Origin of the sequence: Cellvibrio sp. QJXJ (assembly GCF_024452345.1) — a bacterium.
In the GTDB taxonomy this organism is placed as follows: domain Bacteria; phylum Pseudomonadota; class Gammaproteobacteria; order Pseudomonadales; family Cellvibrionaceae; genus Cellvibrio.
In genome coordinates this window covers 4,034,694-4,092,364 of the sequence record NZ_CP101662.1, presented here as the reverse complement: position 1 = coordinate 4,092,364, position 57,671 = coordinate 4,034,694, and the positions used below count along the sequence as shown (strand labels likewise).

54 protein-coding genes (2 of these 54 cut by a window edge) are annotated in these 57,671 nt (G+C 50.8%); 32 read left to right on the top strand and 22 right to left on the bottom strand.

The features are described from left to right. The 3 genes in view from NNX04_RS17720 to NNX04_RS17710 are tightly spaced (at most 35 nt apart) and all read left to right on the top strand, a layout consistent with a single transcriptional unit that may run on beyond the window. Positions 1-564, top strand: partial view of an alpha/beta fold hydrolase gene (locus NNX04_RS17720; RefSeq protein ID WP_261946655.1) — the 3' portion only. 369 nt of this gene lie to the left of the window's left edge; the window shows 564 of its 933 coding nt (coding positions 370-933); the start codon falls outside the window, past its left edge; its stop codon occupies positions 562-564. Continuing rightward, positions 561-1,619, top strand: a complete 1,059-nt coding sequence (locus NNX04_RS17715) for a sensor histidine kinase (RefSeq protein ID WP_007645054.1) — start codon at positions 561-563, stop codon at positions 1,617-1,619. Before NNX04_RS17720 ends, NNX04_RS17715 begins: the two co-directional genes overlap by 4 nt. Before the next feature lie 35 nt (positions 1,620-1,654). Then, positions 1,655-2,368: a LytR/AlgR family response regulator transcription factor gene (locus NNX04_RS17710; protein WP_007645056.1), complete on the top strand. Its 714-nt coding sequence runs from the start codon at positions 1,655-1,657 to the stop codon at positions 2,366-2,368. A 29-nt stretch (positions 2,369-2,397) separates the two neighbouring features. Here NNX04_RS17710 and NNX04_RS17705 read toward each other — a convergent pair whose 3' ends face one another. Beyond that, on the bottom strand, positions 2,398-3,288 hold the full coding sequence (locus tag NNX04_RS17705) for a substrate-binding periplasmic protein (protein WP_261946654.1): 891 nt from the start codon (positions 3,286-3,288) through the stop codon (positions 2,398-2,400). 204 nt (positions 3,289-3,492) lie between these two features. Next, complete coding sequence (locus tag NNX04_RS17700) at positions 3,493-4,233, bottom strand: SIMPL domain-containing protein (protein WP_007645060.1); 741 nt, start codon at positions 4,231-4,233, stop codon at positions 3,493-3,495. 160 nt (positions 4,234-4,393) lie between these two features. On the opposite strand from NNX04_RS17700, the gene queG reads away from it, so the two are divergent. Beyond that, the gene (gene queG, locus NNX04_RS17695; RefSeq protein WP_261946653.1) at positions 4,394-5,524 is read left to right on the top strand and encodes a tRNA epoxyqueuosine(34) reductase QueG; all 1,131 of its coding nucleotides are present in this window, start codon (positions 4,394-4,396) and stop codon (positions 5,522-5,524) included. Here the strand turns inward: queG and NNX04_RS17690 are convergent. Together NNX04_RS17690 and NNX04_RS17685 are read right to left on the bottom strand one after the other, a co-directional pair. After that, complete coding sequence (locus NNX04_RS17690; protein ID WP_261946652.1) at positions 5,521-5,817, bottom strand: type II toxin-antitoxin system RelE/ParE family toxin; 297 nt, start codon at positions 5,815-5,817, stop codon at positions 5,521-5,523. The two genes, queG and NNX04_RS17690, sit on opposite strands and share 4 nt — an antisense overlap. Then, positions 5,807-6,046, bottom strand: coding sequence for a CopG family ribbon-helix-helix protein (locus tag NNX04_RS17685; RefSeq protein ID WP_007645066.1), 240 nt, complete (start codon positions 6,044-6,046; stop codon positions 5,807-5,809). The genes NNX04_RS17690 and NNX04_RS17685 overlap by 11 nt, the downstream gene beginning before the upstream one ends. A 361-nt stretch (positions 6,047-6,407) precedes the next feature. On the opposite strand from NNX04_RS17685, the gene gnd reads away from it, so the two are divergent. From gnd to NNX04_RS17670, 3 genes are all read left to right on the top strand, one after another. Then, positions 6,408-7,862, top strand: coding sequence for a decarboxylating NADP(+)-dependent phosphogluconate dehydrogenase (gene gnd / locus NNX04_RS17680; protein WP_007645070.1), 1,455 nt, complete (start codon positions 6,408-6,410; stop codon positions 7,860-7,862). A gap of 93 nt (positions 7,863-7,955) precedes the next feature. Beyond that, positions 7,956-8,354, top strand: coding sequence for a fosfomycin resistance glutathione transferase (gene fos, locus NNX04_RS17675; protein ID WP_261946651.1), 399 nt, complete (start codon positions 7,956-7,958; stop codon positions 8,352-8,354). Positions 8,355-8,433: 79 nt separating this feature from the next. After that, positions 8,434-9,033 (top strand): GNAT family N-acetyltransferase, encoded by a 600-nt coding sequence (locus NNX04_RS17670; protein ID WP_261946650.1) that lies wholly within the window; start codon positions 8,434-8,436, stop codon positions 9,031-9,033. 81 nt (positions 9,034-9,114) lie between these two features. Here the strand turns inward: NNX04_RS17670 and NNX04_RS17665 are convergent, their stop codons facing one another. Continuing rightward, positions 9,115-9,939, bottom strand: a complete 825-nt coding sequence (locus tag NNX04_RS17665) for a hypothetical protein (protein ID WP_040393321.1) — start codon at positions 9,937-9,939, stop codon at positions 9,115-9,117. A 437-nt stretch (positions 9,940-10,376) separates the two neighbouring features. Between NNX04_RS17665 and NNX04_RS17660 the strand changes: the two genes are divergently transcribed. The 11 genes from NNX04_RS17660 to NNX04_RS17610 all read left to right on the top strand — a co-directional run bounded on the left by NNX04_RS17660 (position 10,377) and on the right by NNX04_RS17610 (position 19,335). Further along, positions 10,377-10,634, top strand: a complete 258-nt coding sequence (locus tag NNX04_RS17660; protein WP_007645078.1) for a type II toxin-antitoxin system Phd/YefM family antitoxin — start codon at positions 10,377-10,379, stop codon at positions 10,632-10,634. Next, complete coding sequence (locus NNX04_RS17655; RefSeq protein ID WP_261946649.1) at positions 10,622-10,930, top strand: type II toxin-antitoxin system RelE/ParE family toxin; 309 nt, start codon at positions 10,622-10,624, stop codon at positions 10,928-10,930. Before NNX04_RS17660 ends, NNX04_RS17655 begins: the two co-directional genes overlap by 13 nt. 183 nt (positions 10,931-11,113) lie before the next feature. Further along, positions 11,114-12,352, top strand: coding sequence for an RNA polymerase sigma factor (locus NNX04_RS17650; protein ID WP_261946648.1), 1,239 nt, complete (start codon positions 11,114-11,116; stop codon positions 12,350-12,352). Between the two features lie 91 nt (positions 12,353-12,443). Beyond that, positions 12,444-12,809, top strand: coding sequence for a DUF1428 domain-containing protein (locus NNX04_RS17645; protein ID WP_225318568.1), 366 nt, complete (start codon positions 12,444-12,446; stop codon positions 12,807-12,809). 31 nt (positions 12,810-12,840) lie between these two features. Further along, positions 12,841-13,245 (top strand): VOC family protein, encoded by a 405-nt coding sequence (locus NNX04_RS17640; RefSeq protein WP_261946647.1) that lies wholly within the window; start codon positions 12,841-12,843, stop codon positions 13,243-13,245. Between the two features lie 47 nt (positions 13,246-13,292). Next, a complete protein-coding gene (locus tag NNX04_RS17635; protein ID WP_007645088.1) occupies positions 13,293-13,679 on the top strand; it encodes a YciI family protein in 387 nt (128 codons plus the stop codon). A 121-nt stretch (positions 13,680-13,800) separates the two neighbouring features. Beyond that, positions 13,801-14,895, top strand: coding sequence for a DUF2817 domain-containing protein (locus tag NNX04_RS17630; RefSeq protein ID WP_007645090.1), 1,095 nt, complete (start codon positions 13,801-13,803; stop codon positions 14,893-14,895). Positions 14,896-14,906: 11 nt separating this feature from the next. Then, positions 14,907-15,683: an alpha/beta fold hydrolase gene (locus NNX04_RS17625; RefSeq protein WP_261946646.1), complete on the top strand. Its 777-nt coding sequence runs from the start codon at positions 14,907-14,909 to the stop codon at positions 15,681-15,683. Positions 15,684-16,013: 330 nt separating this feature from the next. Continuing rightward, positions 16,014-16,622: a gluconate 2-dehydrogenase subunit 3 family protein gene (locus NNX04_RS17620; RefSeq protein WP_261946645.1), complete on the top strand. Its 609-nt coding sequence runs from the start codon at positions 16,014-16,016 to the stop codon at positions 16,620-16,622. Between the two features lie 94 nt (positions 16,623-16,716). After that, positions 16,717-18,450 carry a GMC oxidoreductase gene (locus NNX04_RS17615; protein WP_007645093.1) on the top strand — a complete coding sequence of 578 codons (1,734 nt, stop codon included), beginning with the start codon at positions 16,717-16,719 and terminating at the stop codon, positions 18,448-18,450. A 21-nt stretch (positions 18,451-18,471) separates the two neighbouring features. After that, a complete protein-coding gene (locus NNX04_RS17610) occupies positions 18,472-19,335 on the top strand; it encodes a sugar phosphate isomerase/epimerase family protein (RefSeq protein WP_151056082.1) in 864 nt (287 codons plus the stop codon). 89 nt (positions 19,336-19,424) lie between these two features. Here NNX04_RS17610 and NNX04_RS17605 read toward each other — a convergent pair whose 3' ends face one another. From NNX04_RS17605 to NNX04_RS17580, 6 genes are all read right to left on the bottom strand, one after another. Further along, positions 19,425-20,189 (bottom strand): TerC family protein, encoded by a 765-nt coding sequence (locus tag NNX04_RS17605; RefSeq protein WP_007645097.1) that lies wholly within the window; start codon positions 20,187-20,189, stop codon positions 19,425-19,427. Between the two features lie 164 nt (positions 20,190-20,353). Further along, entirely contained in the window at positions 20,354-21,721 is a 1,368-nt protein-coding gene (locus NNX04_RS17600) for an HD-GYP domain-containing protein (protein WP_261946644.1), read from the bottom strand. Positions 21,722-21,942: 221 nt separating this feature from the next. Then, positions 21,943-23,010 (bottom strand): uroporphyrinogen decarboxylase, encoded by a 1,068-nt coding sequence (gene hemE / locus NNX04_RS17595; protein ID WP_261946643.1) that lies wholly within the window; start codon positions 23,008-23,010, stop codon positions 21,943-21,945. A gap of 138 nt (positions 23,011-23,148) precedes the next feature. Continuing rightward, complete coding sequence (locus tag NNX04_RS17590; RefSeq protein ID WP_007645102.1) at positions 23,149-24,567, bottom strand: FAD-dependent oxidoreductase; 1,419 nt, start codon at positions 24,565-24,567, stop codon at positions 23,149-23,151. Positions 24,568-24,594: 27 nt separating this feature from the next. After that, complete coding sequence (gltB, locus tag NNX04_RS17585; protein ID WP_261946642.1) at positions 24,595-29,046, bottom strand: glutamate synthase large subunit; 4,452 nt, start codon at positions 29,044-29,046, stop codon at positions 24,595-24,597. Positions 29,047-29,289: 243 nt separating this feature from the next. Continuing rightward, entirely contained in the window at positions 29,290-29,745 is a 456-nt protein-coding gene (locus NNX04_RS17580) for a hypothetical protein (RefSeq protein ID WP_261946641.1), read from the bottom strand. A 149-nt stretch (positions 29,746-29,894) separates the two neighbouring features. On the opposite strand from NNX04_RS17580, the gene NNX04_RS17575 reads away from it, so the two are divergent. Further along, complete coding sequence (locus NNX04_RS17575) at positions 29,895-31,034, top strand: flagella assembly protein FlgT middle domain-containing protein (protein ID WP_261946640.1); 1,140 nt, start codon at positions 29,895-29,897, stop codon at positions 31,032-31,034. Here the strand turns inward: NNX04_RS17575 and NNX04_RS17570 are convergent, their stop codons facing one another. Continuing rightward, positions 31,035-32,543 carry a tryptophan halogenase family protein gene (locus NNX04_RS17570; RefSeq protein WP_261946639.1) on the bottom strand — a complete coding sequence of 503 codons (1,509 nt, stop codon included), beginning with the start codon at positions 32,541-32,543 and terminating at the stop codon, positions 31,035-31,037. Next, positions 32,543-33,469, bottom strand: a complete 927-nt coding sequence (locus tag NNX04_RS17565; RefSeq protein WP_261946638.1) for a hydrogen peroxide-inducible genes activator — start codon at positions 33,467-33,469, stop codon at positions 32,543-32,545. Before NNX04_RS17565 ends, NNX04_RS17570 begins: the two co-directional genes overlap by 1 nt. A 212-nt stretch (positions 33,470-33,681) precedes the next feature. On the opposite strand from NNX04_RS17565, the gene NNX04_RS17560 reads away from it, so the two are divergent. From NNX04_RS17560 to NNX04_RS17530, 7 genes are all read left to right on the top strand, one after another. Further along, on the top strand, positions 33,682-34,995 hold the full coding sequence (locus tag NNX04_RS17560) for a cation:proton antiporter (protein ID WP_261946637.1): 1,314 nt from the start codon (positions 33,682-33,684) through the stop codon (positions 34,993-34,995). Between the two features lie 217 nt (positions 34,996-35,212). Next, a complete protein-coding gene (gene xdp1, locus NNX04_RS17555) occupies positions 35,213-36,016 on the top strand; it encodes an exosortase-dependent surface protein XDP1 (protein WP_261946636.1) in 804 nt (267 codons plus the stop codon). A 162-nt stretch (positions 36,017-36,178) separates the two neighbouring features. After that, positions 36,179-36,952 carry a ThuA domain-containing protein gene (locus tag NNX04_RS17550; protein ID WP_261946635.1) on the top strand — a complete coding sequence of 258 codons (774 nt, stop codon included), beginning with the start codon at positions 36,179-36,181 and terminating at the stop codon, positions 36,950-36,952. A gap of 37 nt (positions 36,953-36,989) precedes the next feature. Continuing rightward, positions 36,990-38,492: a phospholipid carrier-dependent glycosyltransferase gene (locus NNX04_RS17545; RefSeq protein WP_261946634.1), complete on the top strand. Its 1,503-nt coding sequence runs from the start codon at positions 36,990-36,992 to the stop codon at positions 38,490-38,492. A 2-nt stretch (positions 38,493-38,494) separates the two neighbouring features. Further along, positions 38,495-39,076 (top strand): hypothetical protein, encoded by a 582-nt coding sequence (locus NNX04_RS17540; protein ID WP_007645126.1) that lies wholly within the window; start codon positions 38,495-38,497, stop codon positions 39,074-39,076. 360 nt (positions 39,077-39,436) lie between these two features. Beyond that, positions 39,437-40,099 carry a hypothetical protein gene (locus NNX04_RS17535; RefSeq protein ID WP_261946633.1) on the top strand — a complete coding sequence of 221 codons (663 nt, stop codon included), beginning with the start codon at positions 39,437-39,439 and terminating at the stop codon, positions 40,097-40,099. 60 nt (positions 40,100-40,159) lie between these two features. Next, positions 40,160-40,759, top strand: coding sequence for a hypothetical protein (locus tag NNX04_RS17530; RefSeq protein WP_261946632.1), 600 nt, complete (start codon positions 40,160-40,162; stop codon positions 40,757-40,759). 189 nt (positions 40,760-40,948) lie between these two features. On the opposite strand, the gene secD is transcribed toward NNX04_RS17530, so the two are convergent. Both secD and NNX04_RS17520 read right to left on the bottom strand, forming a co-directional pair. Beyond that, positions 40,949-43,249 (bottom strand): protein translocase subunit SecD, encoded by a 2,301-nt coding sequence (gene secD, locus NNX04_RS17525; RefSeq protein WP_261946631.1) that lies wholly within the window; start codon positions 43,247-43,249, stop codon positions 40,949-40,951. A 73-nt stretch (positions 43,250-43,322) separates the two neighbouring features. Next, positions 43,323-43,736 carry a hypothetical protein gene (locus tag NNX04_RS17520; protein ID WP_261946630.1) on the bottom strand — a complete coding sequence of 138 codons (414 nt, stop codon included), beginning with the start codon at positions 43,734-43,736 and terminating at the stop codon, positions 43,323-43,325. Positions 43,737-43,966: 230 nt separating this feature from the next. Here NNX04_RS17520 and bamE point away from each other — a divergent pair, with 230 nt between their 5' ends. Next, positions 43,967-44,437, top strand: coding sequence for an outer membrane protein assembly factor BamE domain-containing protein (gene bamE, locus NNX04_RS17515; protein ID WP_261946629.1), 471 nt, complete (start codon positions 43,967-43,969; stop codon positions 44,435-44,437). A 100-nt stretch (positions 44,438-44,537) separates the two neighbouring features. Here the strand turns inward: bamE and NNX04_RS17510 are convergent, their stop codons facing one another. The 3 genes from NNX04_RS17510 to NNX04_RS17500 form a co-directional block, all read right to left on the bottom strand. Then, complete coding sequence (locus NNX04_RS17510; RefSeq protein WP_261946628.1) at positions 44,538-45,851, bottom strand: glycosyltransferase; 1,314 nt, start codon at positions 45,849-45,851, stop codon at positions 44,538-44,540. A 34-nt stretch (positions 45,852-45,885) separates the two neighbouring features. After that, positions 45,886-47,160 carry a TIGR03862 family flavoprotein gene (locus NNX04_RS17505; RefSeq protein WP_261946627.1) on the bottom strand — a complete coding sequence of 425 codons (1,275 nt, stop codon included), beginning with the start codon at positions 47,158-47,160 and terminating at the stop codon, positions 45,886-45,888. A 205-nt stretch (positions 47,161-47,365) separates the two neighbouring features. Next, positions 47,366-49,327: a sialate O-acetylesterase gene (locus NNX04_RS17500; protein ID WP_261946626.1), complete on the bottom strand. Its 1,962-nt coding sequence runs from the start codon at positions 49,325-49,327 to the stop codon at positions 47,366-47,368. A gap of 164 nt (positions 49,328-49,491) precedes the next feature. On the opposite strand from NNX04_RS17500, the gene NNX04_RS17495 reads away from it, so the two are divergent. From NNX04_RS17495 to NNX04_RS17480, 4 genes are all read left to right on the top strand, one after another. Next, complete coding sequence (locus tag NNX04_RS17495) at positions 49,492-49,734, top strand: type II toxin-antitoxin system Phd/YefM family antitoxin (protein ID WP_261946625.1); 243 nt, start codon at positions 49,492-49,494, stop codon at positions 49,732-49,734. Continuing rightward, positions 49,731-49,994: a Txe/YoeB family addiction module toxin gene (locus NNX04_RS17490; RefSeq protein WP_261946624.1), complete on the top strand. Its 264-nt coding sequence runs from the start codon at positions 49,731-49,733 to the stop codon at positions 49,992-49,994. Before NNX04_RS17495 ends, NNX04_RS17490 begins: the two co-directional genes overlap by 4 nt. Before the next feature lie 83 nt (positions 49,995-50,077). Then, a complete protein-coding gene (locus NNX04_RS17485) occupies positions 50,078-50,869 on the top strand; it encodes a hypothetical protein (RefSeq protein ID WP_261946623.1) in 792 nt (263 codons plus the stop codon). Continuing rightward, a complete protein-coding gene (locus NNX04_RS17480) occupies positions 50,869-51,225 on the top strand; it encodes a hypothetical protein (RefSeq protein WP_261946622.1) in 357 nt (118 codons plus the stop codon). Before NNX04_RS17485 ends, NNX04_RS17480 begins: the two co-directional genes overlap by 1 nt. A 94-nt stretch (positions 51,226-51,319) precedes the next feature. On the opposite strand, the gene NNX04_RS17475 is transcribed toward NNX04_RS17480, so the two are convergent. From NNX04_RS17475 to NNX04_RS17465, 3 genes are all read right to left on the bottom strand, one after another. Beyond that, the gene (locus NNX04_RS17475; RefSeq protein ID WP_261946621.1) at positions 51,320-51,625 is read right to left on the bottom strand and encodes a DUF3144 domain-containing protein; all 306 of its coding nucleotides are present in this window, start codon (positions 51,623-51,625) and stop codon (positions 51,320-51,322) included. Positions 51,626-51,715: 90 nt separating this feature from the next. Next, positions 51,716-54,574: an insulinase family protein gene (locus NNX04_RS17470; RefSeq protein WP_261946620.1), complete on the bottom strand. Its 2,859-nt coding sequence runs from the start codon at positions 54,572-54,574 to the stop codon at positions 51,716-51,718. Between the two features lie 139 nt (positions 54,575-54,713). Continuing rightward, positions 54,714-55,517: a hypothetical protein gene (locus NNX04_RS17465; RefSeq protein WP_261946619.1), complete on the bottom strand. Its 804-nt coding sequence runs from the start codon at positions 55,515-55,517 to the stop codon at positions 54,714-54,716. Positions 55,518-55,754: 237 nt separating this feature from the next. On the opposite strand from NNX04_RS17465, the gene NNX04_RS17460 reads away from it, so the two are divergent. After that, positions 55,755-57,146: a sensor domain-containing protein gene (locus NNX04_RS17460; protein WP_261946618.1), complete on the top strand. Its 1,392-nt coding sequence runs from the start codon at positions 55,755-55,757 to the stop codon at positions 57,144-57,146. On the opposite strand, the gene NNX04_RS17455 is transcribed toward NNX04_RS17460, so the two are convergent. Further along, a protein-coding gene (locus NNX04_RS17455) for a DUF2807 domain-containing protein (protein WP_261946617.1) crosses the window boundary here: on the bottom strand, positions 57,143-57,671 show its 3' portion. 263 nt of this gene lie beyond the right edge of the window; only the last 529 of its 792 coding nucleotides appear in the window; its start codon lies off the right edge, out of view; its stop codon occupies positions 57,143-57,145. The two genes, NNX04_RS17460 and NNX04_RS17455, sit on opposite strands and share 4 nt — an antisense overlap.

The following is a 57,671-nucleotide window of genomic DNA, read 5'->3' as shown; positions in this document are numbered from 1 at the left end:
ACTCTAGTGGGGCATAGTTTGGCCGGCACGCTCAGTTTGATGCTCGCGCTGCAAGCGCCAGAACTGATTGATAAAATAGTGATTGTCGATGCGCTGCCATTTTACCCGGCGATTCAAAATCCCACGTTGACCGCCGAGCTGATGCGCCCACAAGCAGAGCAAATGCGCGCGATGATGAACAACCAAAGCCAAGCAGATTATGAAAAAAGTGCAGCAGCGCATATGCAAGGTATGAGTAATAATCCGGCGCATTTGCCGCTATTAATCGAGTGGAGCAAAAGTAGCGACCGCACAACCACGACACAAGCAATGGTCGCCCTCATGACCACCGATCTGCGCAACGATATTGCCGCAATCCAACAACCCACGTTGGTATTGGGTGCATGGGCAGCTTATAAAACCTACGGTGCAACCAAAGACAGTACCGCTGGCATTTATAAACAGCAGTATAAAAAACTGAAGAATGTTGATATACGCATGTCCGACACCGGCTACCACTTTCTAACCTGGGATGATGGCAACTGGGTCAACCAACAAATAAGCGAATTTTTGAGCGCAAAATGAATCAAGGCCATATCACTAATTACTCGCGCCAGTATTTACTGGCGCAATTATTTTTTTGGGGCAGCTACCTACTGATGAATATCCTATTCATCAGTGCCTGGGGTAGTGTTTCGGGGTTTGCAGTTGGGATTTTTATTGTTTTATCGCTATTGCTGGGAGGCGCAAGCCACGGCTTACGCGCGCTTTATCAGCGTTTTCAACCTACCTATTCGCTTGTAAAAATATGCCTGCATTTACTCTGGCTGTTACCGCTGGCGGCGATGGTCGTCCAGTTGGTTTTGCATGCATTTATTTATACAACACTGCAATTTATTCCCACTGCCTCCTCAGGTATTCAGCCCGTGAGCGCAGGCAGTTTTATCGGCTACAGCATTAACACCACCATTATGTTAATACTCTGGTCGGTTCTCTATTTACTGCGCAGCGAATTCAAAAAACGGCGCGAGATAGAAATTGCCCACTGGCGCGATCAGGCGAAACTGCGCGAAATTGAATTGCAGTTTTTACGCAGCCAGATTAATTCTCATTTTTTATTTAACTCACTCAATAATCTGCGCGCATTAATTTTGGAAGATCCGCACGCAGCGCGCCAAGGCTTGGCTGACCTGGCCACTTTACTGCGAGGCTTGTTACAAGCGGAGGCGCATGTCACGGTACCGCTGCGTGAAGAGCTGGATTGGGTGCGCGGTTATCTCGCACTGGAAGCCTTGCAATTTGAACAGCGTTTGCAATATGAATTGGTGATTGATGATTCGCTGTTGGATGCCAAAGTGCCGCCCCTTCTGGTACAAACACTGGTAGAAAATGCAATCAAACACGGTATTGCTGCACGTCGTTCCGGTGGTTTGGTAAGCCTGCGCGCGCAGCGGCTGAATAATAGCGAGTGGTTATTGGAAGTGGAGAATCCCGCGGCGGAATTACCGGCGCTACACCAAGGTAACGGTATTGGTCTGGCGAATGCGCGTGAACGGTTAGCGCTTGCCTTTGGCGAGAGTACAAAACTTGATTTGCAATTAGGCGAAAATATTATCGCCCGCGTGCGTTTACCGCTCTAAAAAAGTTTGCCGGTCTAAAAAATTGGAACTAGAACATGAAAGTAATTATTGTTGATGACTCGCGCTTGGCGCGCAAAGAATTGTGTGGCTTATTAGCGGAACATGCCCAGTATGTGATGGCGGGGGAAGCGGGCGATGTGCAATCTGCAATCGCACTCATCAATGAAATACAACCGGAATTATTGTTACTCGACATTAACTTGCCCGATGGCAGCGGTTTTGACCTGCTCGAACAATGCGATTACACCCCCAAGGTCATCTTCACCACGGCCTATGAACAGCACGCCCTGCGCGCCTTTGAAGTGAATGCACTGGATTATTTATTAAAGCCGGTAACGCAGGAACGGTTGACTGCCGCACTGGAAAAACTGACCCAGCAGACTCAAAACATTTCAGCGCCAACCCACACGCCCAAAACCGCCAGCGAGCATGTTTTTATCCGCGAGGGTGAACACTGCCACTTTGTTAAATTTCGCGATATCAGCCGCGTCGCAGTGGAGGGAAATTATGTGAGAGTGTTTTTCAATACGCAGAGTGCACTCTTGCCGCGCTCGCTGAATTATGTGGAAACTCGAATGGATGACACTGTGTTTTTTCGCGCTAATCGCCAGGAAATGATTAATTTAAATTTTATCCAGCGCATCGAACCCTGGATTGGCGATGGTTTGATGATTGTGATGCAGGACAAGACCGAGGTGATCAGCTCGCGTCGGCAAGCACGCGAGCTGAAACAGCGAATGGAATTTTAAATCAGTAGTAAACGCAGCGCATGACGTGATTACAAACTATTAATATCCAGCCACAGTTCCGGGCGATCAACCGGTGTGGCTTTGGGCAACGCCGGGTTATCCAAATAAAATACCTTACGGTTTTTCAGGTCGGCCAAGTCAATGACTTTTTTGATTGAGGGATCATTCAAAAATTCATAATCGAAAGTCCCATCAGCGATCATCGCATTGAAACCATTTTCGATATCCCGTGCCAGCGCTTGGTTGTCAGGCGCCACAAATAAATAAAATGGCATTTTGTAAACCAACATCAACCGCTTTTCTACCGCCAACTCCAGCCCGGGAATTTTATTGACCTCGCCCCAGGGTTCCTGCACACCCCGCGGAAACGCATCAAAGCGGCCACCGTCGAGCATATAAAATAGGTTGTCGTATTTTTGGGTTTTCACCACCGTGAGGCCGTTACTCTCCAAAATATTGGTATCCGCCCAGGTGGAGCCCTGCCCGAGTTTTAATTTCTTTAAATCATCGAGCGTATTTACCGCATCGAATTTATGCTGGCTATTTTTGTGAATTAAAAAAATGCGATGCCCCAGCAAGCCTTTTAACAGGGGAATACGCACCGGTGGCACCTGCGCCTCAATGCTCGCATCAGAAGCGGCCCACATCACATCAATGCGCCCGGCCCGCAGATCTTCTATATAGCGCCCCTGAGTGCGGTGGCCGCCGTCAGCGTCGGGGATAATTTCATATTGGGTGTCAGCGCGCGCCAAGGCTAGGGTCAACATGCGCACGGAATAGCGATCTATATCGGTGATGGCAGGCATAACCGTAATACGTTTAGTTTGCTGTGCCAAACTGGTGGGCGATAGCGCGAGCAAGGCCAGCACACAGCAGGACAACAGGGTAATTGCGCAGCAATTGATTGGACGAGTAAGCATAGTGACCTCAAGCAAAATACCGGGACGACATCTGATTTTTATCTTATTTATAAACAGAAAATTATGTCTGTAACTGCTTGAGTATAGATAGCGCCGGATAATCTGACGCGAAAAGAAACAGAAAAAACCAATGAAAACGAATGCAAAAAAAACTGGCACGCGTTAGGTGCCAGTTTTTATAACTACTTTTTTAAAACCGCGCGCTTATTTGAGCAAATAAACCACATAAACCTGGGCAGTAATTTTCATCACCCCCGGCTCAAAGGGTTCAGCGGAATCGCTCATACGAACCATCTCAAGCTTGGCAGAACTGCCCATCAACTCGCGATTAGGCCGCAGTTCCCAGCGCTCATTGCCGCGATTATTAAATTCAGAAATGGACCATGGGTCGCCCACCACTCTGCCCTGGGCCTTAGCCAAGCGACTCGCGCGGGCTTTGGCATCGTTCATTGCCGCCGTCTGCACTTTTTCTTCAACCGATTTTTTATCGCTCAAAGTCAATTGGGTGTTGATGGTTTCAGACACTTTTGCATCGACGAGCGCCTTCATCAGTTCGGGATATTTTTTTAAATCGCGCAAATTAATATCCACCTGACGCGATACGTTATTGCCGGTCAATACACGCTGATTGTCTTTGTAGTCATATTCGGGGCGAATGTTCAACGCGGTAGTCGCGATGTCATCTGCTTTCACGCCAAACTTTTTCAGGGTGTCGATCAGCAAACGGGAACGTGCATCCACATCGGCCTTGGCTTTGGCCAAATCCAGATCCACGGTTTGAATGCTCAGGGTAAATACCATCATATCCGGCTCGACTTCCAACTCGGCCGCTCCCTCTACGTACACATGCGGCTGTTGCGGCAGCGGTGTAGCCATAGCATTAGCGCTCAGCAGCGCAGCAGCACTCAACAGCGCCCACAATCCAAAACGATGATTTACTTTCACAGGTGACTCCTTTTTTTGACCGACCAAATTAACAAACAAGCTTGATAAACGAAGTGCACTATAGCGGCTGAGCCTGAATACCGGCCAACTCAACTGTTTAAAAATGTAACGACGTCTGATTTCAGGCAAAATGACGCACTTTTCTTTTGACGCGCCAACCATGTCCAGCTCACTCAATCTCCATCAACTTGCCGACAACATCAAACTCTGGGGCCGCGAACTGGGCTTTCAGCAGGTGGGCATTACCGATATCGATTTGGCCGAGGCAGAAGATCGCCTGCAGGAATGGCTGGCCAAGGGTTATCACGGCAGCATGGAATGGCTCGCCGCCCACGGCAATAAACGTTCGCGCCCGGCAGAATTATTGCCCGGCACGGTGCGGGTCATTTCCGTGCGCATGGATTATTTACCCGGCGACACCCAGCAAATCAAAATCCTCAAAGACCCGACCAAAGCCTATATTTCGCGCTACACCTTAGGGCGGGATTATCACAAACTCATCCGCAAACGCCTGAGTATTCTGGCGCAAAAAATTGATGATGCGCTGCCAGAAGACCATCCTTTCAAAGACAATGGGCCCCTTAAAGGCCAAAACCGCGCCTTTGTGGATAGCGCACCAGTAATGGAACGCCCGCTGGCCGAAAAAGCCGGGTTAGGCTGGACGGGCAAACACACCCTCATTATTAATAGCGACGCAGGCAGTTGGTTTTTCCTCGGCGAGATTTACACCTTCGTGCCCTTACCGATTGATCAACCCGAGCAAATAAATCAATGCGGTGAATGCACCGCTTGCTTAAAAGTCTGCCCCACCGATGCCTTTCCACGCCCCTACGAACTGGACGCACGCCGCTGCATCTCCTATTTAACTATCGAAAACAAAGGCGCAATTCCCGAAGAATTCCGCGAACCCATCGGCAACCGCATTTTCGGCTGCGACGACTGCCAAGCCATCTGCCCCTGGAATAAATACGCACAATTCAGCGGCGAGACCGATTTTTTACCGCGCCACGGCCTGGCCGATAGCGATTTGGTCGACCTGTTTAATTGGACCGAAGACGAATTTTTAGCAAGAACCGAAGGCTCCGCCATTCGCCGCGTGGGCCATGAAGGCTGGCTGCGCAATATCGCTGTAGGCTTGGGGAATGCGCCGAGTGATGCGCGGATTGTTGCGGCATTAACCGCCAAAAAAGAGTCTTGCTCGGAGTTGGTACAAGAACATATCGAGTGGGCGTTGGCGCAACAGGCCAAGCCTGAGCGGCGGCGCAAACGGAAAATCAAACGCGAGGATTAATCACCCACAGGCCACTGCTGCGCATCATGCAATACACGCAAAATTTGCAATTGATCCAACCGATCAACAATGCGGTAGACGACAATTAACGGGATACCGTTAATCACTAGCTCGCGGGTACCACTAACACGACCGGGTCGGCCAGCTTGAGGATGCTTGAGTAAAATCAATTCACAACTATTGAGCACTTTAAGTACAACATCCACCGCGACAAGAGGGCTGTTTTCGGTGGCGATGTAGGTTTCAATATTGTCCAAATCCTTTTCCGCTAAATCAGTCCATTTAAGTTGCACGCTTGGCCTCCCATTTGGCTTTAAGCTCCGCGTGATCAACCAACTGGCCCTTGTCAGCCGCGCTCACACCTTTTTCTACTTCGCGAATAAACCAATCTTCACGCTCTACAAACTGCTTGATTGCGTGCGCCATCAACCAAGCGCGTGGCCTATCCATGGCCTCTGCCATCTTTCCCACCCGCTCAAGGGTTTCATCATCCAATCTAACCGACGTCGCTTTTAAACTCATACTGATTCTCCGAGGTTCTCATGCAACCTCAACTATAGGCCACACCTTGCCACCTTGTCATGCGCCAATTTCAGAACTCAAAGGAGGAGCATTGCCACAATCAATCGCCAAAATAGCCAGAAGAATGGGCCGGTCGGCTATTTTTTTGGCGCGCAAACAGGAATAATACGCACCCTTCAAAAAGTGCGGCAGGCTGGACAGATACAGTTATCAAGAACTGCACTATAAGGATTGAAATCGGTCAATCACTGCTCCCTGAACGCCGCAGGATCACAGTTTGGTGACATTCGCTGCCGGAACTGCCCCTGTTGCAAGGTTCTCCCGGGTAGGACATCAACCACAACGATAGGCTATTACTACTATGAAACCACTTTCCGATATAGGCTTGGTTGGCTTGGCCGTGATGGGCGAAAACCTCATCCTGAACATGGCTAGCAAAGGCTATACAGTTACCGCTTACAACCGCTCAGTAGAAAAAGTAGACAGCTTCATCGCTGGCCGCGCTGCAGGTAAAACCATTCGCGGCGCACGCTCGATTGAAGAATTGGTAGCGTCACTCGCTAAGCCACGCAAAATTATGCTGATGGTTAAGGCTGGTAAAGCAGTAGACGATTTCATCGAACAACTGATTCCACACCTGGAAGCTGGCGATATTATTATCGACGGCGGCAACACCCACTTCCCCGATACCGACCGTCGCACCGCTTATTTGGCGAGCAAAGGTTTGCGCTTTATCGGCACCGGTGTTTCCGGTGGTGAAGAAGGCGCGTTGACTGGCCCATCCATCATGCCCGGTGGTTCACCCGAAGCCTGGCCATTTGTAAAAGACATTTTCCAAAGCATCTCCGCCAAAGTGGATGACGGCTCACCTTGCTGTGACTGGGTTGGCGAGAACGGCGCGGGCCACTTTGTAAAAATGGTGCACAACGGTATCGAATACGGCGATATGCAATTGATTTGCGAAGCCTACCAATTGCTGAAAGAAGTAGTCGGCCTGAGCGCAGACGAAATGCACGAAGTATTTGCCGAGTGGAACAAAGGCGAACTCGATTCCTACCTGATCGAAATTACCCGCGACATCCTTGCCTATAAAGACGAAGACGGCGAACCTCTGGTTGAGAAAATCCTCGACACCGCCGGTCAAAAAGGTACTGGCAAGTGGACTGGTGTCATCGCACTGGATTTAGGTGTTCCTCTCACCCTGATTTCTGAAGCGGTATTTGCGCGTTGCTTGTCATCACAAAAAGCAGAACGTGTTGAAGCCGCAAAAGTCATTAAAGGCCCAGCGGTGAATTTCACTGGCGACAAACAAGCCTTTATCAACGATTTGCGCAACGCGGTATTTGCATCAAAAATTATTTCTTACGCACAGGGTTATTTGCTGATGCGCGAAGCCGCCAAAGAATACGGCTGGCATTTGAACTACGGCGGCATCGCCTTAATGTGGCGCGGCGGCTGTATCATTCGCTCATCTTTCCTCGGCAACATCAAAGAAGCATTCGACAAGAATCCTGAATTGAAAAACCTGCTGTTGGATGATTACTTCGCGAAGACTGTTGATGCAGCCCAAGCTGGCTGGCGTCGTGTTGCTGCTGCTGCGATTGTGAACGGCATCCCCGCCCCAACAATCACTTCTGCCCTGACCTACTTCGACGGCTACCGCACTGCCCGCTTGCCAGCTAACCTGCTGCAAGCCCAGCGCGACTACTTCGGCGCGCACACCTACGAGCGCACCGACAAACCACGCGGTGAATTCTTCCACACCAACTGGACCGGACGCGGCGGCAACACCGCATCGACCACTTACAACGTTTAAGTTTTTAAACGCGGTGTGAGAAATAAAAAAGCCGAATCGGAAATGATTCGGCTTTTTTGTTGCAAAATAAAAACTAATTAAGGAATTGAGATAGTGCTTACCGGACTCAACCACATCACCATTGCAGTCAACAATCTTGATGCCTCTTTTGATTTTTACACCCGCCTATTGGGTTTTAAACCCCATGCCCGTTGGGATGCAGGCGTTTATTTAAGCTTGGGGGATTTATGGCTCTGCTTATCCTGTGACACGGCAATCCCGAGCCAAGACTACTCGCATATCGCACTCGACTGCGAAGCGGATAATTTCAATACAGTCACCGCGCAATTGCGCAAAGCGAATGTCATTGAATGGAAGAAAAATACCAGCGAAGGTGATTCTTTGTATTTCCTTGATCCCGATGGACATAAATTGGAAATCCACTGCGGCGATTTGCAAACCCGTTTAGACTCATTGAAAGAAAAACCCTACAAAGGGTTGGTGTGGTTTTAATAAAAATTTTATTGCTGAGAATTGCTGTCAAACCCACATTCACAAGAAATAACCAATCGACAAATTCAAAAGGAATACCATGAATAGTAGCTGGCTTTACGAAACCACACTAAAAGGCAACCTCGTCACCCTCGCGCCATTACAACGCGAGCACGCTGGTGGATTAGCTGAAGCCGCCGCCGATGGTGAATTATGGAACCTGTGGTACACCTCTGTACCAAACAGCAAAACCATTGATTCTTATCTTGATCAGGCATTCACAGATCAAGCGAACGGCCGCGCGTTGTTATTTGTGGTGATTGAAAATGCCTCGCAAAAAATTATCGGTACTACTCGCTATTGCAATGCAGACCCGCTGAATAAACGCGTCGAAATTGGTTACACCTGGTACGCAAAGTCATTTCAAAAAACCGGCACAAATACTGAATGCAAATATTTATTGCTGACGCATGCCTTTGAAACACTCAACACAATTGCCGTAGAATTTCGTACCCACTGGCATAACCAGGCATCGCGCGCAGCAATTGCGCGGCTGGGTGCAAAACAGGATGGAATATTACGCAATCATCAAAAAAATGCTGAAGGGATTTACCGCGACACTGTGGTGTTTTCGATTATTGATCAGGAATGGTTAACGGTTAAGAAAGGACTCGAGTATAAGTTGGCATTCGAGCATTGATTATAAATTTCTACATTTATTTACAGTCGATAAAAGAGCCGAATTGGCGCCAATTCAGCTCTTTCATTGTGCAACCAAATTTTATTTACTAATCGTCACCTGGTAGCTACCTATGTTATCTGATGTAGCAACTTGTTCAGATTTGTCATTTACACCGAAAATCAATTCTCCCGGGCGATCTGCAACCAATCTGTAATTAGTCCCTGCATACATCCATCTACCATACGCACCTATTTTTACCAGCAATGCCCCCACTGGAACGTTAGGCATTATACAAGTGCTCGTACTTGCACAAACTTGTGTGCCTCTGGGTGTAGAAATTGGAAATGATGGATTTGAAGGCCAAGTGTTAACTGTGCCAGTGGCCGATATATGCACTACTTGACCATAATTCACCTGCACACCACTTGATGTATTAACACTTTGCCCTTGAACATTTAATCGGTAGGGTAAAGATTTAGCTACTAACTGTGCGGCCTGAAATTCATAAACCACTTCAGCATAATTAATTTCCATGCCGTCAAAAATTTCAACGCGTAAAACATTAGTTCCCGGTTGAAATGGTGTATGGTCAACAACCTTGCACAATAACAACCGTGAATTAAATTCGGGAATACTGTACTCCTGCATGCACTCGTTAAACCATGAAGTTGCATCAACTCCGTTAACAAAAGCATTAATTCGAATAAATGAACCAGGATATGTCGGATCATAATAAGGTGGAGCCAAGGGGCTGGGCAGGTATTGCAAAGATGAAATATCAATAGATATATCAAACTTCTGTGGATATACATACTGACCAGATCCTGGAGATATAGTCATTAATGATTCTGGTGCCGCAATTGCAATATTAGCTAAGCCAAACAATGCAAACAATCCTTTCCATAAAGCCTTTTTAAATTTCATAAATATGCTCCTGATAATTATCCTGCTTAAAAATCCTCTGCCTCCATCAAAAAATGCAGGCAAATGGATTATAGAAGTTTTCTGTCAAAAGCAATACTCAAAGCGGACATACAATTATTAGGAAATAAAAAACCGAATTCTGCGATTCAGTCTTTTAGCCAATCGCTTTCCTAAACTATTGATACAACTTCTGCAATTCACCCTCAAACAGCGCATAGATTTGAGTAAGGAAAGAACCCCAATTTTCGTAATCACTCTCACACATAACTTTATTTATAAGAAAAACAACAGTGCACAAATTTGGCATTAGTAGTTGCGGATATATGATTATGTTGGGGTTCGCCCCTCACCCTGCGCGGCTTAGCCGCCAACCTACGCTTGCCCTGTTTAAAAACAGAGTGATACTATAGTGACACTCTCACTTATTGGGTGCGACCATGAAAACCGAGCTTGTTACCACTCTAAAACGTGAAGCCACCAAAATTTTGGCTGAGCTGCATGACACTAAAGAACCTGTGCTTATCACCGAGCATGGTTTGCCTTCAGCTTACTTAGTTGATGTTGAAGACTATGAATTTATGATTGACCGCATGAAGCTATTAGAAGGAATAGCACGCGGTGAAAAGGATATTTTAGAAGGGCGCGTATTAACACACACACAAGCTAAGGAAAAGCTGAAGAAATGGCTGAAATAATATGGACTAATGCCGCAGCTCACGACTTCAATGAAATCGCTGAATACATCGCCCTGAGCAATCCCATTGCAGCCGCAGAACTGGTAGCGGATATTCTTGCCAAAGTTGAACGCCTTGAACAATTCCCCACATCGGGAAAAATTCCCTTAGCGATTCCTGAGCTGAATTATCGAGAGCTGACAGCATCCCCCTGCCGGGTACTTTACCGCACAGACAAAAAAACCGTTCATATTATGCATGTGTGTCGTGAAGAACGTAGCTTGCGTAAATTTCTAATAGAGCGGGGAACACTGTAGGCTACAGGTGAGGAATGCCCCGCAATATTCGCAATTGAAAACGGCACAAATTTTTATTTATACAAAAAATAACAGCGCAAGAATTTAAGTAATGGTATCTACGGAAAAATAGTCATACTGGGGTTCGTTCCTCACCGCCAACCTACTTACAAATCAATCCTTTGGCATGGAATTTAATTAATTATGCCCGCCAGTATCGAAACTCAAATTAATGCCATTTATCGCAGCGAGTCGCGGCGGGTGCGGGCGACGTTGATTCGGTTGCTGAAGGATTTTGATTTGGCGGAGGAGGCGACGCAGGATGCATTTGCGGCGGCGTTGCAGCAGTGGCCGGTGGATGGCGTGCCGAACAATCCGCGCGCGTGGTTGGTATCGACCGGGCGCTTTAAGGCGATTGATCATGTGCGGCGACGAGCGCGGTTTCAAACGGCGCTGGTGGATATTGCGGAGGAACTGGAAGCGGCGATTAGCGATAGCGAGGATTGGGACGAGCATTTATTGGAGGACGATCAGCTGCGGCTGATATTTACCTGCTGCCACCCCAGCCTCGCGCCGGAAGCGCAACTGGCGCTCACCTTGCGCGAAGTGTGCGGGCTGACAACAGAAGCTATAGCACGCGCATTTCTCACCACCCCCAGCACCTTGGCGCAGCGCATAGTGCGCGCTAAAAATAAAATTCGCGACGCCAAAATCCCCTATGAAATTCCCACCCGCAGTGAATTACCCACGCGGCTGGATGCGGTGCTGCAGGTTATTTATCTGGTATTTAACGAAGGTTATTCCGCCTCCTCGGGCAGTGAATTAATTCGCCAGGAATTAGCGCAGGAGGCCATTCGCCTTGGGCGTTTGGTGGTGGAGTTGCTGCCTGAAGCGGAGGCCTTGGGGTTGTTAGCCTTGATGTTAATTCAGGATTCGCGCCGCCATGCACGGCTGGATACCCAAGGTGATTTAATCCGCCTGGAGGATCAGGATCGTGCGCTGTGGAACCGCGAGCAAATTGCCGAGGGCTCGGCGTTAATCCAGCGCGCCCTGCCAACCGGTCAGGCGCACAGCTATTGTATTCAAGCGGCGATTGCCGCACTGCACGCCGAGGCGCCCAGTTTTGCCGCCACCGACTGGCAGGAAATTGCGGGTTTCTACGATTTATTACTGCAAATTAACCCTAGCCCGATTGTGGAGTTAAACCGTGCAGTGGCGATTGCGATGCGCGATGGGCCGGCAGCGGGATTGGCTTTAATTGATACGCTGCTGGCGCGTGGCCAACTAAAAGATTATCACCTCACCCACGCCGCGCGCGCCGAACTATTGCAGCAACTGGGCGAGCATACGGCAGCCATCGCCGCTTTTGAAACGGCGCTCTCGCTCACCCAACAGACCGCCGAGCAACGTTTTTTGCAGCGCCGCTTGGCGCTGGTGAAATAATTTTTTCGGCGGCTGTCGAAATACCGCCAATCCAATCGACTATTAATCAACTACCCAGTAGTTAAATCCCAATCACCCTGAAAGGAGAAAGATGATGACTCACTATGTTGATGGTTTTTTACTGCCCATTGCCCCCGAAAAAATTGCTGAATATCAAAAAATGGCGAGCCTCGCCGGTTCGGTGTGGAAGGAGCACGGCGCCCTGGCCTATTGGGAATGCGTGGGCGATGACTTGAACATTCCCGATATGGTGTCGTTTAAACAGTCCGCCGGTTGTAAAGATAACGAGACTGTTGTGCTCGCGTGGATTGTGTACCCCTCACGCGAGGCGCGCGACAAAATTAACGCCGCCGTGATGGCCGACCCGCGTCTGAAAGAGATGTGCAATAACGATTCGCTGTTTGATTTTAAACGTATGGCCTACGGCGGTTTTAGCGAGCTGGTGCGCTACCAATAATTCACTTTTTGCCTTCACAAGGAATTCATTTATGCCAACGCAAGTATTTATTAATTTACCGGTGAAAGACCTGGAAAAATCCAAAGCGTTTTTTGCCCATTTGGGTTATTCGTTTAATGCACAATTTACCAACGAGCAAGCCGCCTGCATGGTAATCAGCGACACCATTTACGCCATGTTATTAACCGAGCCGTTTTTTCAGGGCTTCACTAAAAAAACCATCGCCGATAGCCACGCCACTAAGGAAGTGATTATTTGCCTTTCGTGCGACAGCCGCGCGGCGGTGGATGAAATGGTTAAAAAAGCCTGGGAAGCGGGTGGTACTGCACCTATGCCTGCACAGGATCACGGCTTTATGTACTACCACAGCTTTGAAGATTTGGACGGGCACCACTGGGAAGTGATGTTTATGGAACCGGACAGCATTCAACAGTAAACAAGGGTATTAACAAAGCAGTACCAACCAGAGGAGCAACCACCGCGATGAAATATTTATGCCTGGTGTATTACGACGAAAATATTATTAACAACATGAGCGCGGCGGAATGGCAAGCGCTCAACCGCGAGTGCGAAGCCTGCGGTGCCGGTTTGCACGCGAGTGGAAAAATGCTGGGCGGCAACGCCTTGCACCCCACCACCACCGCCACCAGCTTGCGTATTCGCGATGGTAAAACCCTGATTACCGATGGCCCCTTTGCGGAAACCAAAGAGCAGTTGGCGGGATTTTATTTGCTGGATGCACGCGATTTAAATGAAGCTATTCAACTCGCGAGCAAAATTCCACCGGCGCGCATCGGCACCATTGAAGTTCGCCCGATTCGGGAATTAGACCCGGAAAAAGATGAACGTTTTGTGCAGCATTTTGCGTAACCGCGCAGCGCGTGGGTCATCACACACAACGGTCACAAAAGTGTAAAAAACTCTTCGCGAAAAGCCGCTATGCTCAATTCATTAAGGATTGTTATAGCGGTACTTTAAGAATGAGTTGGCAATGAATATGCACAGCCCCAGCGACGCCGCCGCGCCGCCCAGCGAGCCACACCCCGGCCTGCGCAGTGTAGAATTGCGCTGCGACTTCAAACAAAAAATTCCCGAACTCTTACAATTGGAGCGCCTGATCCGCGAGCACAGCACGCTGCTGCATGCTCGCTGCGAACAAACGGTGCAGTACAACAATATCGATTTCCCGCTTTATTCCATCACACTCGGTTCACGCGCAGCCAAGGCGCCGACCGTATTATTTACCGCCGGTATTCACGGCATTGAACGCATTGGCAGCCAGGTATTAATTGCCTGGCTGCAGTCACTGTTAGAGCGTTTGCAATGGGATAGCGGTCTGCAGCACCAGTTGCAGCAAGTGCAGTTGGTGCTTATGCCGATTCTCAACCCGGTAGGCATGTATTTAAATCAGCGCGCCAATGGCAATGGGGTGGATTTAAATCGTAATGCGCCGATTGATGCCGAAGGGCGCGTGCCACTGCTGGGTGGTGGCCATCGACTCGGGCCATTTTTGCCCTGGTATCGCGGGCGCAAGCGCGGGCAAATGGAAGTCGAAAATAGCGCGCTGGAAAAATTATTGCGACGCCAAATTTTAAATCGCCCGTTTGCGACAGTGGTGGATTTGCATTCGGGTTTGGGCATGCAGGATCGGCTCTGGTTTCCCCACGCCTATCGCAAACAGCCAATTGGCAATATCGCCGATTATGTTGCGCTAAAAACCTTATGGGAACGCAGCTATCCAAACCACACGTATTTATTTGAGCCACAATCGATTCATTATTTATCCCACGGCGACTTGTGGGATTATTTTTATTATTTGTCGCTCGCGCAACAACAACCCTATTTTTTACCGCTAACCTTGGAGATGGGTTCCTGGCTGTGGGTGAAAAAAAGTCCGCGCCAATTATTCAACATGGCGGGATTGTTTAACCCGCAAACCCAGCATCGCCACACACGGGTATTGCGCCGTCATTTATTGCTGTTGGATTTTATGTTGAGCGCGGCATTGAATCATTCGCGCTGGCTGCCCGATGCTGAACGTGCGCGCCACCTGACGCAACGCGCCCATGAGTTATGGTTTAGTTAAGGAAAATAAACATGCATTTTGTTTTATTGCGCGGGCTGGCGCGGGAAGCTGGCCATTGGTTGGAGTTCCCCGCCCAGCTGCGCCAACAACTTTGCCAAGCGCTCGGCACAGAGTGCGAGGTTCACTGTATCGATTTCCCCGGCTGCGGCGAATACCACCAGGAAACTGCCCTGACTTCCGTGAGTGCCATGACCGATCACGCGCGCACTGAGCTGCACGTGCACCTTGGCCAGCCCCTGAGCGAATCAATTGGCGCGCCGGTGTATTTGTTAGGTATTTCCATGGGCGGCATGGTGGCGCTGGACTGGGTGCAGCGATTTCCGCAGGAAATTCAGGGCTTGGTACTGATTAACTCCAGCACCGGCAATCAACCCTTTTGGTGGCGCCTGCGCCCCGGCGCCTGGTTCACCATGCTGCTGGCACTGCTATTACCGGAGCGCCAGCGCGAAGCCTTGGTGCTGCGCAAAGTCAGCAATCAACTGGCGGATTACCAACAGCGCTTGCAGCAGTGGTTGGCGATTCAGCAGCAGCGCCCGGTCAGCCGCGATACCATCATCACCATGCTGCAGGCAGCGGCGAGTTTTATCCCGCAAATCAGTCATTTCCCACAGGGTTTGATACTCGCTAGCAAACAGGATCGTTTGGTATCCATCCGCGCCAGCGAGGCTCTGGCACAGCGCTTCCACTGGCCGCTGTGCATTCACCCCACTGCCGGTCACGACTTACCGATGGATGACAGCCATTGGGTAGTGCAGCAGATCACCCAGTGGCTGCAGAAGGCGCCATAGCAAGAGCCATAGAACGGGCGGATTATGCCCTTTTTATTGCCTTAACCAGGCAATCATCACGATTGTTTATAAGCGGTAAAAGACCATTTTTTACCCGACTGTAAACGATTACATATTTACAAATATTGACCCCGCTTAACCCTGACAGGTTCTACACTAATTGCGATCTGCCTTACTCTGGGGCGGTATGATTTCAGGCACGCATGGCATTGAGTAAAGCGCTGGAGAGAAGGTTCAATATAGAACCCCATAATAAGCCGCCGCGGCATCTGAACCCTGGTTTACATAACCGTTTACACAGCTGTTCACACAATAACTATGAGGCTCTCCATGAACCTTTCTGCTCTGCCTTATGGCAGCGATGGCATAGCGCGTCGCACTGCCCTAAAACAATTAGCGTTGGCCTGTGGTTTGGCGCTCTCCGCCAGTTCACTCTCGGCCTTGGCCGCCAGCTTTAGTGCCCCTACCGATTTCAGCCGCCGCAAAAAGACCCTGCTCAGCAGCGATCAATTACAACTGCTGCGCGAGTTGGGCGACATTATTATTCCCACCACCGACACCCCGGGCGCAATTGCCGCCGGTGTGCATGATTTTATGAATCACTACGCCGCCTATTGCGCGAGCAGCGCCGAGCAGCAACAGCTGCTGGCCACGCTGGCGCGCATAGAAGCGGGCGCACGCAGTGAATTTAACACGGCATTTTTAACCCTCACCAAGGCGCAGCAATTGCAGTTGCTCAATGCCATGGAACAAGCGCAAAACGGCTTTAGCCAAGCCGACCGCAAAGGTTTGAAGCAGCTCAAGGCGCTGGTGGTGTTTGGCTACTACACCTCCGAGCCGGGTGCCTCCCAGGAGCTGGCCTACCTCGCCATTCCGGGTGGCTATAAGGGCAACTTCAAACTCAAAGAGATAGGCCGGGCTTGGGCACTGAATTTTTAAGCCTGCCGCCAACTCCTATGCCGCTTTGCTCCCCACTCGTTTTGCTATCTATTCGCACTGATGGCAACGCCTTTTAAATTGGTGAAATAACATCATGGAAAAAAATATTTACATCATCAAAACCCAGGAAGTGTTTGATGCAATTGTGGTCGGCTCCGGTATTGCCGGTGGCTGGGCCGCGAAAGAACTGACTGAAAAAGGATTAAAAACCCTGATGGTTGAACGCGGCCGTCCAGTGGAACACCGCAAGGATTACATCGGCGAAGGCCTGAAAGCCTGGCAGATGCCGTTTCGCGGCGCGGTCGAAAAAGCCCTGGTCGATGAACAGCATTATGTGCAGAAAAAATGTTACGCCTTTAACGATGCCACCAAACACTTTTTTGGCAACGACAAAGACTTCCCCTACAGCACCCCCAAAGACAAACCCTTCGACTGGATTCGCGGCAATCAATTAGGCGGCAAGTCCCTGCTCTGGCATCGCCAGTCCTACCGCTGGAGCGATCACGATTTTAACTCCAACGCGCGCGATGGCGAGGGCGTGGATTGGCCGATTCGCTACAAGGATATTGAGCAGTGGTACGACAAAGTTGAGCTGCACGCGGGCATTAGTGGCTCCACAGAAAATCTGGAGATCCTGCCCGACAGCCAATTCCTGCCGCCATTTGAAATGAACGCGGTGGAAAAAGAAATGAAAGCGCGCATCGAAAAAAAATGGAGCACGCGTAAATTAATTATTGGCCGCACTGCGCATTTGTCGGTACCGGCACCACACCATTTGGCGCAGGGTCGCTTGCAGTGCCAGGCGCGCAATGAGTGCCAGAAAGGTTGTTCCTTTGGCGCCTATTTCTCCACCCAAAGTTCAACCCTGCCCTCGGCGCTGGCGACCAACAACCTCTCCATCGCCACCAACAGCATTGTGCACAGTGTGATTTACGACCCCAAAACCAATCGCGCTACCGGCGTGCGGGTGATTGATGCCGAGACATTGGAAACCCGCGAGTATTTCGCCAAGGTGATTTTCCTGTGCGCCTCAACGCTGGGCACCACGCAAATCATGCTCAACTCGGTCAGCGAGAGCTTCCCTACCGGCATCGCCAACTCCTCCGGCGCGCTCGGCCATTACTTGATGGATCACCTTTACGGCGCCGGTGCCATGGGGCGGGTGGAAGGTTTTGAGGAGGATTACTACTCCGGCCGTCGCCCGATTGGATTAGTCATGCCGCGCTTCCGCGACTACAACGAGAAAAACCCCAACTTCAAACGCGGTTACTTTTACATGGCCGGTGCCCAGCGCGCCAATTGGGAGCACATTGGCACGAGCGACGGTTTTGGCGCCGACTTTAAAGCAGCCATCCGCCAGCCCGGCCCCTGGTATTTCAACCTGAGCGGCTCGGGCGAAATGTTGCCGCGCTATGAAAACCAGGTTTCGCTGCACCCCACGTTGAAAGACAAATGGGGCATGCCGCAATTGCATATCGACTGCAGCTTTTCCGACAACGACTGGAAAATGATGGAAGACATCGCCGATACCGCCGCCAACATGTTGGAAGCCATTGGCTTGAAAGATGTCAAAAAAGATATTCGCGCAAAACGCGATTGGAATCCCGGCTTGTCCATTCACGAGATGGGCACCGCACGCATGGGTAAAGATCCGAAAACATCAGTGCTTAACGGCTGGAATCAGGCGCACGATGTGCCCAACCTGTTTGTCACCGATGGCGCTTGTATGACTTCATCCGCGTCGCAAAACCCCTCGCTGACCTATATGGCACTCACCGCCCGTGCGGCGGATTACGCAGTGCAACAACTTAAACTCGGAAAGATTTAAATCCACAAAAAGGTAACTACTATGACTCTGTCCAACACAATAAAAGCACTCACCATGGCCGCTATCACCAGTGTGAGCCTATCGGCCATGGCGGCCGATGTGGCCCCGACCTCACCACAACTGAGCGTGCAACTCTGGTCGGTAAAAGACGACGTCGCCAAAGACTTTGAAGGCACCTTGAAAAAACTCAAAGCCATGGGTTTTCAAGGTGTAGAGTTCGCAGGCAATTTTGGCGCCTACGCCAATGATCCCAAAGGTCTGAAAGCCTTTTTGGATAAAACCGGCCTCAAAGCCTCTGCCGCGCACGTACCCTTTGAGAAGTTGAATGCAGAAAACTTTGATGCAACTGTCGCGTTTTACAAAGCGATCGACTGTAAATACCTGATTATCCCAATGGATATGCGCGCCTTCACTACCGATGGTGCCAAAGAAGTTGCCGCTGACCTAGCAGCAATTCAAACCAAACTCACACCCCACGGTATGCATACCGGCTACCACAATCACGAAGGTGAAATGCTGGGCAAAATGGGTGAGACCCCCTGGGATGTGATCGGCACCAACACCACCAAAGAAGTCGTGTTGCAGCAGGATGTGGGCTGGACTGAAGTGGCCGGTAAAGACCCTATCGCTTTTATCAAAGCTTACCCCGGTCGCACCATTACTACCCACTACAAAGCCTCGGCGCCCAAACCCGGCAATACCGAGCACCCGATCATCGGCCAGGACACCACTGACTGGAAAGCGCTGATCGAAGCCAACAAAACCTACGGCGGCACCCTGTGGCTGGTCGTTGAGCAGGAATCCTACCCTGAAGGTATGACCCCGATGCAAAGCGTTGAGGCATCACTCAAAGGCCTGCAAAAAGTCATCAGCGATATGAAATAAGCGATTTCGCTTTGGTTTAAGTGGTTTAAAACCAAAAAGGCCGATCTGTTGATCGGCCTTTTTGCTTATTCAGGGTTCTACCCCCGGAGTTAGTCGCGCGATTCGGTTTGATCGCCCGGATAATCCTTGCGCAGCTCCACAGGTTTATCGGTGGATTTACGCATTTTGATATTGATCATCTCCACGCCCAGCGAGAAGGCCATGGCGAAGTAGATATAGCCCTTAGGTACATGCACATCAAAACCTTCCACCAACAGGGTAAAGCCCACAATCACCAAAAAGGACAGGGCAAGAATTTTAATAGTCGGGTGTGCATCCACAAACTCACCAATGGATTTAGCCGCAAATAACATAACGCCCACCGCGATAATGATTGCCGTGGCCATGATCGGTACCTGATCCACCAGGCCCACCGCGGTAATCACCGAATCGAGTGAGAAAACGATATCGAGAATCGCAATTTGCACCAGAACAATCAGCAAACCATGGGCAGCGATATTGCGCTCGGTTTCCACTGCACCCTCCAAACTGCTGTGAATTTCATGGGTCGCCTTGGCAATCAGGAACAAGCCACCGCCAATCAAAATAATGTCGCGCCCGGAAATCTCCTGGCCTAAAACACTGAACAGCGGGTCAACCAAGCCCATCACCCACGCAAGGGAGAAAAGCAGCGCCAAACGAGTGATCATCGCCAAGCCCAAACCCACATTGCGCGCAAACTTGCGCTGATGCTCGGGCAGGCGGCCCACCAGAATGGAGATGAAAATAATATTGTCGATCCCCAGAACAATTTCCAACGCCGTTAATGTTGCCAATGCAACCCAGGCTTCGGGACTTGCCAACCATTCAAACATGCTATTTCTCTCTGATTAATTCGCGTGTATTCATTTACTGTCCCGGCACTTACACCGCAGCAAACACCCCGCTCAGCGGGCGGGCCATTCTACCTAGCTATAAAAAAACCGCATTCATTGAATGCGGTTTTTTTACTAAAACTTAACAATTCAACTGTTTGGCTTTAGCTGCGAGTGGTCAGGCGGCTGAGCAATGCCATCAAACCTTTCTTTTCAGTGCGCATTAAATAGTGATCGCGAATGCCTGCGATATCCACGTCATAGCTTCCCGGCTCAAGATCGCGGGCGATTTCAATCTTTTCAATCTCATGGCGATTCTTTTTGCCGGAATCAATAAGCTCCTGTTTGCGTTTATCGTCCTCCGACAAATCCAGTAACAGATATTCATTGAGCGGCTGCTTGAGTGTATCCAATACCACAATAACCTTGGGTTTTAGCCGGCGCTCAAAGTTTTGCTCCACGACAACGGCCACTTCACCGGTACTCAACTCGACTAAAGTACCGGTCGGGTAGAGACCAATGGCTCGGATAAATTCGACTACCAACTCTTCCTGGAACTGGATGTTGCGCAACTCGTACAACTTGGCGACGGCCTTGGAGGGCGCTATAGGGTCGCGCGAGCCGCGCGGGTTAGTGACATGATCGTAATAAGTCACTATGCCGGCAATTTTGCCCATGAGGGGGATCTTGTCGCCCGACAAGCCATGCGGGAAGCCGCTGCCGTTCAAGCGTTCGCAATGGGTCTTAACCACGGCGATCACACGTGGCTCAACCCCTTGGGTTTTACGCAAAATTTCACAGCCAATTTCCACGAAGCTCTCATAGAGCGCTTCTTCTTCGGTCGAGCGATTGAGGCTGGTAATCAGGCTGGCATCGAGCATTACCTTGCCCACATCTTTCAGCAACACCCCCATTGCCAGTACATCCAGATCGCGTTTGGGCAGGCCGATATGACGGCCAAATAAAATCGCCCACACCGAGGAGCGCACCGCATGGCTGTAAGTGTATTCGTCTTTTTCCTGCACCCGCGACAACCAAGTAAAGGCGTCAGGGTTGCGCACTACACTATCGACCATTTCGCTCGCGACACGCTTGGTCTCGCCGAGCGACAAATCATCAAACTGGTTTTTTTCAAGCTGCTCCATCACCTCCACCACTGCACCGTAAACTTTTTGGTGCAACTGACGCGCTTGCTTTACTTCGCGTTGCAGCGGCGTCACCTCGCGGTATAAGCCGCGCTGGATTTTCAGCGGCGCCAAAGTCTCGGTGAAACTGTTAACCCGCTCGCGAGTCGTGGTTTTTTTGGTGGGTGCTGCAATAGTTTTCAGGTTGGCAGAGATGGGGCCGCGGCCCTTCTCCACATCGATGTAGACATAATTGCAGAGGGCTTTAAGTTGATTGATCTCTCCCAGATCGCGCAGGTAAAAACCCTGCAAAGGAAAGGGTGTCTGCGACCAGGGGCGATCCAGACCGGATATATACATACCGATGGTTAATTCGTTGACATCAACTTTAACCTGTTTAATTGCCACGCCTTGCTCTCCATATCACCCAATGGTGTTATCAGCCTTATTAAATCGGGGATACCGGCCAACTACGACAGAGCTGCCAGTGATCTCAGGATTCCGGGGGGAGTAAATCTTCCTAAAAAACCAGATGTTGCGTCGAGTGTAATGAAGATAATCACGCCGCACCAGCACCCATAGCCCAATGGCGGCTAAAAGATGCTGACAGGCGACAAATGACTACAAAATTATGCGTGATAGCTAGCAGATAAATCGTGAACTGCGTTGATAAACGCGCCAGCGTGCGCCGGATCTACTTCCGGGGTAATGCCGTGCCCCAGGTTGAATACGTGACCCGAGCCACTGCCGTAAGCCGCGAGAATAGTGCCAACCTCAGCGCGAATCTGCTCCGGTGAGGCGTACAAAATTGTCGGGTCCATATTGCCCTGCAGCGCGACTTTACTGCCAACGCGCGCGCGCGCGGTGGCTATATCGGTGGTCCAATCCAAGCCCAACGCGGTAGCACCGGTCGCCGCCATAGCTTCCAGCCACTGGCCACCACCTTTGGTGAAGAGGATGACCGGTACCTGCCGGCCTTCGTGCTCACGGATCAAACCATTGACGATTTTGTGCATGTATTTGAGGGAAAACTCCTGATAGGCAGCATGTGACAGCGCGCCGCCCCAAGTATCAAAAACCTGCACCGCCTGCGCCCCCGCCAAAATTTGGGCATTGAGGTAAACAATCACCGAGTCGGCCAATACATTCAACAACTGGTGCATCACCTGCGGCTGGTTGTAGAGCATTTCTTTGGCGCGACGGAAATCGCGGCTTGAGCCACCTTCGATCATATAAGTCGCCAGCGTCCAGGGGCTGCCGGAGAAACCGATAAGCGGCACGCGTCCATTCAACTCGCGACGAATAGTTTTCACCGCATTGACCACATAGGGTAGATCCTGCTCCGGGTTGATCACCTTGAGCGCGTTGACATCGGCTTCGGTGCGCACGGCTTTCTTGAATTTGGGGCCTTCGCCAGTTTCAAAATACAGGCCTAAACCCATAGCGTCAGGGATGGTGAGGATATCGGAGAAGAGAATGGCGGCATCCAGACCGGGGTAGCGATCCAGCGGCTGCAAGGTGACTTCGCAGGCCGCCTCGGGATTGGTGCACAGCCCCATAAAATCGCCCGCTTTGGCGCGGCTGGCGCGGTACTCAGGCAGATAGCGCCCGGCCTGGCGCATCATCCATACCGGCGTCACATCGACAGGCTGCTTGAGTAAGGCGCGTAGGAAGCGGTCGTTTTTGAGTTCGGTCATGCTCTTATCCTCAGGCCCAATGCCTTGCGTGTGTTGGATAAAACAAACCCCGCAAAGGCGGGGTTGTAGGGGCGCTGCTTGCTGCGCCCGAATATATGCGGTCAAACAGGGGCGCGGCAAGCAGCGCCCCTACGGAAATTAGACGTTTAAGTAATCCAGAATCCCATCCGCTGCTTCACGGCCTTCCCAAATTGCCGTTACCACCAAATCAGATCCGCGCACCATATCGCCGCCGGCAAAAACTTTAGGGTTGCTGGTTTGGAACTTGAACTGCTGCTGTTCAGGCGCTACCACGCCACCCCAGCTGTTCACTTTCACGCCATTGGTTTCAAACCAAGGCTGCGGGCTTGGGCGGAAACCAAAAGCGATCAAGACTACGTCGGCAGGCAAAATTTCTTCTGAACCTGGCACCACTACCGGGCTGCGACGGCCTTTTTCGTCCGGCTCACCCATTTGGGTAGTCACCACTTTTACGCCTTCCACTTTGCCGTTACCCACTACCGCCACTGGCTGACGGTTGTAGAGGAACTGCACGCCTTCTTCTTTGGCATTGGCCACTTCGCGTTTAGAGCCGGGCATGTTTTCTTCGTCGCGACGATAAGCACAGGTCACACTGCTAGCGCCTTGACGAATCGAGGTGCGGTTACAGTCCATGGCGGTATCGCCACCACCCAGCACCACTACTTTTTTACCGGCGACGCTGATGAAGTCTTCCGGGCTTTTTTCAAAACCGAGGTTGCGATTCACATTGGCAACGAGGAAGGGCAGCGCGTCATAAACACCGGGTAAGTCTTCACCTGGGAAACCACCTTTCATATAGGTGTAAGTGCCCATGCCCATGAATACCGCGTCATAATCGCGCAGTAATTCTTCCATGGTGATGTCTTTACCCACTTCGGTATTCAAGCGGAACTCAATACCCATTTCGGTAAAGATTTCGCGGCGACGGCTCATCACTGATTTTTCCAGCTTGAACTCGGGAATACCAAAGGTTAGCAGGCCACCGATTTCAGGGTACTTATCAAATACCACTGGTTTAACACCGTTGCGCACCAGTACGTCAGCACAGCCAATACCCGCTGGGCCAGCGCCAATTACGGCTACTTTTTTGTTAGTCCAAACCACTTTGGACATGTCCGGTTTCCAGCCCATGGCAAAGGCGGTATCGGTAATGTACTTTTCGGCGTTACCGATAGTCACCGCACCAAAACCGTCATTCAGGGTACAGGCGCCTTCACACAGGCGATCCTGCGGGCATACCCGGCCACAAACTTCCGGCAGTGAGTTGGTTTGATGGCTGAGTTCAGCCGCTTCAAAAATATTGCCTTCGGAAATCAGCTTCAACCAGTTAGGGATGAAGTTGTGCACCGGGCACTTCCACTCGCAGTAGGGGTTACCACACTCCAGGCAGCGATGGGCCTGACCTTCCACTTCTTCTTTGGCGAAGGGTTGGTAGATCTCCACAAAGTTACGTCTGCGGGTTTCTATGTCTTTCTTGGTGGGGTCCTGACGACCCACATCGAGAAACTGAAAGTCATTGCTTAAACGTGCTGACATGATTTTGACCTCACTCGTCACCAAGAGTTATTCGCCGCGCTTGCGGAAACTGACCAACAAACTGCCCAAAGACGCCGCTTTGGGTTTAACCAGCCAGAACTTGCCGATGTAGTCATCGAAGTTGTCCAGCAGGTGTTGGCCCCATGCACTTTCAGTCTCTTGTACAAATTCTTCGATTACAGTGCGCAGGTGGTGGCGATGCGCCTCCACTGCCTCGGTATTGATACGGTGAATATCCACCAGCTCGTGGTTATAGCGATCCACAAAGTCGTTGGCCTCATCCAGCACGTAGGCAAAACCGCCGGTCATACCCGCACCGAAATTCACACCGGTTTGACCCAGTACCGTCACCACCCCGCCCGTCATGTATTCACAGCAGTGATCGCCCGCACCTTCCACTACCACATGGGCACCGGAGTTACGCACGCCGCAGCGCTCGCCCGCCGTACCGGCTGCGAACAACTTACCGCCAGTCGCGCCATACAGACAGGTGTTACCCAAAATACTGGTTTTGTTCGATTTGAAACCGGAGTTGCGCGGTGGGCGAATCACTAACTTGCCACCCGCCATACCTTTACCGACGTAGTCGTTGGCATCACCTTCGAGGTACATGTCCAGACCACCGGCGTTCCACACCCCAAAACTCTGGCCGGCAATACCGGTCAGTTTCAGTTTCAGCGGTTTGTCGGACATGCCGTCATTGCCATAGCGTTTGGCAATTTCACCGCTGATACGCGCACCGATGGAACGGTCGCAGTTGGTGATATGGAACTCAAACTCGCCGCCGGCTTTGGCTTCAATGGCAGGCAGCAATACTTTGACCATCGCTTCAGCGGTTTCGCCTTTGTCGAATGGCTCATTTTTGCTGACGGCACACAATTGGGGTTTGGTCGCCAGATAATCATCGGTATAAATGATCGGGCTTAAATCCAATTGCTGCTGTTTGGTGGTTTCACCCTCCAACACCTTGAGCAGATCCACACGGCCAACCAATTCGCCGAGGGTGCGCACGCCCATACGCGCCATCCACTCGCGGGTTTCTTCTGCTACGAACTTGAAAAAGTTCATCGCCATTTCGACTGTGCCAATGTAATGGTCTTTACGCAGTTTGTCCTGCTGGGTAGCAACACCGGTGGCGCAGTTGTTCAGGTGGCAAATACGCAGGTATTTACAGCCGAGCGCGACCATCGGGCCAGTACCAAAACCAAAGCTTTCGGCACCGAGCATCGCCGCTTTCACCACGTCCAGACCGGTCTTTAAACCACCGTCAGTCTGCACGCGCACTTTATCGCGCAGGTCATTGGCGCGCAGGGTTTGATGGGTTTCAGACAGACCCAATTCCCACGGCGAACCGGCGTATTTAATCGAGGTCAAGGGGCTTGCCGCGGTGCCGCCGTCGTAGCCGGAAATAGTGATCAAATCGGCATAGGCCTTGGCCACACCGGCAGCGATAGTGCCTACACCCGGGCGCGATACCAGCTTCACCGATACCAGCGCATCCGGGTTAACTTGTTTCAAGTCATAAATCAGCTGCGCCAGATCTTCAATCGAATAAATATCGTGGTGCGGCGGTGGCGAAATCAGGGTAACACCGGGCACCGAGTGACGCAGACGCGCAATCAACGCATTTACTTTACCGCCAGGCAACTGGCCGCCTTCACCGGGTTTTGCACCCTGGGCGACTTTAATTTGCAGCACTTCAGCATTCACCAAATAAGCCGGTGTCACACCAAAACGGCCCGAGGCCACTTGTTTGATTTTGGAGGTCTTTATAGTGCCGTAACGCGCTGGGTCTTCACCGCCTTCACCGGAGTTGGAGCGTCCACCCAAACGGTTCATGGCTTCAGCCAAGGCTTCGTGCGCCTCGGGTGACAGGGCACCGAGCGACATACCCGCCGAGTCAAAACGCTTGATAATGCTTTCCACCGGCTCCACTTGCGACAGTGGGATCGGGGTGCACAGGTCTTCGCGAATCGCCAACAGGTCGCGCAGCATGGACACCGGGCGCTTGTTTACCAGGTCAGCGTAGTTGCGCCAGAGCGCATAGTTACCGCTCTGCACCGCCTTTTGCAGGCTCTGCACTACATCGGGGTTGTAGGCGTGATATTCGGAGCCGTGTACATACTTGAGCAGGCCGCCCTGCACGATTGGCTTGCGCTCGATCCAGGCGGTTTGTGCCAGAATCTTTTGATCTTCTTCCAAGTCTTCAAAACGCGCACCGGCCACGCGGGACGGAGTGCTTTCAAAGCACATGTTAATCACTTCTTCGGCCAGACCAATGGCTTCAAACAACTGCGCACTGCGGTAGGAAGTGATGGTGGAAATACCCATCTTCGACAGGATTTTGAGCAGACCTTTGTCGATACCCTTGCGGTAGTTTTTGTAAGCTGTGTCTACATCAGTCAACAGCTCACCGGTCTCGATCAGATCGTTCAACACGTGATAGCTGAGGTAAGGGTAGACCGCTGTGGCACCGTAGGCGATCAGCGCCGCAATTTGATGCGGGTCGCGTGCGCTGCCGGTCTCTACAATCAGGTTGGAGTCGCAGCGCAGGCCAACATTAGTCAAATGCTGGTTGACCGCACCCACCGCCAGCAGGGCGGGAATGGGCAATTGGCCTTTTTCAAAGCCGTAATCGCTCAGCACCATCAATACTTTGCCTGACTTAACCGCCGCCGCAACATCGTCGCACAGCTTGATCAGCGCCGCTTTCAGGTTAGTCTCTTCCGCTTTGTAGTAGAGCGAAAATCTGGCTACCGCGTAGCCGGGGCGATTCAGCGCCATCAGACCGCGGAATTTTTCCGGCGATAATACCGGCGAAGTGAGAATCACGCGGTCAGCGTGCTCCGGCAGCTCGTCGTACACCGGCAATTCGCGTCCGAGGCAAGTTTCCAGCGACATCACAATCGCTTCGCGCAGCGGGTCGATGGGCGGGTTAGTCACCTGCGCAAACTGCTGACGGAAGTAGTCGTAGAGTGAACGCTGTTGACGTGATAGTACGGCCATCGGGGTATCGTCACCCATGGAGCCTACGGCTTCTTGACCACCTTCAGCCAAGGGGCGTAATAATTGGTCACGCTCTTCAAAGCTCACTTGGAACATTTTCATGTTGGCTTTGAGAGCAATACCTTCGATACCGTTTTCTTTCGCGTCAGTATTGAGGGTTGACTCGATGCGCAGCGCACGCTCTTTCAGCCACTTTTTATAGGGCTGGGTGGATTTCAACTGGTTGTCGATATCCTGAGTGTTGTGCAGGGTGCCAGTCGCAGTATCGATCGACATGATTTGGCCTGGGCCGAGGCGGCCTTTGGCGACCACATCGGCTGGATCATAGGCGTATACCCCTACTTCCGAGGCCACGGTGATCATATCGTCTTTAGTGATTACCCAGCGCGAAGGACGCAAGCCGTTGCGGTCGAGGGTACAAACGGCGTAGCGGCCATCGGTAATTACCAAACCAGCGGGGCCATCCCACGGCTCGATATGCATAGAGTTGTATTCGTAGAACGCGCGCAGATCCGGGTCCATGTTCTCCACGTTCTGCCAGGCCGGCGGCACCAGCATACGAATAGCGCGGTGCAGCTCCATACCACCCAAGGTCAGGATTTCCAGCATGTTATCCAGGCTGGATGAGTCAGAACCGGTGCGATTCACCAGCGGCGTCACTGTGTGCAAATCCGGCAGCAGTGGCGTCACAAATTTAGGGGTGCGCGCTACCGCCCAGTTGCGGTTGCCCACAATGGTGTTGATCTCGCCGTTGTGCGCCAACATGCGGAAAGGCTGCGCCAGTGGCCACTGCGGCATAGTGTTAGTGGAGAAGCGCTGGTGGAATACACAGATCGCGGTCTCCAAACGCTCATCGGCCAAGTCAGAGAAAAAGCGCGGCAAATCAACCGGCATCATCAAGCCTTTGTAGGACAGGATACCGGTGCTCAAACTGGCCACGTAGAAGGCCTTGTCGTCTTTCAAACGGATTTCCGCTTTGCGACGGGCCATAAACAACTTGGAGTTGACCTCTTGCAGGCTCAGATCCGGGTTGTTCACAAACAGGTGATTAAAGGTTGGCAGCGACTTCATGGCAATAGGGCCGAGGCAGCTGGGGTCAACCGGCACTTCGCGCCAGCCGGCCACAATCAAGCCCTGGGCAGTCAATTCTTCGGTGACAACCGCGCGCGCCTTGTCGGCAATGGCAGGGTCGCGGCTGAGCATAATCGCGCCCACACCATAAATAGAGGTCAGCTCAGCACCACAAGCTTCTTTTGCCACAGCGCGCAAGAAACTGTCCGGCTTTTGGATCAGCAGGCCACAACCGTCGCCGGTTTTACCGTCCGCATTGATACCACCGCGGTGGGTCATGCAGGTCAGGGCTTCGATTGCCGTAGTAAGCAGACGATGGCTGGTCTTGCCCTTTAAATGGGCAATCAAACCAAAACCGCAGTTATCTTTGAACTCGTCTATCTGGTAGAGGCCAGTGGTCATAGGCTGATTCTCAACAAAAATCACTATCAAGGGATACGAAGATTAAGGGCGCAAAGCTCATGCGAAAGCTGCGCCAAATTGCATCCCAGACAAAAAAGCCCCTGAGGTGTAGGGGCTAGGCAAATGGGCGCAGGATATTACCCGCTTAGAGGGGTATTAGCAAGACAGCCGGGGGCAAGTTGGCTGTTGATATAAGCGGCAGACTGGCGCAAAAAACCGCAGGAACTGCACGCAACAAAAATATCAGGACTGGTGCCAGCGCTCTGCGGTTAGCACCTGTTTGGCGCCAAATGCCTGCTGGTCAGCGGCGTTTGCACTCTCTTTGCATTCGCCGCGCACCCATAGGTGATAGCGCGAGATACTGCGATCCAACTCAAAGAAGCCTTCGCGGCAATAACCCACTTTTTCAACAACATAGGCGGTATTTTCCAGCAGTCGCTCGTGCGTATTGCGACCGACAGTTATGCCGCCCTCGTAAAAGTCGCGGCGACTATCGTTGCCATCGCGACTAACGCGAATATGGTTAGGGATCTGATCCTCTGGCCAGCGCAGGCGATAGGTAAACATCTTGCTCTGATTCGGCAAAACCTCCACCTCAAGGGTTTCGTTCATTTCACTTTTTACATAGCTGCGGCCTGCCGAGCTACAGCCCACCATCAGACCCAGCACCAGGATCAGCAACGCCCGGAATTTATTCATCAACCCACTCCAACCTTTGCACCACCAACGCAGCGCCACTGACTTTTGATCACAACCACAAGAGCCTAAAGAAATACGCCCGGGGGCCGATAGTTTTGTGATAGCCATACACCTTGCATCACTATACCCGCTTAACACTGGAGCCGGCCATGGGTTCAATTAGATCACTCAACCCGCTACCGCAGCTCGCCAAGAGCCTGCTGTTGACCAGTATTCTGGGGCTGAGTTCAGCGCTGTGCGCCAATCCACTGGTACCCGATGACATTGCCTACCGACCGGAAGGCAAGGTAGCACTCAGCCAAAACACAGCTGATGCAGTTGTGGTCGGCACTGCCCAACTGCCCGCAAGCACTACACCACCACCGAGTGAAGCGGGTGCGGATACCCCCGCACAAACTCACTACCTGCCACAAAACCAATGCGCAGATCGCAGCCGCGATCACAACACGTTGCACAAGTCACTGGTAATTACCCGCTTTACCCGACGCAACCCGCAAAGCGCCAACGCTGGTAATTTATATGCGGCAGAGGCCGGCATTCCCGAGATGATTCGCGCCCAACTCACACGCACTCATCAGCTGCTGCCACCGGCGATGATCGCCCAGGGCTTTGCCCTGCCCAACCTCAGCGAAACACAATTAAAACAGCAGGCGCAAAAAATAGCCCGTCAAACCCGCGCCCAGTTTGTCCTCAGTGGCACTATCGATGACATGGCGATGACGGATGCCAGTAGCACCTACAATCCCGGCCTCTACCGTCAATTAGCCAATGGATTTCACAACCTGACCGGCATTGAAAAATTCGACAAACGCACCCGCCTATTTACTCTGGAACTTGAACTGCGCGACGGTTTTACGGGCGAACCTCTACTGAATCGCCGCTATAGCGCTAGCGGTGTGTGGAATACCCGCAAAGCGATAGGTTTTGACTCGCCCGCGTTTTTGAAAACACCCTATGGCAGAAACGTGGCAAAACTGAGCGGCGCCATCAGTGATGACATAGCCCAAACGGTTGATTGCCAACCCTACATCGCCAGTATTGATGCCCACCCGGGGCAGACCCAGGTCATCCTTCAAGGGGGCGCCAATAACGGCCTGCAGGCGGGCGCAAAAATGCAGCTTTACCAGGTGATTGTGGTGGGGTCTAACAGCGAATATCAGGTGAGCGAAACCCGCCTGGTCAGACGCCCGACGCAGCTGCACTTGAGCGAAGTTTATCCCTCGCACAGCACCGCGGTGGTTGAGGATGGCAGCTATTTGAGTGGTCACTATTTAGCGGTGATTGACTAACTACTGATCCACCACCGGCACACCAAAACGCCCGGCGAGATAGTCATCGTGGGTGGGCAGGGTTTTCACCATATTGAGGATCGCCGAACGCGCCAGTTTCAAATTCTCGTTGATCTGCGCCAGCTCGATATTATCTACCCTCGGGCTGTATTTGGCTGGCCGAATCCCCATGCCCTCAAACACCGATTGCCAGCTGGCACTGCGAAACAGTTCGTCGCGCTCCTCGCGCACAATGCCGTGGCCTTTGAATAATTCGATACGTTCGCGCAGCGAATCGGGCAGTGGCATGGTTTGACACCAGCGCCAAAAATCGCTGTCGCTGCGCTCACTGGTGCAGTAGTGCAACACAATAAAATCGCGCACCTCCTGATAATCCGCCGCCATCCGCCGGTTGTATTCGCGCCGCAGACTGGGCTCGCATTCCAGGTCGGGGAAAAACCGCAAAAAATAATCCATACCGCGGGCGATCAAGTGAATCGCTGTGGACTCCAGCGGCTCCACAAAACCACCCGCCAAGCCCAGCGCCAAACAGTTGTTTTTCCAAAACTCCAGGCGACGCCCGGCCTTGAAGCTAATCAGGCGCGGGTCATTGATACGCGGCGCATCAAGATTGCCGAGCAGGGTGCTTTTGGCCTCGGTGTCGCTGCAAAAACGACTGGAATAGACATAACCGTGACCGGTGGCATTGCGCAGCGGAATCCGCCAGGACCAGCCCGCCTTGCGTGCGGTAGCGGTGGTGTAAGGCATGCGCGATCCCGCGGCGCCGGTTTTGACCACTATGGCGCGATCGCAGGGCAAGTATTGCGCCCAATCCTCAAACCCCGCCGCCATGGCCCCGTCAATCAACAGCGCCCGGAAACCCGAGCAATCGATAAAAAAGTCGCCTTCGATTTTGCGCCCGTCTGCCAATACCAGCGCCGAAATAAAACCATTGTCGCGCCGCTCCACCGCCACATAATTGCCCTCGCTGCGCACCACGCCACGGGCCTCGGCGTAGCGCCGCAAATAGGCGGCAACCAGTTTTGCATCCAGATGAATCGCATAACCGGCACCACCGATCGGAGTGTTCATGGCTTGCGCGGGCAAAAAAAACCGCCCTTGAGCCGCCATCACCGAACAGGGGGAAAAATCCTGCAGCGGATAATCGCCCCCCGCCATAGTCGCCTTGAGCCAGCACTGGTAGAAATCCTGCGTGCCGATGCGCTGCCCCAGTGCGCCATAAGGATGAAAATAGGACTGGTTTTTACTGCGCCAATCCACAAACTTGATGCCGAGCTTGTAACAAGCCTGGGTCTCGCGGATGAAATCCTCCTCGTCGATGCCGAGACTGGTAATCAGCCGCACTACCGGTGGAATAGTGGATTCACCCACACCGACCGAACCTATGTCTTCGGACTCGATCAATTCGATTTCGCACAAATCGCGGCGCACCTGGGCGGCTAGCATCGACGCCGCAATCCAGCCCGATACTCCGCCACCGAGGATGACTATTTTTTTTATGGAATTCATTACTGCTCCGCCAACTCGGGCTCGGTGGTAAAACGCCAATAGGCGCCACTGCAAACTTGAATGGATTTACGCAACACATCAATTGCCTTGTGGCGTGGAAAACTCGCGCGCCATGCCAGCGCCAGGGTGCGTGTGGCGCCGGGCATGACCAATGGCCGCGCCACCAAACGATTGGCGGCGCACAGCCCCATGGGCGCCGCCGAGCGCGGGACGATCGCCAGCCCCAAACCTGCCGCCACCATGTAGCGCAACGTTTCGAGGCTATTGAGCTCCATCGGCGATGCACTGTCGCACCAGGCTGGAAATAGCGTCATCACCTGTTCCCGCAAACAATGCCCCTGGGCCAACAATAACAAGGGCTGCCCGGCAATCGCCGCAGAGTCAATCATCGTCAGCGCAGCAAGCGGGTGGGACTGGGGCATGATCAGCACCAGCGGCTCCTCATACAACTCCTGCACTACCACATCCGCCTCCGCAAACGGTAGGGAAACCACAATTGCATCCAAACTTCCCGCGCGCAGCTTTTGCCGCAATAGCGGTGTGCACGCCTCCTCCACCCGCAACGGCATGGCCGCCGCATGCAAGGCGAGATGAGGGATTAATTGGGGAAGCAGGTAGGGTCCAAGGGTGGCAATAACCCCCAGCGCCAAAGGGCTACCCAATTGATCCCGCCCGGCGTCGGCCAATTGGTGAATATCGGCCACGCCCTGCAGCAGCACCTTTGCCTGCGCCACAATCTTGTCCCCCAAAGGGGTTGGATGGACTCCCGTCTTGGTGCGCTCGAACAACGCGCCCCCCAACTCCGCCTCCAGATTCCTGACTGCGACACTGAGATTTGGTTGGCTGACATTGCAGCGCTGCGCTGCGCGACCAAAATGCCGCGTGTCAGCCAATTCAACAATATAGCGAAGTTCGATAAGAGTCATAAATATTCAGTGGTCGGACAAATAAGTACTTTTAGTTTGCACTGTTGCATCAAGTGACGCAAAAACAATCCGCGGATTCTCATAGAGAAAACTTATGGGGTTCGCATTGTGAGAGATTATGTAGATCCGGTACAAAGCAAAAGTTGCCTCACTTCATCGCTGCAGAGCAACCAAAGCAAAAAATGATTACCAATAAAAAATGGATGTACCCAATGACAATCGCGCAACTCTCCATCGTTTTTTTCCTGCAAATGTTCGTCATTCTGGCAGTCTGTAGACTGGTGGGATGGATCGGACAAAAGTATCTTCACCAACCCCAAGTAGTGGGTGAAATGATTGCCGGGGTTATTCTGGGGCCATCACTGTTCGGCTTGTTAATGCCCGAGCTACAAAAAAGCCTGTTCCCGACAGAAATGAAGGGGGTACTCTACGTTGGCGCACAGCTGGGTGTAGGGATGTACATGTTTCTGGTTGGCCTGGGGTTTCGCGGCGACCATTTCAAAGCAAATCTCAAGAGCGCGGCAGCTGTGTCTATTTCCGGAAAGGCGGCGCCATTTCTGGTTGCGATTGCTATCACCCCCTGGCTCCTGACTGTGCCAGGCTTATTTTCCGAGAAGGCCACCCTGTTCAGTGCCACCTTGTTTATGGGCGCCTGCATTGCCATCACCGCCTTTCCCATGCTGGCGCGTATTATTCATGAACGCGGCCTGAGCCAAACCAAACTCGGCACACTCTCACTGTCTGCCGGCGCCATCGATGATGCCGGCGCTTGGTGCGTACTAGCTGTAGTGCTCGCAACCTTCGGCGCTGGCGCAGAACTGGCAGTAAAAACCATTATCGGCGGTATCGTTTTTGCCACCTTTATGATCCTGGTCGCACCTAAAATTCTTGCTCCGCTGGCGCGCGCGGCAGAGCAACAACAAACCCTCAGTCCGACCTTGTTTGCCTTGGTGATCATGTGTTTTATGTTGGCCGCCTTCACGGCCGATGCGATTGGTTTACACGCAGTCTTTGGCGGTTTCCTGTTGGGTGCCGTCATGCCACGCGGCAAACTCACTCAAGAGATCAAGCGCCAGCTGGAACCATTTGTGGTGATCATTCTGATTCCAATTTTCTTCACCTACTCAGGCTTAAATACGCAATTGACCATGGTTAACAACGTGGAGTTGCTGGCAATTGCCGCCGTGATCCTCATCGGCTCTATAGTCGCCAAAGGGGTTGCCTGCTGGGGCGCCGCCCGCCTGTGTGGTGCCGATAATCGCACCGCCATGGGCATTGGCGCCCTGATGAATGCGCGTGGCCTGATGGAACTGATCATTATCAATATCGGCTTACAAGCCGGGGTCATTGGCCCGGCGCTGTTCTCCATAATGGTACTCATGGCCATAGTGACCACCCTGATGGCATCACCATTATTTGAAATTGTTTATGGCAGACACGCACGCAAAACCGGAGAGCTTGGTGCTGTGGGCGCGGAAGAGGCCGATAACGAGCCCGCACCGCCCGCCAAGGTACAAATCGTTTAGCCCCTTGTTAGCCCCCTTTTACTTGAGCCCTTTAGCCCGAGCCATGCTCGGGCTTTTTTCTTGTGTTGGCACAACCAAAAATGTCGGTTTTCTTATCACATTAATAACGTAAACCCTGAAAACAAGAACTGCATCACAGCAAAATCAATAGTTTATAAACTATGGCACCAAAATTGCCATTACAGATCCAGCTCATTCACTCACACGGATCTTCACCATGCGTAAATTAGTTAATTTGCTTGGATGCTTAACTTTGCTCGGCGCCATCAGCCCCGTATTGGCCGCCCCCATCAGCATTGACCTCAATACTCCGGATTCACGCAATGGTGTGCTTAATAGCACCTATGCGATGCAGTACAACTACAGCGAGGCCGATTTGGAATTGTCGGTGACCGGTTGGTCCTATGGCACCACCCAAACCTGTAAAAAGTACCGCTATGGCAAGTGCCAGGAATACACCACCAGCGTTAACAAAGCGATCGAACAAAATCACGTCGGCAAGTGGGATGGCTTGGGCGTAGAAAAAACCGACTCACCTAACCACGCTGTTGACAATCAAGGTGGCGACTTTGACATGCACCTGCTGTCGTTTGATGAAATGGTCAAGCTGACCTCCGTTGATCTGGGCTGGTATCAAAACGATGCCGATATTTCGATTCTGGCATTCAATGGCGATAGCTTTAACAGCAGCTCGCTGTTGGGCCAAAAATGGGAAGACCTGCTTGGCCAGAATTGGTCAGTTGTCGGCAATTATTACAATGTCGATATCAATGGCAATTCGGGCGCCGTTAACTTTGCTGGTGTAGCCTCCCAGTACTGGCTGATTGGCGCCTACAACCCGGTATTTGGCGATACCTTTAGCGGCCCCAACAAAAACAAAACCACGGGTGACGATTTCTACAAACTCAAAGGCGTGACCGTTGAGCGTCCACCGGTTGAAGTACCGGAACCCAGCTCATTGTTACTGCTCGGCCTGAGCCTGATGGCACTGGCAGGTTTGCGCCGCCATCAACGCCACTAAAACGTTTGGTAGTAGCACGCAAAAGGGCGCCCTCGGCGCCCTTTTTTATTGCCTATAAATCTCAATCGCTTATGATGGCGTCCGCCCCAAACAACAAAAACGCTGAAAACAATAACAAGCTCAAACACAACAAGAACAATCTCTTCGCGAGGTACATCCACGATGCACAACAAGTTACTGCTATCCCTTGCCTTTACCTGCTCATTACTGTTAGCCAGCCTCAGTGCTCAGGCACAACAATTTAATGTGCTGCTGTTTACCAAAACCAATGGCTTTCACCATGAATCCATCAACGAAGGTGTGACCGCCATGCGCGCCATGGCCAAGCGTCATGACTTTGCGTTGGATTGGCACGAAGACGCCAGCATTTTCAGCGATGAAAAACTGCAAAAATATCAGGCCGTGATTTTCCTGCTCACCACCGGCGACATACTCAACGATGAGCAACAAGCGGCGATGGAACGTTTTATTCGTTCCGGCAAAGGTTTTGTGGGTGTGCACAGCGCCTCCGACACCGAATACGACTGGGATTGGTACACCAAAATGGTAGGCCGCACCTTTCATATTCACCCCGCCAATCAAAGCGCAGACCTACAAGTACTGGATCGCAAATTCCCCGGTCTGGATCGCATGCCGGATCGTTTGTTGTGGACAGATGAATGGTATGAGTTTGGTGCGGAGCGTATTAACGGTTTGAATTACATACTTGCTGTTGATGAAAAAACCTACGACCCCAGCGCCCAGTGGGGCGAGAAAAAAACCGCTGGCATGGGCAAGTTCCACCCCATCGCCTGGTACCACAATTACGATGGCGGCCGCGCGTTTTACACCGCCCTCGGTCACCTGCCAGCCACCTACAGCGACACGCTATTTCTTGAACATGTTTACGGCGGTGTTTTCTGGGCGGCAACCGGTAAAGGTTTGCGCAAAAAATAACTCCAACGCACAACACTAACTCTAAAAAAAATACACTATGAAACTTTTCCTAAAAACCTACGCACGTTTTATTTACCCAGTGGCGATTCTGATTATCTCACTGGGTATTTATTTTCCTTTCTACGGCAGTCCCCAAGCGATGTTTTGGGATGAAAACTACCATGTTGCCTCCGCCCAGAAACATATCGATGGCGTGATGTACATGGAGCCCCACCCTCCGCTCGGCAAAATGCTGATGGCAGTGGGTGAGGTGATGTTTGGTGGCAACGGCGAGGTCGATAAACAAAAGTTGTTGGAGACGGATTATTTAACCGGCGACAACGCGCCACCCACCATGACCTACAAAGGCTTTCGTTGGCCGTCGGTGATGATGATGGCGCTCGGCGTGGTATTTTTTTACGGGATTATTAATGCGATAACCCAACGCGCATGGCTGGCTGCCGCGTTTACCAGTTTGGTGATTTTTGACAACGCCCTGGTTATTCACTCGCGTGCTGCCATGCTCGAAGGTATTCAACTCTTTTTTATTCTCGGTGCGCTCTATTATTTTGTTCGTGTCGCCACCGATTTTATTCATCACCAAAAAGCCATTTTATTAAAACACTATGCACTGCTCGGGGTATGGATAGGCTTAGCCGTCGCGGTCAAAGTGAATGCATTTATTTTGCTGCTATTGTTTGTCATGCTGTTTGGTGTGGATCAAAGGAGCGCGATTAAACAATGGCAGTGGCGCGCGCTGTTCACCCGCTTAGCCACCACAGTTCCAGCCGGCGTGCTGCCGGTTGCTGCGGTATTTTTCGCGGTGTTTTATGTGCACATCGGCATGGGCACGCAAATCGTGAAAGACCGCACCTACAAAGCCTCACCTGAATATCTCACCCAAATTCGTTCCGGCAATACCTGGTCGCCCTCCACCTTTATGCTGGGCATGCGCGACAACTGGAAATACATGTCTGAATACGCCGACGGTGTTCCGCGTTTGGATGTGTGCAAACCCGATGAAAACGGCAGCTACGCCATGGGCTGGCCGGTTAGCAAAAAAACCATTAGCTATCGCTGGGATAAAAACACTATCGACGGCAAAGTCGTGGTGAAATACAAATACCTGATTGGCAACCCCATTGTGTGGTTCTCGGTACTGGGCGGGATTATTTTGTCGGTAGGTTTAATTATCGGCCGCTATGTTTATAACAACCCCATCAAAGACGAAAAATTATTTTATTGGATCTGCGCTTTCACCGCGCTCTACCTCAGCTACATGATTGCGATTTTGCAAATCGAACGCGTGATGTATTTGTATCACTATCTCGTGCCGCTACTGTTTGGCGCCGTCAATCTCGCACTGGTATTTAATTATATTTACCGCGACGAAGTGCTCGCCAACAACAAACACACCATTATCAACGCCAGCTTATTTGCGCTATTGGTAATCGCCGTATTTGCCTTCTTCTCCCCCTTCACCTATGGCTTTGGCCTGACGGAAGATCAATTTGAAATGCGCAACTGGTTCAGCTTCTGGAAACTGCAGGTGGTGAGATAATTATGGCCATTCAATCGCTTCTCAACAAAAACGTGCTGTTACACAAAAACACTATTTTTTCCGCGCTGCTCGCGCTGGTAACCATTTTAATTCTGGTGCGTATCACACCGGTAACAGTCGATCCGGTGGTGAAACTGGTTATCAGTAAAAACCGCGTAAGCATTGGCAATATCTATCAAGCCCGCGACATTGAAGTCACCCGCGAGGTAATGGTAGACCGCTTAAACCTAGAAGAAAAAAGCCGTTTCCGTCACCCCAAACTGGGCAACGTCGCCACCTATACCGATGACTTTTTTGTGGATGTAAACCACACCATCACCGTTAAACAAGCAGACACCTATCGCTTTTTAATGGGCAGCGACGACGGCTTTTCCTTGCGTATTGATGGCAAATTAATTTGCGAACACTTAAAAGACCGCCCCTACAGCGTGCAAGTTTGTATGACCCATTTAAGTGAAGGCCAACACCAAGTCGCCATCAGCTACTTCCAAGGCTTCGGCAACTCCGGCTTCACCGTTCAATACGCCCGCGGCGATGAAAAACCCAACTGGTTTGGGGATGATTCTAAAAGCGTGAAATTTTGATCGCAGTTCTACCACTGCCATAAAAAACGCCCGCAACTGCGGGCGTTATTCATTTAGCGATTATTAAAAATGGTTAAGGGATGTGATTGCGGGGCAGCTTGAATATCGTAAATGTGACCGTAGGTTGTGGTGAGTTTACGAACCACAACTGAATGGAAGGGCAACAATGTCTCCAAAGCGGCTGTTGATGCAATATAAAGATAACTTCGGCCAGCGTCGTTTATCACTTATCGTGTGGCGATAAAAAAGCAATTCAAAGCAGATGCCTATCTACTATTGAATTGATATTTCTCAATAGTAATTTTAATAATCACGGCTTTGGCCGTTTAATACGTTGTTAGAAAATAAAAGCGAGAAAACATGATCCATCAGCATTTAAAAGAGTTCAATCGTGCAGAGAGAGAAATAGCAGCCTTAAAATATTCCCTAATGGCATTATTTTTAATTCTAGTTTATAGGGCTTTATCTCTTATAACAGAAGAACGCCACTCAGAACTTTGGGCATTATTAACGCCGAGCATTACATGTTTTTCCGTATTAATTGGTTGTAGCATAGCCAACCGTATAATAGCCAACAACAACATTATCGATGCCCGCGAGCAACGCATTAACCTTGTTCGTACAACACACTATTTAATAGCTGTCACTAAAGATCTTCGTCAAAAAGTTCGCCACATTAAATCAATTATTGACGGCAAAATCCCGGCAATTGCCTTTTCGGAAATTTCAAAAACAATACAAAAAAGGTATGAAGTATTCTATGAGCCAAATATATATGAATTTTTACCAGAAAAATGTATAGACATTGTTTCCAGCATTTCGGGACAAATTTACGGAATAAGCGTATTGTCCGCAGGAGTAGAATCCGGCCTTTCTGAAAACTCATTAACCCATTTAAAAAACAATAACCCCAATGAAGACCATCCAACAATTAAAAGCCTTTCTGAATTGGATAAAGATTTGGAAACATTAATTAATGAAATATACAACCTGCGCCTCTCTGTAGACGGTACAACTAAATAAAATTTCTAACAAAGCAATCAAACACGATTTATCGCGGCGTTATAAAAGAAAAGGAGCACCATGAGTCAACTTTCTGATTTAGATGAAAACATTAAAAATTTAGTAGGAAAAATAGATCGGTATTTTAAATGGACGGCTGATTCAGCTTGGAAAAGGATGTTTACTTTAATAGCTTTTGGTGGATTAATCCTTTTTGCACAAGCTATTTATTTGAACCATTTAATAACCGAAATGGATAAAGACTCTATTCAATATGCAGAGGAAAATAGACTATTAGAGAGTGAAATAAGGTATGGCCTTGCGATAGATTGGCTAGATACTTGTCTAAAAAATGCATCATTAAAGTCTGAGAATTCTATTTGGTATTGTCAATATGCAATAGAGCATTATAGAAATACTACAGAAACCAATAATGAACACAAAGAAAAATTAATAAAAAATATAGCCTATGAAGCAATGCTAATCGATTTAAAAAACAACAAGAGGCGTATCGAGGCAGATAGATTGCGCTTGAAATACAAAAGCCCCGAGTATGAGTTATTAACACTATTAGTGAGCAAAACTGTAAGCACCTTATTTATTGCTTTATGCATCCTTTCCATTTTAGGTCTTTCATTTGCAATGTATAAATATAGGAAAAAGCATCAGCGCGACGCATAAGAAGCGTCTTTGGTAAAATATTTGCGAAATGCCGGGAATACTTAAGGAGCGAGAAACGATTCGATTTAAAACTCCTGAATTTCGCTAGGCTTCATGCAGGCTACGAATTTAATAACTTAATTTTTTGGGCATTGCTGCCCAATCTACCATAGCTATCACCCAATGGTGATAGCTATTAAAAACTCCTTCCTACGGCAACAAATCAATTTCACGCTGCGCTTCGTTGGCAACATGCAATTGCGATTTCCCTTTGCGCATTCTCCGCTCCCCCAGCAACAACACAATCGGCGCAGCAATTAAAATGGATGAGCTGGTGCCGATGACTATGCCGAATAACATGGGCAGTGAAAAACTGGATACGGCGCTTCCGCCTGCAATTGCCATGGGCAGTAATGCCAGGAAAGTTGTGACCGAGGTAAAGGTGGTGCGCGTGAGTGTTGAGGTGATGCTTTCATTAAGCAGCTGCACTAAAGGCTTGTCGGGTGTGAGGCGCAGGTTTTCGCGGATGCGATCAAACACCACGACTTTATCATTCACCGAATAACCAATTAACGCGAGCAGTGCGGCGACAGCGGTGAGGTTAAATTCCACGCCTGCCAGCGCAAAAAAGCCGATGGTTTTGGTTAGATCGAGTGCAAGTGTGAGAGTAGCAGCCATCGCAAAATGCGATTCAAAACGAACCCATAAATAACCCAACATGCCCAGGCCTGCCAAAATAATCGCAAGGATAGTCGCATCGCCAAAATCGCCACTGACGCGTGGCCCAACCATTTCTACGCGTGGAAATTCTGCATCCGGTGCTATGGCAGTCACGGCACTTTTTACCGCTTGTACGCTGCTGCCATTCGCCACATCCTCTGCGGATTGCATGGGCAAGCGCAGCAGGTAATGACCATCGCTACCAAATTCCTGAATGGCTATCTGCGCGTATTCGCCTTGCTGCAAACCATTGCGCAACGCACTCACATTGGTATCCGGCGCGCTCACTTCTATGACAGTTCCGCCACTAAAATCGATGCCGTAATGCAAGCCGGGGCTAAAAAATAAAAACACCGATGCCAACGATAAAACGGCAGACGCCATCAAACCAAAAAAACGGGCGCGTAAAAACGGAATAGTTTTTTCACTGATACTATCCAACCATTTTATGCCGGAAATAATTAATGGTTGTTTACCCAATTTGCTCACGCGCCATTCCATAACTAAACGCGTAAACGAAATCGCGGTAAACATGGAGATTAATAAACCCACCGCCATAGTGACCGCAAACCCGCGCACTGGGCCGCTGCCGAATAAAAACAATAAACTAATAGCAATCAGCGAGGTGACATTGGAATCCAGAATGGTGCTGTAGGCGCGCTGGAAACCGGCACGCAAGGCCTGCAGCGCATTTTCGCCGCGCCGCGTTTCTTCACGGATACGTTCATTAATTAAAATATTCGCATCCACCGCCATGCCCACACTTAAAATAAAACCGGCGATACCCGGCAGCGTAAGCGTCGCACCGAGCAGGCTCAACACACCAAAACTCAAACCAATATTAATCGCGAGACCAACACAGGCAATAAAACCCCAACGGCCATAAATGCCTACCATAAACGCGAGCACCAACAGCGCGCCGACAATACCGGTGCTGATGCCCATGGAGATTGCATCGCTTCCCAAATCCGGCCCCACGGTTCGCTCTTCAATTACCTTGAGCGGTGCGGGCAATGCACCCGCGCGCAACAACAACGCCAAATCATTGGCTGATGCACTGGTAAACGATCCGCTAATTTCGCCGCTACCACCGGTAATTGCACTGCGAATAACCGGCGCTGTCACCACTGTGTCATCCAATACAATCGCGAGCGAGCGCCCCACATTGCGCTGGGTCATATCGCCAAAACGGCGTGCACCGTCTTTATCCAATTTAAAATTGACGACAGGTTCGCCGGTGTCCGGATTAAACGCCAAGCGCGCATCGCTGATGTGCTTTCCTTCCAATGCGATGCGCTCCTCCAATTGATAGCGCTCACCCGCCTCGCCCTTAACCGAGATAATTTTGGTGTGCAGTGACGATTGGGAATTGGCGGCCCAATGGAATGTCATGCGCGCGGTGGTGCCCAACAACTCGCGAATATGTTGTGGGTCACTCACCCCGGGTAGCTGCACTAAAATGCTGTCACTACCCTGCCGCGTAATCATCGGTTCCACCATGCCGGTTTCATCCAGCCGGCGGCGTACCACCTCCAAACTTTGCTCGACCGCATCGCGCACTATTTGCTCATGCAGCGTCGGGTTTTTATCGCGCACCAATTCGCTGGTGTCCACTTCCAACAACAAATGCGAGCCGCCGCGCAAATCCAGCCCCAACGTTAATTGGTTTTGCGCATACCAATCGGGCAATTTTTGTAATGCAGATTCGGGTAATACGTTAGGCAGGGCACTGAGCAGCCCAAATAAAATAATCAGGCCATAAATAACAGCCCGCGAAAAAAGGGTTTTCATCGCTAATACTCCACATTGCGTACGCAGGAGGTGTACACAAAAAAATAATTAAAATGTTCTTTTGACGGAGTGATTAAACGAGCGGTGGTGCGCGGGGAACATTGAGTGACTGTAATTGCAGCCAAGATATAGCGGGTGCAATTTCAGCAAGAAGGGATTGCCTGACAAAGTCGGAAGCTGGAGCCAAGCGAAATTCACTCGCCAGCAATAGCCAGAGCGGCTCGGGGGATTCAAGTGTGTTGGGTTGACTTTTAGTACGGGAGAAAAATCGTTTAAGCGAAAATGAATGCTCGCTATTGGCATGTAGCGGTGCATCTATCGCCGTCGCTATACCATTTTGCTCAGCTGCACCCCAGGGGGTAGCTTGTGTACCCGTGTATAGCGCCGCCAGCCATAACAAACCAACCAGCAAAACACTGCGCCACGCCACAGCCTTCCAGACAGGGACAGGAGACAAAGCTTGATAATGAGAGGAAGGCGTGTGCATAGCGGCGACCGCGACAAGGATTGTTGAATGGTGGGGTGCGGAGGTGAGTTATTCAAGCGCAGTGGACATAAAATTCGCGCAAAACCGTTCGGACGCCGCGCACAATAAGCTACAAAAAAAGAATAATTTTCATTTGACCTTCACTTGCAACTTGATTAGGGTGGCCGCGCAGTTTGGCACTGCAATACACATTTCCAGGTTCACTATCAGCCTAATTAGGGAGTTTTACTGTGAAAAAATCATTGGTTGTTATGGGTTTAATCGGTCTGTTGGCGGCACAGGCACAAGCGGCAGATTTGTTTGGTTCGCTTAAAAAAGCCTCTGAATCTGTGGATCAGGCGCAGGCAAAAGTCGCAGAGACCCAAGCCAAAGTTGAAGATACCAGCACAGCAGCGAGCAACGTTTCCACTACGCCGGAGCAATCCGCCGTGGCCTTAGTGAAATCCAAACTGGGCAATGACGCGACCAAAGCAAAAGTTCAGGCTACGCTGGGCGCTCCCGTCACCACCAGTGGTGAAGCAGACGCAGAAGTATGGTTTTACAACGTAAGTTCCGTAAATGCCACTGCTGCACAAGCAGCGCAAGTTGCTGCAGCACTCGGCGTAAATGCCGCTGCAAATAGCAATAAACAAGTGGCCGTACATTTTGCAGGCGATAAAGTCAGCAATGTAGCGATTGCAGAAGCGGTAGCAGCGGAATAAGTTCTACCAATATTCCGTTTAAAAAACGCGCGCTTTGCTGTTATTTTTTAACAGCTAAGCGCGCGTTTTTTATTGCCCAAGTATTGAGAAAAATAAGCCGTTAACGATTCTTCGCCTCAATCCACTGCGCCATATATTGGGTGCTTTTGTGGTGATGATGGCGCAGCATTTGGCCGATAAAATTGCGCTGCCGCTCAGCGGCGATGTTTTCTTCCAGAGAAAGTAAACGCTGCTGTAATTCGATGGCGTAATCGCAGCGGTAAAAATAGTCGCGCAGAATATTAAAGCCCTGCTGCTGTTTTTCTTGCCAGAGCGAGGGCTGCTGGTAAAGATCCAGCGCCGCTTGCGCAAATACTTCTGCATCATCGGCAATCACACCGCACCAATCAAAACCACCACTCATGGATTCACAGCCAATACGGGTGGTTACACTGGGTGTGCCGCAATGCATAGCATCCATCAGTTTGCCCTTAATGCCCGCGCCAAAACGTAAAGGGGCAAGACAAACACGCGCGTTTTGCATTACCGCCTGGGCATCGTCCGCCCAACCTTTAATATGAAAACCTTCTTTGGCATTGTGCAATTGCGTCGCTTTTGGTGGCGGGTAGGCGCCGTAAATATGCAGCTCCGGTGCAACCAAATTTGCATGTGCAAACTGAGCACGAATTAGCGGCCAGAGTTGATGTTTTAACCAGAGCACTGAATCCCAATTGGGTTCGTGGCGAAAATTGCCGATGGTGATGAAATGTCGTCGCGCGGAAAAGTCCGGCAGGGTTTTATTTTCAAGGGCGGGTTGCGATAAAAATGGGCAATAAAATAATAACGGCGCAGGAACTGAAAAATACTGCTGCAGCAATTCCATTTCCACTTCCGAAATCATAAGCGATAAATCGCAGCGGAAAATTGCAGCGACTTCGCGCTGTACCATATCGCTGCTGCACATTTGCGTATAAAGCTCTGCTGCTGTCGCGCTCACCGGTGGCACTGATTGCCGCTCTTTTTCTGTTGCTACGCCATCGTTTCCCTGTGCTTTTTGGGCCGCTTTTAACAACTGCTGGCGCGCATGGCGCAGGCTGTGAAAATCTTCCGTATCCAGAATGCGTAGCGCCTGCGGGCACTGCTGTTCCACTCGCCAACCAAACTGTTCCTCGGTAAAAAAGCGATCAAACAACACAGCGTCCGGTTGCAACGCACACACAAATTCATCAAAGCTGCTGCAATTCAGTGCGATAGTTTTTTCTGCCACACCCAGCGAATTTAAATCAAACCGGTGTTCGGATAAGGCCGCCACTGAGGCAAAGGTTACTTCACACTGCATTGCCAAAAATAATTGCACCAACTCCAACATGCGGCTACCCGCCGCCGAGGAATTGGGTTCTGGCCACACATAGCCAAGCACCAGAATTTTTTTCATATCACTCTACTTAATACCCTACTTAGTACCCTGCTTAGCGCACATGGGCTGCACGTAAATAACTCACCACACCATTTCCGGCGGCGCGTCCGCTGGCAAAACAGCCGGTCAGCAAATAGCCGCCAGTGGGTGCATCCCAATCCAACATTTCACCGGCGCAAAATACACCGGGGATTTTTTTGAGCATGTAGGAGGCATCCAACTCTTTGGCAGCCACACCACCGGCACTGCTGATAGCCTCATCAATCGGGCGCGTGGCGGTTAAGGTGACGGAAAGTTTTTTTATCGCCATCGCTAACAGCGCGGGATTTTCGAACGTCTGTTTGCTGGTAAGTTCACGCAGCAATGCCAGTTTGACAGGTGAGAGATTAAATTGTTTGCGCAAAAAATTACTGAGGGAATTTTTCTCGCGCGGCTTATTGAGTTTTTGCACAATTTTTTCTGGCGAAAAATCGGGCAACAAATCGATATTCAACAGTGCAGAACCATTCTCTGCCAAGTTTTCACGCAGATATTTTGACAGCGCATAAATACCCGTGCCTTCAATACCGTAAGCGCTAATGATGGCTTCCGACAAAATCTGGCGCGGCATGCCCTGCGCATCCACACAACTCAACCCCACTCCCTGTAAAGGTGCACCCGCATGTTGGTTGATGAGAAACTCACTCCAGATCACATCAAACCCGCAATTACTCGGCACCAACTCATTCACTTGCACGCTGCGTTCACGCAGCAAGGGCACCCAGGCACCGTTGGAACCCAAACGCTGCCAACTGGCGCCGCCGAGGGCGAGCACTAGCGCATCTGCATTAATCGTTTTAGTGATGGCATTGCCATTTTCCTGCGCGGAAAAATTTAAATCGCCCTGCTCACTCCAACCCAACCAGCGATGGCGCGGATAAATTTTTACCCCCAACTCACGCAAGCGATGCAACCAGGCGCGCAATAACGGCGCGGCTTTCATATCGGTTGGAAAAACACGGCCTGAAGTGCCGACAAAAGTATCCACACCCAAACCATGCACCCACTGGCGCAAGGCATCCGCATCGAATTGTTTGAGGGAATTGATGAACTGGGCACTGGCCGAATAGCGCGCGCGAAAATCCTCTGCCGGTTCCGCATGGGTGATATTCATTCCACCCACACCCGCCAATAAAAATTTCCGCCCAACCGATGGCATAGCGTCGTAAACCGATACCGCATGGCCCGCCGACGCAATCACTTCCGCCGCCATTAAACCCGCTGGGCCGCCGCCAATAATCGCGACGGATTTAGTGGGGGGAATATCAAAAATATCGAATTGTTTCAAAATAAAAACGCCGATGAGAAATTAAATCCACATCGGCGTTTTAATGTTTGGAAAAGTTTTTTACTTCACAAGGAGCAGCGCAATGGAGTCCGGAGTTTGCTCGGAGACCGTGGTCCGCAAGGACGCGGGCGACGAGCCCCCAGGGAAGGGTTCACGGCGAGTCTCCGAGTGAACTCCGGACTTCATTGCGCGGGGAGTAAAAACACTAATCCGAAACATGAGCCTCAAACGGCGATGCAGGCAGACCAGCGCTATTATACAGATTTGCCCCCTCAGGGTTGTCAGCCCAAGCGTATCGCACCCATTTAGGTTCCGGCACCGCATTCGCTGACACTACCAGCTTATCTTTTTTCACTTGCACCTTAGCCCACACAAATTGTTTATCCGCCCCGGCAATTGCCATGTGTTTTACATCGCCACCACCGAGCACGCGCAAGCCTTTTCCCGTATCACTAAAGGACAATTCCACCGTGTTGCCCTTACGCTCTACTTTTTGCAAGGTCGGGCCAGAAGCCAATAAACGCTTTTTACCATAGGCCAGTTTCAATGCCCCCAACGCCAAACGATCACCCACCGACTGCTTATTCAGCGGGTGAATATCGTTCCACTCACCCACATCAATCGCTACGGCCATGGCGGTATTTTTTAGCGCGAGTGTTTGGCGCTGCGCTTCGCGCAGTTCTGCCCAGCCACTTTCACCCGGCTCAGGTTTGGCGGGTAAAAAATTCGCCAATTGCGCATAAATAAACGGGATATCGCCCTGTTTGAATTGCGCGCGCCAATCCACAATTAAATCGCTGAATAAATTTTTATATTCCGCCGCACGCGCCACGTTGGATTCACCTTGATACCAAATCACCCCTTTAATTTGCAGCGGCAGCGCAGGCGCCAGCTTGGCATTAAACAGTGAAGATGGAATGTAGTGCAGCGTAGTGGTTGGTTGCATAGCGGGCGCATTGGCAGCGATTTGATATTTCCATTCGCCCGCCAAAGGAATCGATTCCATGGTCGGCAGGGCTTCATCCAATACCAATTCATAGCGCTTGTCCTTCACAAAACCGGCGTTACCCGTGTAGCTGGTAATACGAATAGCGATAGTATTTTTGCCCGCTTTTAATACCCCCGCTGGCAACGAATAAATACGTGGTGGATATTGATAACCGGTTTGCCCTACCGCCTGACCGTTCACAAATACCTGGTCGCCATCCACAATCGCACCCAGCCACAAAGTCCCCGCTTTTGCCGCCTGTGGTGGGCTGAGCACCAACTCTTTGCGCACCCACACGCTGCCGTTGGTGAAATCGCGGCCCTGCTCTTTGAAAAAGCCAGGTACTTGCAGGTTGTTCCAACTGCTTGCATCCAGCTCTGCCTGCGACCAATTATTTTGCAGACCAATATCGGCCGCCGTTAAATCGCCATACCACTTGTCGTTATTGGCTTTGTCTTTGGCGATGGTCGTTTGTACATGCGCATCGTCTTTGAACGGTGTTAATTGTTCTAAATAGTGAGGATATTTTTTTAACGCCGCTTCACTCATCCACGCCTCAGCGGGTGAGCCACCCACGGGTAAAGTCACCACAGCGATAGGTACACGGGTAACACGGTGCAATTGCTTGGCAAAGAAAAACCCTACCGCTGAAAAACCCGGCAGATTTTCCGGCGTAGCGGTCTTCCATTCACCCTGGGTGTAATCCGCCAGCGGCCCCTTGAACGCGTAGGCAACGGGCACATTAAATTCGCGCACCTGCGATAAGCGGGTTGCTTCAATCACACCAGGGTACTGGTATTTCACCCGACGCAAAGGCAATTCCATATTCGACTGCCCCGCCGCGATCCACACATCGCCCAGCAAAATATCCTTGCGTGTAAGGGTGTTTTTGCCAGTCACGGTTAACTCATAAGGGCCGCCAGCTTTGCGCGCCGGAAAGGTCACCTGCCACTTGCCCGCCTGCGCGGTAGTGCTTTGCTCCTTACCCGCAAAGCTCACCGTCACCTGCTCGCCCTCATGCGCCCAGCCCCAAATGGTGATGGGTTTATCGCGCTGCAGAATCGCCCCATCGCTTAACAAGCGCGGCAGGGTGACATCGGCATAAGCCGGGGAAAACGCCGCCAATGACACAGACAACAGCAGCAGGAATCGCACAGGGAAACGAAGAATATTATTCATAATCAGCACTTTTATGGTTATGGTCAAAAAGAAAATTACATGCTCACTTACTTGTATACCAGATAAACCTTAAAACGTCAGCCCACTAAACCGGATTTAACATAGCTTGACCCTACGTACGACAAGGCGTACGCTTTTTCAATCCATCTACCGGGAGCAACAAAATGTCCAGTTTCACCGTGAGCGAAGCCCGCGCCAACCTTTATCGCTTAATTGATGACGCCGCCGAAAACCACAGCCCCGTGCTGATTACCGGCAAACGCAACAACGCTATTTTAGTCTCGGAAGAGGACTGGGCCGCAATTCAGGAAACACTGCACCTACTCTCCATTCCCGGTATGCGCGAATCTATTCGCGCCGGAATGGAAGCACCGCTGGATGACTTTAGCAAGGAGCTGGATTGGTGAGTTGGGAAATTGTATTTAGCAAACACGCGCAAAAAGATGCCCAAAAACTAGCAGCGGCAGGTTTAAAAGAAAAAGCGCAAAACCTGTTGGAAATAGTGCGCACCAATCCCTATCAAAACCCACCGCCCTACGAAAAATTGGTAGGCGACCTGAGTGGCGCCTACTCGCGGCGCATTAACATCCAGCACCGCTTGGTCTATCAAACCCTTGATGAAATCCGCACGGTAAAAGTGCTAAGGATGTGGACGCATTATGAGTAAAACGAACCCGCTCCACTCGATAGCCATACTGCCATAGGTTTTAAAGAGCGCCGCTGAAGCGGTGATTGAGGAACAATAAATTTATGATTGATTTATCTATTACAAAAGATCCTGAATGGATCAAAAAGCGAGAAGAATTATGGAAGCCAATTAGTAAAATGTTGAGTGAAGACCTTAGAAAAAAGGATCTTGATAAGGTACACCATTATTTTATGACGGGCACTCTTCTTCCCGGAGAAGCAATGAGTGATGGAGCAAAATTTTCCTGGTTTCCAATACAAGCACCGGATGCATGGGACTATCTATTTCAGTATGTAATTAAAGATCCCAAGGAATTTCAACATAGATTTTACTTTTCATTTGAAGATATTTCACATCGCGCCTTGAATCCGGATGAAGAGCTGGCAATGTGGGATTATTTTGCAGGTGAAAAATTTAAACCTGTTGTGACTTCCAAGGTGCCTTTGGGTGAAACAAAAGAATTTGTTAGCTTGGAGATTGATAAGCGTAACGTTAATTCAAAGTTTGGGCTTTTTTTTAAAAACTGGGCTGGTGGTTTTGTTGTCAGCAATGAGCCCAAGCATATCCATCGAATACATTATTGGCTTGATATGCTTGAAACCGTAGCCAATGAAGTCTTCGTTGAAAAGGGAAGTGATGGTGATCCTTCGTCGAAATTAGGTTTTTCTATTTCTCTCGCGTTTCAACGTGTTTGTAGACCTGAGTATGCTACCCAAGCGCCATTGAGCGAAGAATCGATTTCTATAAGAAAGCGATTTTTTGCGGAGCTAAGAGGCAAGTTAGACAACTTAGAAATGCCACCTGAAATGAAAGCAACATGGGAAAATACAAAATCGAAAGGAATAATTGAGTAATGGAAATCTACGTCGATATCAAATTCACCAGCCCCGGACAAGATTTAGAATTCTGGGCGCAACTTGCCGAAGGATTATGCAACCACAAACGCGGAGCATGGCTAGAAAGCCAATTTGATCGATTTGGTAAGGGGGCCTCATCACTTATTTCCGACATTATGGATGAATGCGATAAAAGCAATGCGGGTAGTGAAGCATTAATTTTTGAAAGTTGGGAGCGAGACGGTAATCAATTTGAAACCTGTGTGAATGGTGGTTGGATTATTTTTGATTTGCTTCCAAAAATTCGGCAACTGCTTGAGCTTTGTGGTGTTCAGGATTTGTATATCGACGATCCTGAAGACAATGAATGTTAACTTTTTGAGGTAATACCGGGGAATTGTTGAAACACAAGCAACCATCACCCTGATGGGTGATGGCTCAACCAAGTTGCAGTTGCTATCGCACCACTCACTCCTCCGGTAATTCCCGCGCGCCAATCAGCGCGGTGTAATTTTCGCGATAATCTTCCATGTGCTCTTTTAAAAATTCGCGGTAGCGGCCGGTTAGGTAGTTGGTGGTGCCTTCTACGTCTTCGGCAAATTCGTTTTTATCGAGTGAGCTTTGGGCGACGACAAAGGCGTTGAAACGCGCGGTGGCGTTGATGAGTGCGGCGCTGACGATACCGGGGTCGGCGTTGTCGCAGGCGGTGTTGGCTTGGTCGATGAATTTCTCCACCAGCTCCCAAAAAATATCGTCGTCAGTTTTTGTGCTCATTGTGCTGTCTCACCCGTTAAAAATTACCGCCTATTCTACGGCAGCTGCTTTCAAAATGCCTCTGGCAATCCGCGCCAGAGGCAACTGCGATTATTTCAGTGGTGCAAACGGTTGGTTTTTATAATTGGCACCGCGCGCCTGAATCACCACGTTGTGCCCCTGCTTACCCAGCACCAGTTGTTGGTAGATTTTTATCAAATCCGCCTTGGTTACCTGTTGCAGGGCGGCAACCACCCGCTCTTTGCGATCAAAGCTGAACTTGCCCTCTTTAAAATCCTGCAAATGTTGGGTTGCCTCGGCGCGATAGTCGTTGGGTTTTTGCATGATTTGCGCGATTTCCGCTGCTTTTAATTGCTCCAATTGCGCCGGTTCCAATGCTTGCAGTGTGGCGAGATAATCCTTGCGGAATTTATCCATGCGCGCTTTTAAATCCACCAAACTGGTATTGGTGGTTTGCACGTACAAACCAAACAGCGGGTAGTCATTCAGCGCGGAACCAGTACTGCCCACCACATAACCCAACTGCTCGTTAGTGCGCAGCTGGGTGAAAATGTCGGTGCTGAACAAACCGTTAAGCAGCATCAACTGCGCTTGCTGGGTGAGATTTTTTTGCGTGCCCAGGTAAATATCTACCAGTGCGTTATCGGTTGGATCTATATCCAGATTATCGCTTATCAAACCACCGGTTTTGGGGGTAATGCTCTGCGCAAAATAACGCTGTGCCGGTGCTTTGTTGCTACCCAATGTGTGCGCAGCTGCCGTGGCGAGCGCAGTGATGCTGCCATCGGTAAAGTTACCGGCGGCATAGACGCGCAACAAGTGATTCGCGAGCACGGCTTTATGGTGTGCTTGCACCTGTGCGAGGGTGATTTTTTCGGCAGCGGCGATAACCTCTGCATCATCCCAATTGCCTTTGGCGCGGGTTAACAAACCGAAGCGATTAAACGCCTGGCGAATCGGGATTTCTTTTTTGTTGTTGGCGATGGTTTTTACAAACCGGTCTTTGGCTTTAGCCAGATCTTCATCGCTCACAGTTAGCGCCACATAATCCTGCAGCAGAGTTTGCACCAAGCCCGCTTGTTTTTCGGTGTAGCCATAAATACTAAACGCCTGGCCTTTTTCCGCCGTTAAATCCAAACCGATGGAAATGCCCGCACGCCCGGCGCGATCCACCAGCGAGGTCTGGTGCATTTTATAAATGTCGGCCAATAAATTGGCAGCGACGAGTTGTTCAATCCCGTTGTAGGCAAAATCGATATTCAGGTTTAACTCCACAAAACCTTTATCTTCCTGAAAATGTTGCGTGTGCACCAACCACGCCTCTACGCCTTGCTGCTCAACCAGTTTTTGCGGTTTGCTATGGGTTGCTGCCACAATCGGTGCAGGCTTGTCGGTAAACAAATCATTTTCCGGCGGCAATTGAAATTGCATTTTTTTGCCGCTGTTGGCCCAGGCTTTTAATTCCGCCGCGCTGAATTTTTTCACCGCATAACTACCTTCATAGTAGGGCACTGGCTGATCCGTCACTTCATTATTGCTCACATGCCAAATACGCGCGCGCGCCGGGGTCAATTGTTTGAGAACGGTTTTAATCGCCTTGGCATCAAAGCGCTCGTACACAAAATCGGAATTGAGCAGGTTCGCAACCGGGTAATCGAATTGCTTGTAGGAAAGTTCAGTCGCCTGCTGCAACGGTTGTTGTTTTTCCGCATTGGCAAAATCTTTTTCCCACATGGCTTTGATTTCACGGTAGTAGCGTTCATCCACACCTTTCGCTTTCATCAATTCAATGTAGGCAAAAATGGAGCTGATGATGTGATCTTTATTGCGCAAGCCTTTTTCGGTGAGATCCGCATACACCGAAAAAGTCCCGTCCATGCCGTATTCATCGGCCGACACACTTGCACTCACCGAATTCGCCAAACCCTCGCGGCGCAATTGTTCACCGAGTGTGCCCGGCTCTTCCGAGGAAATAAGGTAGTGCAAATAGCCATTGGGTTTCACTGGCCACAAATCGCTGTTATCGGCGATGGGAAACTCAATAAATAATTGTTTGAGATCCTTCAGGGTTTTTACGTGAATATGTTGCCCTTCTTGCGCGCGGGTTAAACCCGGCACTTTCACTTGTGGGCGTTCGATATTTTTATTGGGAATCGATGAAAAATGTTTTTCCGCGAGTGCTTTTAATTCCGCCTGCGATTGATTGCCCACAATAGTGAGCTTCATATTGTTGGCAGAGTAATAACGGTTGTAAAACGCGCGCAGCTCGTCTTGCAAGAGTGAGCCGGGTTTGTCCGACAGGGTTTCCAAATTGCCGGTGGTGAAACGGTGTGCGGGGTGCGCAGGATTAGAGGTGAGACCGCTGATGCGATACATAATCCAGTTGTCGTTAGTACGCCCCATGGACCATTCACTATTGACCGCGTTGCGCTCTTTATCGCTGTATTGCGGGTCAAACGTAGGCGCACGGAAATAATCGCTAAAAAAATCCAGCGCCTTGTCCAACTGATCGGCCTTTAACTGGAAAAAATAATTGGTATGGTCGCGCGCGGTGTAGGCATTCCATACACCCGCGTTGCCATCCACAAATTTTTGAAAACTGTTGGGTTCGGGGTATTTTTCGGTGCCGAGAAATAACATGTGCTCAAGGTAGTGCGACAGGCCCAGTTGTGAATCCGGGTCCTGATAACTGCCCACCCCCACCGCCAGCGATACTGCCGCCACTTCGCTGGCCGGGTCAGTTACCAATACAGCCTGCAAACCATTGGCGAGCATGACTGCTGAATACTGGCGATCGTCATTGGGGCTTTTTATGATGGCGGTATTTTCAACAGACTGTGCCTGCGCAGGAACTTGCCCCGCCGACGAGCCAGTGGACTCGCAGCCCACCAACGACACAGTACCCAGCAGCAATAAACAGGCTGCCACCGCAGAATAGCGCTTTAACATAGCGTAGATCCCTTTAGAGTTAGAATTAAACCTGTCAGTAAACCCTTGTACTACTGCACGTGGATTACAAAATACCGCCACAGCCTAGCAGAATTTACCCCGCCTCGCGGGCACCGGTTTATGACGCCAGCACTATCAATTAGTTTCCCCCCTCATCGGCCACCGATACCAGACTGATAAAGTGCCGCTCACTCTGCATGGTGGCACCTTCGCTTTCATCCTTCACTTCGCGCCGACGGGTGATCAAGCGATCACCGACTTGCTGGTATTCCATCTGCACCGCATTTTTGAATTTGAAACCAATCACGATAAATACCCGCCCGGTGCCCGACTCTTGCAGCTCACTCGCCAGCGGCACCCCCTGTTCATCAATCCACAGCAGCAGGCGGTTGCGGTATTTTTTGACGTACTTGCGGTAGCGTTTGTCGATTTTCTCTTTGGGCAGACTAAAGCGTAACAAGCGCGCGGGTTTGCCTTCGTAGCTGCTGACGGCCTCATCCAAAAAACGGTAGCGCGCCAACATCAACTCCAACTGATCCACCGGGTATACCAGCTCGCGCCACTCCCAATAATCAAACTGGCCAATAGCATTGAGCGCGGAGTTTTTTACATCCTCATCAATTGTTTTAGCCATCTCCTCATCGCGCAGCTGGGCGATCAGCGCCGGGGCGTAGGCCATGCGCAACCCCGCAGCGGAATCCTCCAACCGCAGTTGTAATAAACCCTCGCGCTCCTGCAGGTCTTTGTCCTCGCCACTGCGGCCAAACAATTTGAATTGCACATCCAGCGCGATGGGTTCACTGCGGCGCAATTGCTGCAGGCTGCGGCGTAAATCAACCAGCCCCGGCGACTCGGCCTGTGCAGCCGATTGCGCCACTGCAAGCGGCACAGGGCTGAGCAACAGGTTCATCGCCAGTAAAATCCAGAGGGGTTTGAGGGTCATTAATTGTCTCCGTCAATAGCGTCAGGGGTTAGGCATTTGAGGCAGCGGCGAATAGCAGCGGATGCTGAATCACCGTAGATACACGCCAGCAAAAAATACAAATTGGCGCGCCAAATGCTTGTATTACAACTATGCTTATTACTCTGACTAATTACGCCAAACCGGCGCGAAGCGACTATGCTTGAGCCCAGCTGGCGCAGACAAGTATTTCCGTCAAGGAGCAATCAGCCATTATCAATGGCAGCCATTGTTTCGGGTGGCCGCCATTTACAGCGACAACTATTTCAGGAGCAATACCACTCGATCATGCGTTCCCTCAGTTTCCCCGCCTTGGGCAAATATATCGACCTGCTGGTCGATGCGGTTTGTGTGGTGGATAAACACGGCCATTTTTTATATGTCAGCCCCAGTGCCGAGCGCATTTTTGGTTACTCGCAAGCCGAGATGATGGGCATGCAAATGCTGGAGCTGGTTCACCCCGATGACCGGGAGCGCACCATTAATGCGGTGGAAACTATAATCGCCGGGCAACCGGAGCCGCACTTTGAAAATCGCTATCTACGCAAAAATGGCGAGATAGCCCACATCATGTGGTCGGCGCGCTGGTCGGAGGAGAATCAATGCCGGGTGGCGGTGGCGCGCGACATCACCCTCCGCAAACAAGCCGAAGCCGTGCAGCACGCCGTATTTGCGATTGCCGAAGCCTCTCACAATACCGAGGATCTGGACAATTTGTACCAGCAGATCCACCGCATTATTGGCGCCCTGTTACCCGCCGATAACTGCGCCATTGCGCTCTATGATGCGCCGACAGACTGCATCAGTTTTCCCTACTTTATCGATCAGCACCAACCTGTACCGGCCTGCCAATCACTCGCCAGCGACAGCGATTATGCGCAGCTGATCCGCAGCGGCGAGCCATTGTTGCTGGACGCTTTTCTATTGGCCAATTGCCCAAAGAGGGATGCACCCACTGTGCAATCGTGGCTTGGAGTTCCACTCAAAATACAGGGCCGCACGACCGGCGCATTGGTAATCAAAAGCTACAACGAAGCGGCAAGCTATAACGCCAAAACCCTGGAGCTGCTGCAATTTGTGTCCAACCAGGTGGCAGCCGCCATTGATCGCCGCCAGCTTATTGAACGCCTGCAGCAACGCGCGCTCTACGACCGGTTAACCCGCCTGCCCAACCGCGACCTGTTCTATGACCGCTTTAACTCCGCCATGGCCAGAGCGCGGCGCAATAACGGCATGTTATCGCTGCTGTTTTTGGATTTGGATAAGTTCAAAGAGGTGAACGACTCGTTTGGTCATCACACCGGCGACTTGCTGCTGGAAGCCGTCGCCCGGCGGTTGGAATTGAGCGTGCGCGAATGCGATACCATCGCGCGTTTTGGCGGCGATGAATTTGTCGTGCTGCTGGAAAACATCGACCACCCTACGCAAAGCAATCTGGTTGCCGACAAGATCTTCCAACAACTCACACTCCCCTTTGACCTTAATGGCACTCAGATAAACATTGCGCCAAGTATTGGCCTGGCGCATTTTCCGGAACATGGCGATAACGAAAAAGACCTGCTGCATCATGCCGATAACCTAATGTACGCACGCAAAAGCCAGCGGCGCTAGTCCTTTGCATTGACATGGCTCGCCCCCGTGGCCTTGGTTTTAGCGCGCGGGTTCCCGTAGTAATCCACACTGGATGCACCGCTGGCATCCGCCACCAAGGTCTCCGTCACGGTCGCTTTAATATGAGATGCACCGCTGGCATTTAATTCAGCCTGCCGGGCAGTGAGTGCCTTACCTCGGAAATTGCTAGCGCCACTCGCGCCCACTACCAGGCGATCGCTGTGACTGCCCTTTTTGATTTCAACATTGGAGGCGCCGGAAATATCGTAGCGCTGCTCCCGGGTGGTAACCAGCGCAATGCGCGCATTGCCAGCGCCGGATAAATTCATTCTCACCCTGTCCATCGTCAAGCGGGTGAAATCGACATTGGCCGCACCGCTGGCTTTCAATTCAAAATCGCGCCCCTGCAGCTCCGCCACCTTGGCCTCGGCACCGCCGGAAATATCCAGCAACGTCAGCTGTTTAACCCCCAGAATGACTTTCACCGGTTCGCTGCCCTGACCAAACCAACTGAATACTCCGCCC

Bases quoted from the DNA above. Each gene is read 5' to 3' on its own strand.
- NNX04_RS17710 (WP_007645056.1), top strand. From the start codon at position 1,655: ATGAAAGTAATTATTGTTGATGACTCGCGCTTGGCGCGCAAAGAATTG.
- NNX04_RS17620 (WP_261946645.1), top strand. From the start codon at position 16,014: ATGAACCTTTCTGCTCTGCCTTATGGCAGCGATGGCATAGCGCGTCGC.
- NNX04_RS17500 (WP_261946626.1), bottom strand. From the start codon at position 49,327: ATGAATAATATTCTTCGTTTCCCTGTGCGATTCCTGCTGCTGTTGTCT.
- NNX04_RS17635 (WP_007645088.1), top strand. From the start codon at position 13,293: ATGAAATATTTATGCCTGGTGTATTACGACGAAAATATTATTAACAAC.
- NNX04_RS17655 (WP_261946649.1), top strand. From the start codon at position 10,622: ATGGCTGAAATAATATGGACTAATGCCGCAGCTCACGACTTCAATGAA.
- gnd (WP_007645070.1), top strand. From the start codon at position 6,408: ATGAAACCACTTTCCGATATAGGCTTGGTTGGCTTGGCCGTGATGGGC.
- NNX04_RS17715 (WP_007645054.1), top strand. From the start codon at position 561: ATGAATCAAGGCCATATCACTAATTACTCGCGCCAGTATTTACTGGCG.
- queG (WP_261946653.1), top strand. From the start codon at position 4,394: ATGTCCAGCTCACTCAATCTCCATCAACTTGCCGACAACATCAAACTC.
- NNX04_RS17535 (WP_261946633.1), top strand. From the start codon at position 39,437: ATGATCCATCAGCATTTAAAAGAGTTCAATCGTGCAGAGAGAGAAATA.
- NNX04_RS17670 (WP_261946650.1), top strand. From the start codon at position 8,434: ATGAATAGTAGCTGGCTTTACGAAACCACACTAAAAGGCAACCTCGTC.
- NNX04_RS17660 (WP_007645078.1), top strand. From the start codon at position 10,377: ATGAAAACCGAGCTTGTTACCACTCTAAAACGTGAAGCCACCAAAATT.
- NNX04_RS17650 (WP_261946648.1), top strand. From the start codon at position 11,114: ATGCCCGCCAGTATCGAAACTCAAATTAATGCCATTTATCGCAGCGAG.
- NNX04_RS17580 (WP_261946641.1), bottom strand. From the start codon at position 29,745: ATGAATAAATTCCGGGCGTTGCTGATCCTGGTGCTGGGTCTGATGGTG.
- NNX04_RS17605 (WP_007645097.1), bottom strand. From the start codon at position 20,189: ATGTTTGAATGGTTGGCAAGTCCCGAAGCCTGGGTTGCATTGGCAACA.
- NNX04_RS17485 (WP_261946623.1), top strand. From the start codon at position 50,078: ATGATTGATTTATCTATTACAAAAGATCCTGAATGGATCAAAAAGCGA.
- NNX04_RS17685 (WP_007645066.1), bottom strand. From the start codon at position 6,046: ATGAGTTTAAAAGCGACGTCGGTTAGATTGGATGATGAAACCCTTGAG.
- NNX04_RS17480 (WP_261946622.1), top strand. From the start codon at position 50,869: ATGGAAATCTACGTCGATATCAAATTCACCAGCCCCGGACAAGATTTA.
- NNX04_RS17470 (WP_261946620.1), bottom strand. From the start codon at position 54,574: ATGTTAAAGCGCTATTCTGCGGTGGCAGCCTGTTTATTGCTGCTGGGT.
- NNX04_RS17560 (WP_261946637.1), top strand. From the start codon at position 33,682: ATGACAATCGCGCAACTCTCCATCGTTTTTTTCCTGCAAATGTTCGTC.
- NNX04_RS17615 (WP_007645093.1), top strand. From the start codon at position 16,717: ATGGAAAAAAATATTTACATCATCAAAACCCAGGAAGTGTTTGATGCA.
- NNX04_RS17570 (WP_261946639.1), bottom strand. From the start codon at position 32,543: ATGAATTCCATAAAAAAAATAGTCATCCTCGGTGGCGGAGTATCGGGC.
- NNX04_RS17520 (WP_261946630.1), bottom strand. From the start codon at position 43,736: ATGCACACGCCTTCCTCTCATTATCAAGCTTTGTCTCCTGTCCCTGTC.
- gltB (WP_261946642.1), bottom strand. From the start codon at position 29,046: ATGACCACTGGCCTCTACCAGATAGACGAGTTCAAAGATAACTGCGGT.
- NNX04_RS17460 (WP_261946618.1), top strand. From the start codon at position 55,755: ATGGCAGCCATTGTTTCGGGTGGCCGCCATTTACAGCGACAACTATTT.
- NNX04_RS17610 (WP_151056082.1), top strand. From the start codon at position 18,472: ATGACTCTGTCCAACACAATAAAAGCACTCACCATGGCCGCTATCACC.
- NNX04_RS17705 (WP_261946654.1), bottom strand. From the start codon at position 3,288: ATGCTTACTCGTCCAATCAATTGCTGCGCAATTACCCTGTTGTCCTGC.
- NNX04_RS17565 (WP_261946638.1), bottom strand. From the start codon at position 33,469: ATGACTCTTATCGAACTTCGCTATATTGTTGAATTGGCTGACACGCGG.
- NNX04_RS17645 (WP_225318568.1), top strand. From the start codon at position 12,444: ATGATGACTCACTATGTTGATGGTTTTTTACTGCCCATTGCCCCCGAA.
- NNX04_RS17465 (WP_261946619.1), bottom strand. From the start codon at position 55,517: ATGACCCTCAAACCCCTCTGGATTTTACTGGCGATGAACCTGTTGCTC.
- NNX04_RS17550 (WP_261946635.1), top strand. From the start codon at position 36,179: ATGCACAACAAGTTACTGCTATCCCTTGCCTTTACCTGCTCATTACTG.
- NNX04_RS17475 (WP_261946621.1), bottom strand. From the start codon at position 51,625: ATGAGCACAAAAACTGACGACGATATTTTTTGGGAGCTGGTGGAGAAA.
- NNX04_RS17510 (WP_261946628.1), bottom strand. From the start codon at position 45,851: ATGAAAAAAATTCTGGTGCTTGGCTATGTGTGGCCAGAACCCAATTCC.
- NNX04_RS17665 (WP_040393321.1), bottom strand. From the start codon at position 9,939: ATGAAATTTAAAAAGGCTTTATGGAAAGGATTGTTTGCATTGTTTGGC.
- NNX04_RS17495 (WP_261946625.1), top strand. From the start codon at position 49,492: ATGTCCAGTTTCACCGTGAGCGAAGCCCGCGCCAACCTTTATCGCTTA.
- hemE (WP_261946643.1), bottom strand. From the start codon at position 23,010: ATGACCGAACTCAAAAACGACCGCTTCCTACGCGCCTTACTCAAGCAG.
- NNX04_RS17540 (WP_007645126.1), top strand. From the start codon at position 38,495: ATGGCCATTCAATCGCTTCTCAACAAAAACGTGCTGTTACACAAAAAC.
- secD (WP_261946631.1), bottom strand. From the start codon at position 43,249: ATGAAAACCCTTTTTTCGCGGGCTGTTATTTATGGCCTGATTATTTTA.
- NNX04_RS17530 (WP_261946632.1), top strand. From the start codon at position 40,160: ATGAGTCAACTTTCTGATTTAGATGAAAACATTAAAAATTTAGTAGGA.
- NNX04_RS17545 (WP_261946634.1), top strand. From the start codon at position 36,990: ATGAAACTTTTCCTAAAAACCTACGCACGTTTTATTTACCCAGTGGCG.
- NNX04_RS17630 (WP_007645090.1), top strand. From the start codon at position 13,801: ATGAATATGCACAGCCCCAGCGACGCCGCCGCGCCGCCCAGCGAGCCA.
- NNX04_RS17590 (WP_007645102.1), bottom strand. From the start codon at position 24,567: ATGTCAGCACGTTTAAGCAATGACTTTCAGTTTCTCGATGTGGGTCGT.
- NNX04_RS17625 (WP_261946646.1), top strand. From the start codon at position 14,907: ATGCATTTTGTTTTATTGCGCGGGCTGGCGCGGGAAGCTGGCCATTGG.
- NNX04_RS17575 (WP_261946640.1), top strand. From the start codon at position 29,895: ATGGGTTCAATTAGATCACTCAACCCGCTACCGCAGCTCGCCAAGAGC.
- xdp1 (WP_261946636.1), top strand. From the start codon at position 35,213: ATGCGTAAATTAGTTAATTTGCTTGGATGCTTAACTTTGCTCGGCGCC.
- NNX04_RS17640 (WP_261946647.1), top strand. From the start codon at position 12,841: ATGCCAACGCAAGTATTTATTAATTTACCGGTGAAAGACCTGGAAAAA.